Annotated in this window: 63 protein-coding genes and 1 riboswitch (2 of these 64 cut by a window edge); of the genes, 36 read left to right on the top strand and 27 right to left on the bottom strand. The window is 42.2% G+C overall.

Going from position 1 to position 57671, the window contains the following annotated elements; genetic code table 11:
• The 12 genes from nrdE to emrB all read left to right on the top strand — a co-directional run.
• Positions 1 to 902 carry the final stretch of a class 1b ribonucleoside-diphosphate reductase subunit alpha gene (nrdE, locus tag AAC155_RS02540; RefSeq protein ID WP_113040911.1) on the top strand. The gene continues 1228 nt to the left of window position 1, outside the view, so 902 of the gene's 2130 nt are visible here — the last part of the coding sequence; its start codon lies beyond the left edge, outside the window; its stop codon occupies positions 900 to 902.
• Positions 903 to 923: 21 nt separating this feature from the next.
• Positions 924 to 1883: a class 1b ribonucleoside-diphosphate reductase subunit beta gene (gene nrdF, locus AAC155_RS02535; RefSeq protein WP_011145608.1), complete on the top strand. Its 960-nt coding sequence runs from the start codon at positions 924 to 926 to the stop codon at positions 1881 to 1883.
• A gap of 605 nt (positions 1884 to 2488) precedes the next feature.
• On the top strand, positions 2489 to 3688 hold the full coding sequence (gene proV, locus AAC155_RS02530) for a glycine betaine/L-proline ABC transporter ATP-binding protein ProV (RefSeq protein WP_011145607.1): 1200 nt from the start codon (positions 2489 to 2491) through the stop codon (positions 3686 to 3688).
• A complete protein-coding gene (gene proW, locus AAC155_RS02525) occupies positions 3681 to 4766 on the top strand; it encodes a glycine betaine/L-proline ABC transporter permease ProW (protein WP_113040910.1) in 1086 nt (361 codons plus the stop codon). Before proV ends, proW begins: the two co-directional genes overlap by 8 nt.
• Positions 4767 to 4835: 69 nt before the next feature.
• Entirely contained in the window at positions 4836 to 5834 is a 999-nt protein-coding gene (gene proX / locus AAC155_RS02520; RefSeq protein ID WP_113040909.1) for a glycine betaine/L-proline ABC transporter substrate-binding protein ProX, read from the top strand.
• Positions 5835 to 5995: 161 nt separating this feature from the next.
• Positions 5996 to 6157 (top strand): hypothetical protein, encoded by a 162-nt coding sequence (locus tag AAC155_RS02515; protein ID WP_158536469.1) that lies wholly within the window; start codon positions 5996 to 5998, stop codon positions 6155 to 6157.
• A gap of 167 nt (positions 6158 to 6324) precedes the next feature.
• Positions 6325 to 7515: an MFS transporter gene (locus AAC155_RS02510; RefSeq protein ID WP_113040908.1), complete on the top strand. Its 1191-nt coding sequence runs from the start codon at positions 6325 to 6327 to the stop codon at positions 7513 to 7515.
• A gap of 125 nt (positions 7516 to 7640) precedes the next feature.
• Positions 7641 to 8399 (top strand): AzlC family ABC transporter permease, encoded by a 759-nt coding sequence (locus AAC155_RS02505; RefSeq protein ID WP_113040907.1) that lies wholly within the window; start codon positions 7641 to 7643, stop codon positions 8397 to 8399.
• Positions 8396 to 8734 (top strand): L-valine transporter subunit YgaH, encoded by a 339-nt coding sequence (ygaH, locus tag AAC155_RS02500; protein ID WP_113040906.1) that lies wholly within the window; start codon positions 8396 to 8398, stop codon positions 8732 to 8734. Before AAC155_RS02505 ends, ygaH begins: the two co-directional genes overlap by 4 nt.
• A 129-nt stretch (positions 8735 to 8863) precedes the next feature.
• Positions 8864 to 9391 carry a transcriptional repressor MprA gene (mprA, locus tag AAC155_RS02495; RefSeq protein ID WP_112878058.1) on the top strand — a complete coding sequence of 176 codons (528 nt, stop codon included), beginning with the start codon at positions 8864 to 8866 and terminating at the stop codon, positions 9389 to 9391.
• 230 nt (positions 9392 to 9621) lie between these two features.
• On the top strand, positions 9622 to 10806 hold the full coding sequence (gene emrA, locus AAC155_RS02490; protein ID WP_113040905.1) for a multidrug efflux MFS transporter periplasmic adaptor subunit EmrA: 1185 nt from the start codon (positions 9622 to 9624) through the stop codon (positions 10804 to 10806).
• Positions 10807 to 10823: 17 nt separating this feature from the next.
• Positions 10824 to 12362, top strand: coding sequence for a multidrug efflux MFS transporter permease subunit EmrB (gene emrB / locus AAC155_RS02485; protein WP_223121362.1), 1539 nt, complete (start codon positions 10824 to 10826; stop codon positions 12360 to 12362).
• Between the two features lie 47 nt (positions 12363 to 12409).
• Here the strand turns inward: emrB and AAC155_RS02480 are convergent, their stop codons facing one another.
• Positions 12410 to 13423: a tRNA/rRNA methyltransferase gene (locus tag AAC155_RS02480; RefSeq protein WP_113040957.1), complete on the bottom strand. Its 1014-nt coding sequence runs from the start codon at positions 13421 to 13423 to the stop codon at positions 12410 to 12412.
• Positions 13424 to 13743: 320 nt separating this feature from the next.
• On the opposite strand from AAC155_RS02480, the gene AAC155_RS02475 reads away from it, so the two are divergent.
• From AAC155_RS02475 to pssA, 3 genes are all read left to right on the top strand, one after another.
• Complete coding sequence (locus AAC155_RS02475; protein WP_112895010.1) at positions 13744 to 16386, top strand: bifunctional acetate--CoA ligase family protein/GNAT family N-acetyltransferase; 2643 nt, start codon at positions 13744 to 13746, stop codon at positions 16384 to 16386.
• A 79-nt stretch (positions 16387 to 16465) separates the two neighbouring features.
• Entirely contained in the window at positions 16466 to 16675 is a 210-nt protein-coding gene (locus AAC155_RS02470) for a hypothetical protein (protein WP_146748039.1), read from the top strand.
• Positions 16675 to 18030, top strand: a complete 1356-nt coding sequence (gene pssA / locus AAC155_RS02465; RefSeq protein WP_191214699.1) for a CDP-diacylglycerol--serine O-phosphatidyltransferase — start codon at positions 16675 to 16677, stop codon at positions 18028 to 18030. Before AAC155_RS02470 ends, pssA begins: the two co-directional genes overlap by 1 nt.
• Before the next feature lie 908 nt (positions 18031 to 18938).
• On the opposite strand, the gene AAC155_RS02460 is transcribed toward pssA, so the two are convergent.
• Both AAC155_RS02460 and AAC155_RS02455 read right to left on the bottom strand, forming a co-directional pair.
• On the bottom strand, positions 18939 to 20009 hold the full coding sequence (locus tag AAC155_RS02460; RefSeq protein ID WP_113040902.1) for a magnesium transporter: 1071 nt from the start codon (positions 20007 to 20009) through the stop codon (positions 18939 to 18941).
• Positions 20010 to 20083: 74 nt separating this feature from the next.
• Positions 20084 to 20255, bottom strand: a riboswitch (M-box (ykoK) riboswitch).
• A 186-nt stretch (positions 20256 to 20441) separates the two neighbouring features.
• Positions 20442 to 20774: a DUF6694 family lipoprotein gene (locus AAC155_RS02455; RefSeq protein ID WP_113040901.1), complete on the bottom strand. Its 333-nt coding sequence runs from the start codon at positions 20772 to 20774 to the stop codon at positions 20442 to 20444.
• Positions 20775 to 21149: 375 nt separating this feature from the next.
• Between AAC155_RS02455 and AAC155_RS24360 the strand changes: the two genes are divergently transcribed.
• The 3 genes from AAC155_RS24360 (at position 21150) to AAC155_RS02440 (ending at position 23347) form a co-directional block, all read left to right on the top strand.
• Positions 21150 to 21371: a hypothetical protein gene (locus AAC155_RS24360; RefSeq protein ID WP_387488908.1), complete on the top strand. Its 222-nt coding sequence runs from the start codon at positions 21150 to 21152 to the stop codon at positions 21369 to 21371.
• A 290-nt stretch (positions 21372 to 21661) separates the two neighbouring features.
• On the top strand, positions 21662 to 21829 hold the full coding sequence (locus AAC155_RS02445) for a hypothetical protein (RefSeq protein ID WP_158536468.1): 168 nt from the start codon (positions 21662 to 21664) through the stop codon (positions 21827 to 21829).
• Positions 21830 to 21862: 33 nt separating this feature from the next.
• On the top strand, positions 21863 to 23347 hold the full coding sequence (locus AAC155_RS02440) for an aldehyde dehydrogenase family protein (protein ID WP_113040900.1): 1485 nt from the start codon (positions 21863 to 21865) through the stop codon (positions 23345 to 23347).
• Positions 23348 to 23392: 45 nt separating this feature from the next.
• On the opposite strand, the gene AAC155_RS02435 is transcribed toward AAC155_RS02440, so the two are convergent.
• From AAC155_RS02435 to AAC155_RS02420, 4 genes are all read right to left on the bottom strand, one after another.
• Entirely contained in the window at positions 23393 to 24760 is a 1368-nt protein-coding gene (locus AAC155_RS02435; protein ID WP_113040899.1) for an alanine/glycine:cation symporter family protein, read from the bottom strand.
• Between the two features lie 530 nt (positions 24761 to 25290).
• Positions 25291 to 27438, bottom strand: coding sequence for a polysaccharide biosynthesis tyrosine autokinase (locus AAC155_RS02430; RefSeq protein WP_113040898.1), 2148 nt, complete (start codon positions 27436 to 27438; stop codon positions 25291 to 25293).
• Positions 27439 to 27634: 196 nt separating this feature from the next.
• Positions 27635 to 28063 carry an arsenate reductase/protein-tyrosine-phosphatase family protein gene (locus AAC155_RS02425; RefSeq protein WP_112879068.1) on the bottom strand — a complete coding sequence of 143 codons (429 nt, stop codon included), beginning with the start codon at positions 28061 to 28063 and terminating at the stop codon, positions 27635 to 27637.
• Positions 28063 to 29208, bottom strand: a complete 1146-nt coding sequence (locus AAC155_RS02420) for a polysaccharide export protein (protein WP_113040897.1) — start codon at positions 29206 to 29208, stop codon at positions 28063 to 28065. Before AAC155_RS02420 ends, AAC155_RS02425 begins: the two co-directional genes overlap by 1 nt.
• A 685-nt stretch (positions 29209 to 29893) precedes the next feature.
• Between AAC155_RS02420 and AAC155_RS02415 the strand changes: the two genes are divergently transcribed.
• Positions 29894 to 30289: a VOC family protein gene (locus AAC155_RS02415; RefSeq protein ID WP_113040896.1), complete on the top strand. Its 396-nt coding sequence runs from the start codon at positions 29894 to 29896 to the stop codon at positions 30287 to 30289.
• An 88-nt stretch (positions 30290 to 30377) separates the two neighbouring features.
• Here the strand turns inward: AAC155_RS02415 and AAC155_RS02410 are convergent, their stop codons facing one another.
• The 20 genes from AAC155_RS02410 to sctW form a co-directional block, all read right to left on the bottom strand.
• Positions 30378 to 30827 carry a lysis protein gene (locus AAC155_RS02410; protein ID WP_113040895.1) on the bottom strand — a complete coding sequence of 150 codons (450 nt, stop codon included), beginning with the start codon at positions 30825 to 30827 and terminating at the stop codon, positions 30378 to 30380.
• A gap of 9 nt (positions 30828 to 30836) precedes the next feature.
• Positions 30837 to 31238: a structural protein gene (locus tag AAC155_RS02405; protein ID WP_113040760.1), complete on the bottom strand. Its 402-nt coding sequence runs from the start codon at positions 31236 to 31238 to the stop codon at positions 30837 to 30839.
• A gap of 9 nt (positions 31239 to 31247) precedes the next feature.
• Positions 31248 to 31574, bottom strand: a complete 327-nt coding sequence (locus AAC155_RS02400) for a phage holin, lambda family (RefSeq protein ID WP_112894998.1) — start codon at positions 31572 to 31574, stop codon at positions 31248 to 31250.
• Between the two features lie 271 nt (positions 31575 to 31845).
• Positions 31846 to 32835: a glycosyltransferase gene (locus tag AAC155_RS02395; RefSeq protein ID WP_113040894.1), complete on the bottom strand. Its 990-nt coding sequence runs from the start codon at positions 32833 to 32835 to the stop codon at positions 31846 to 31848.
• Positions 32836 to 33465: 630 nt separating this feature from the next.
• Entirely contained in the window at positions 33466 to 33855 is a 390-nt protein-coding gene (locus AAC155_RS02390) for a YscW family type III secretion system pilotin (RefSeq protein ID WP_113040893.1), read from the bottom strand.
• A complete protein-coding gene (locus AAC155_RS02385; RefSeq protein WP_112879050.1) occupies positions 33852 to 34085 on the bottom strand; it encodes a T3SS regulon translocated regulator ExsE family protein in 234 nt (77 codons plus the stop codon). Before AAC155_RS02385 ends, AAC155_RS02390 begins: the two co-directional genes overlap by 4 nt.
• Positions 34082 to 34525, bottom strand: a complete 444-nt coding sequence (locus AAC155_RS02380) for a type III secretion system chaperone (RefSeq protein ID WP_112894993.1) — start codon at positions 34523 to 34525, stop codon at positions 34082 to 34084. Before AAC155_RS02380 ends, AAC155_RS02385 begins: the two co-directional genes overlap by 4 nt.
• Positions 34516 to 34884, bottom strand: a complete 369-nt coding sequence (locus AAC155_RS02375) for a hypothetical protein (protein ID WP_113040892.1) — start codon at positions 34882 to 34884, stop codon at positions 34516 to 34518. The genes AAC155_RS02380 and AAC155_RS02375 overlap by 10 nt, the downstream gene beginning before the upstream one ends.
• A 20-nt stretch (positions 34885 to 34904) precedes the next feature.
• Positions 34905 to 35789, bottom strand: a complete 885-nt coding sequence (locus tag AAC155_RS02370; protein ID WP_113040891.1) for a YopD family type III secretion system translocon subunit — start codon at positions 35787 to 35789, stop codon at positions 34905 to 34907.
• Positions 35790 to 35800: 11 nt separating this feature from the next.
• Positions 35801 to 36979 carry a type III secretion system translocon subunit SctE gene (gene sctE, locus AAC155_RS02365; protein WP_113040890.1) on the bottom strand — a complete coding sequence of 393 codons (1179 nt, stop codon included), beginning with the start codon at positions 36977 to 36979 and terminating at the stop codon, positions 35801 to 35803.
• Positions 36963 to 37469, bottom strand: coding sequence for a SycD/LcrH family type III secretion system chaperone (locus AAC155_RS02360; protein WP_036809084.1), 507 nt, complete (start codon positions 37467 to 37469; stop codon positions 36963 to 36965). Before AAC155_RS02360 ends, sctE begins: the two co-directional genes overlap by 17 nt.
• Positions 37470 to 37478: 9 nt before the next feature.
• Positions 37479 to 38396 carry a virulence-associated V antigen gene (locus AAC155_RS02355; RefSeq protein WP_113040956.1) on the bottom strand — a complete coding sequence of 306 codons (918 nt, stop codon included), beginning with the start codon at positions 38394 to 38396 and terminating at the stop codon, positions 37479 to 37481.
• An 18-nt stretch (positions 38397 to 38414) separates the two neighbouring features.
• Positions 38415 to 38693 (bottom strand): LcrG family type III secretion system chaperone, encoded by a 279-nt coding sequence (locus tag AAC155_RS02350; protein ID WP_113040889.1) that lies wholly within the window; start codon positions 38691 to 38693, stop codon positions 38415 to 38417.
• 40 nt (positions 38694 to 38733) lie between these two features.
• Positions 38734 to 39168 (bottom strand): LcrR family type III secretion system chaperone, encoded by a 435-nt coding sequence (locus AAC155_RS02345; RefSeq protein ID WP_112894986.1) that lies wholly within the window; start codon positions 39166 to 39168, stop codon positions 38734 to 38736.
• A complete protein-coding gene (gene sctV, locus AAC155_RS02340; protein WP_113040955.1) occupies positions 39165 to 41231 on the bottom strand; it encodes a type III secretion system export apparatus subunit SctV in 2067 nt (688 codons plus the stop codon). The genes AAC155_RS02345 and sctV overlap by 4 nt, the downstream gene beginning before the upstream one ends.
• 47 nt (positions 41232 to 41278) lie before the next feature.
• On the bottom strand, positions 41279 to 41608 hold the full coding sequence (sctY, locus tag AAC155_RS02335) for a type III secretion system chaperone SctY (RefSeq protein WP_112894985.1): 330 nt from the start codon (positions 41606 to 41608) through the stop codon (positions 41279 to 41281).
• Between the two features lie 2 nt (positions 41609 to 41610).
• The gene (sctX, locus tag AAC155_RS02330; protein WP_112879040.1) at positions 41611 to 41976 is read right to left on the bottom strand and encodes a YscX family type III secretion system protein SctX; all 366 of its coding nucleotides are present in this window, start codon (positions 41974 to 41976) and stop codon (positions 41611 to 41613) included.
• Positions 41973 to 42344, bottom strand: a complete 372-nt coding sequence (sycN, locus tag AAC155_RS02325; protein WP_113040888.1) for a type III secretion chaperone SycN — start codon at positions 42342 to 42344, stop codon at positions 41973 to 41975. The genes sctX and sycN overlap by 4 nt, the downstream gene beginning before the upstream one ends.
• Positions 42341 to 42628, bottom strand: coding sequence for a TyeA family type III secretion system gatekeeper subunit (locus AAC155_RS02320; RefSeq protein WP_113040887.1), 288 nt, complete (start codon positions 42626 to 42628; stop codon positions 42341 to 42343). The genes sycN and AAC155_RS02320 overlap by 4 nt, the downstream gene beginning before the upstream one ends.
• The gene (sctW, locus tag AAC155_RS02315) at positions 42609 to 43481 is read right to left on the bottom strand and encodes a type III secretion system gatekeeper subunit SctW (protein ID WP_113040886.1); all 873 of its coding nucleotides are present in this window, start codon (positions 43479 to 43481) and stop codon (positions 42609 to 42611) included. Before sctW ends, AAC155_RS02320 begins: the two co-directional genes overlap by 20 nt.
• A 305-nt stretch (positions 43482 to 43786) precedes the next feature.
• Between sctW and sctN the strand changes: the two genes are divergently transcribed.
• The 17 genes from sctN to AAC155_RS02230 all read left to right on the top strand — a co-directional run.
• Positions 43787 to 45109, top strand: coding sequence for a type III secretion system ATPase SctN (gene sctN / locus AAC155_RS02310; protein WP_112879036.1), 1323 nt, complete (start codon positions 43787 to 43789; stop codon positions 45107 to 45109).
• Complete coding sequence (locus tag AAC155_RS02305) at positions 45109 to 45570, top strand: type III secretion protein (protein WP_113040885.1); 462 nt, start codon at positions 45109 to 45111, stop codon at positions 45568 to 45570. The genes sctN and AAC155_RS02305 overlap by 1 nt, the downstream gene beginning before the upstream one ends.
• A gap of 11 nt (positions 45571 to 45581) precedes the next feature.
• Positions 45582 to 46760, top strand: coding sequence for a type III secretion system needle length determinant (locus tag AAC155_RS02300; protein WP_113040884.1), 1179 nt, complete (start codon positions 45582 to 45584; stop codon positions 46758 to 46760).
• Positions 46757 to 47686: a type III secretion system cytoplasmic ring protein SctQ gene (gene sctQ, locus AAC155_RS02295; RefSeq protein WP_113040883.1), complete on the top strand. Its 930-nt coding sequence runs from the start codon at positions 46757 to 46759 to the stop codon at positions 47684 to 47686. Before AAC155_RS02300 ends, sctQ begins: the two co-directional genes overlap by 4 nt.
• Entirely contained in the window at positions 47683 to 48336 is a 654-nt protein-coding gene (sctR, locus tag AAC155_RS02290; RefSeq protein WP_112879032.1) for a type III secretion system export apparatus subunit SctR, read from the top strand. Before sctQ ends, sctR begins: the two co-directional genes overlap by 4 nt.
• 2 nt (positions 48337 to 48338) lie before the next feature.
• Positions 48339 to 48605 carry a type III secretion system export apparatus subunit SctS gene (sctS, locus tag AAC155_RS02285; RefSeq protein WP_112879031.1) on the top strand — a complete coding sequence of 89 codons (267 nt, stop codon included), beginning with the start codon at positions 48339 to 48341 and terminating at the stop codon, positions 48603 to 48605.
• Positions 48602 to 49390 (top strand): type III secretion system export apparatus subunit SctT, encoded by a 789-nt coding sequence (sctT, locus tag AAC155_RS02280; RefSeq protein ID WP_113040882.1) that lies wholly within the window; start codon positions 48602 to 48604, stop codon positions 49388 to 49390. Before sctS ends, sctT begins: the two co-directional genes overlap by 4 nt.
• Positions 49387 to 50442 (top strand): type III secretion system export apparatus subunit SctU, encoded by a 1056-nt coding sequence (sctU, locus tag AAC155_RS02275; RefSeq protein ID WP_113040881.1) that lies wholly within the window; start codon positions 49387 to 49389, stop codon positions 50440 to 50442. The genes sctT and sctU overlap by 4 nt, the downstream gene beginning before the upstream one ends.
• 751 nt (positions 50443 to 51193) lie before the next feature.
• The gene (locus AAC155_RS02270) at positions 51194 to 52012 is read left to right on the top strand and encodes a helix-turn-helix transcriptional regulator (protein ID WP_112879028.1); all 819 of its coding nucleotides are present in this window, start codon (positions 51194 to 51196) and stop codon (positions 52010 to 52012) included.
• Between the two features lie 114 nt (positions 52013 to 52126).
• On the top strand, positions 52127 to 52960 hold the full coding sequence (locus AAC155_RS02265) for a T3SS regulon anti-activator ExsD domain-containing protein (protein WP_113040880.1): 834 nt from the start codon (positions 52127 to 52129) through the stop codon (positions 52958 to 52960).
• Positions 52961 to 52974: 14 nt separating this feature from the next.
• Positions 52975 to 53397: a YscB family type III secretion system chaperone gene (locus tag AAC155_RS02260; protein WP_113040879.1), complete on the top strand. Its 423-nt coding sequence runs from the start codon at positions 52975 to 52977 to the stop codon at positions 53395 to 53397.
• Positions 53385 to 55235, top strand: coding sequence for a type III secretion system outer membrane ring subunit SctC (sctC, locus tag AAC155_RS02255; protein ID WP_271859318.1), 1851 nt, complete (start codon positions 53385 to 53387; stop codon positions 55233 to 55235). Before AAC155_RS02260 ends, sctC begins: the two co-directional genes overlap by 13 nt.
• Positions 55232 to 56500 (top strand): type III secretion system inner membrane ring subunit SctD, encoded by a 1269-nt coding sequence (sctD, locus tag AAC155_RS02250; protein WP_113040878.1) that lies wholly within the window; start codon positions 55232 to 55234, stop codon positions 56498 to 56500. The genes sctC and sctD overlap by 4 nt, the downstream gene beginning before the upstream one ends.
• Positions 56497 to 56736 (top strand): EscE/YscE/SsaE family type III secretion system needle protein co-chaperone, encoded by a 240-nt coding sequence (locus tag AAC155_RS02245; RefSeq protein ID WP_113040877.1) that lies wholly within the window; start codon positions 56497 to 56499, stop codon positions 56734 to 56736. The genes sctD and AAC155_RS02245 overlap by 4 nt, the downstream gene beginning before the upstream one ends.
• Positions 56702 to 56956, top strand: coding sequence for a type III secretion system needle filament subunit SctF (gene sctF, locus AAC155_RS02240; RefSeq protein WP_113040876.1), 255 nt, complete (start codon positions 56702 to 56704; stop codon positions 56954 to 56956). The genes AAC155_RS02245 and sctF overlap by 35 nt, the downstream gene beginning before the upstream one ends.
• A 2-nt stretch (positions 56957 to 56958) precedes the next feature.
• The gene (locus AAC155_RS02235; RefSeq protein WP_113040875.1) at positions 56959 to 57312 is read left to right on the top strand and encodes a YscG family type III secretion system chaperone; all 354 of its coding nucleotides are present in this window, start codon (positions 56959 to 56961) and stop codon (positions 57310 to 57312) included.
• Positions 57305 to 57671, top strand: the 5' portion of a protein-coding gene (locus tag AAC155_RS02230) for a YopR family T3SS polymerization control protein (protein ID WP_113040874.1). It continues 200 nt past the right edge of the window; 367 of the gene's 567 nt are visible here — the first part of the coding sequence; it begins with the start codon at positions 57305 to 57307; its stop codon lies off the right edge, out of view. Before AAC155_RS02235 ends, AAC155_RS02230 begins: the two co-directional genes overlap by 8 nt.

Here is a 57671-nt window from a genome sequence, read left to right as displayed (position 1 = left end):
GTAATCTGGGATCAATGAATATTGCTCATACAATGGATTCACCTGACTTTACCCTCTCTATTGAAACGGCTATCCGTGCTTTAACTGCGGTATCAGATATGAGCCATATCCGTTCAGTTCCTTCTATCGAAAAAGGAAATCAGGATTCCCATGCCATTGGTTTGGGGCAAATGAATCTTCACGGCTATCTGGCAAGGGAAAAAATTCATTATGGTTCTGAAGAGGGAATAGATTTCACCAATATCTATTTCTATATCGTCACTTATCACGCTCTGCGTACTTCCAATCAGATCGCCATTGAACGCAATAGCTACTTTAAAGGCTTTAAAGATTCTCGTTATGCCAGTGGTGAATTTTTCAATAAATATACAGAAAGAGCATGGCAACCTCAGACAAAAAAAATCTCTCAATTGTTTGAGCAAGCAGGAATAACCATTCCTAATCAACAAGACTGGCTTGAATTAAAAGCCTCAATTATGACTCATGGTATTTACAATCAAAATCTCCAAGCTATTGCTCCTACAGGTTCTATTTCATATATCAACAATTCAACCTCAAGCATTCACCCGATTGTATCCCGTATTGAGATCCGTAAAGATGGTAAAACAGGACGGGTATATTATCCAGCACCATTTATGACGAATAATAATCTTGAATATTACCAAGATGCTTACGAAATAGGGCCGGAAAAGATTATTGATACTTATGCTACAGCCACTCAACACGTTGACCAAGGATTATCCCTGACACTTTTCTTCAAAGACGATGCTACTACCCGTGATATTAACAAAGCCCAAATTTATGCCTGGCGTAAAGGAATTAAAACACTTTATTACATCCGTCTGAAACAAACTGCTCTGGAAGGCACGGAAGTACAAGATTGTGTTTTATGCTCACTGTAAAATGAATTCTGGAAATGTATTATGATCAGTAATCCTATATGTGCAATTAACTGGAACCGAATTGAAGATGACAAAGATCTAGAAGTTTGGAACCGACTGACAACTAATTTTTGGTTACCGGAAAAAATTCCATTATCCAATGATATTACTTCATGGAATACACTGACGACAGAAGAAAAAAAGCTGACTATCCGGGTATTCACCGGGCTGACACTACTGGACACAATTCAGAACACTGTTGGTGCTCCAGCGTTAATGGAAGATGCCCTGACACCCCACGAAGAAGCAGTTATGTCCAACATTAGTTTCATGGAAGCTGTTCATGCACGTTCTTATAGCTCCATTTTTTCAACATTATGCCTAACAACTGATGTAGATGACGCCTATCGCTGGAGTGAAAAGAGTTTTTCATTACAGAATAAAGCCAAAATTATACTAAATTATTATAGTTATCATCATCCATTAAAGAAAAAAATCGCCAGTGTTTTTCTAGAATCATTTTTATTCTATTCAGGTTTCTATTTACCTATGTATTGGTCAAGTCGAGGAATATTAACAAATACAGCCGATTTAATCCGACTTATTATCCGAGATGAAGCCATCCACGGTTATTATATTGGATATAAATTTCAACAATCATTAAAAAAACATTCAACACTAGAGCAAAAAGAGATTAAAGAATTCACTTTTTCATTATTATTAGAATTATACGAAAATGAAATCAAATATACAGAAGAACTTTATGATATTGTTGGCTGGACTGAAGATATTAAAAAATTCTTGCATTATAATGCCAATAAAGCATTAATGAATCTTGGCTATGAAACCTTATTTCCGCCAGAAATAACAAATGTCAGCCCTACAATCCTCTCTGCATTATCACCGAATGCCAATGAAAACCATGATTTCTTTTCTGGTTCAGGTTCATCATATGTTATCGGTAAAGCAGTGAATACTGAGGATGAGGATTGGAATTTCTAAAGAGAATGATTTTATTTTATATAGAAGGAATACTTCAAAATAACCATAATACTCTAATACTTTAATACTTTAAAAACCAATATTATTGATCCTGTTTTTTAAACGATAAAACGCCATAAAATCCTTATATTTTTATGGCATTTTTTCATGACTATTGCCATTTCTATGGATATTTTTTGCCATCTCCGCCTCTTATATCATCCGAAACGACAAAAAACATTAATGTAGCTAATTAATTTTAAATTAAATTTCATTCTAATAAGACATAATCAACATGATAAACTAATAATCGATTCTATTTACAACATAGTGAATAATTCATTTGCCGATCAAATTTAAAATTCATTAATAACAACAGCATATATACAATTAACCCTTACAATGACAACATGAATTTGGGTAAAAGGAATGACTAATAACCATGAAATGACTACAAATATATCTAATTTAAGTCATTCAATATCACTATTTTTTACATTAATTATCATTAACATAGGGTTGTCAGGCTCTCTCAGTATGTTAGGGTATATATATTCAAAGAATCATGCAGAGATGAATAATGCATAACACCATTAAATAACCATTGAAAGGAAAGTAACTATTTCATGGCAATTAAACTCGAAGTTAAAAACCTCTATAAGATATTTGGCGACCATTCAGAATATGCTTTCAAGTTACTGAATTCTGGTTTGAGCAAAGATCAGATATTTGAAAAGACAGGTATGGTTGTTGGTATACAAAATGCCAATCTGACTATTGAAGAAGGCGAAATATTTGTCATCATGGGATTATCTGGCTCCGGCAAATCCACAATGGTACGCCTTCTCAATCGTCTGATAAAACCGACTCGCGGCCAAGTATTAATTGATGGTGAAGATATTTCTGAGATTTCAACAGCAGCGTTAAGAGAAATTCGCCGTAACAAAATCAGTATGGTTTTCCAATCATTTGCACTGATGCCACATTTAAACATACTGGAAAACAGCGCCTTTGGTATGGAACTTGCCGGAATCACCAAACAAGAACGCAATAAAAAAGCATTGGATGCACTGAAACAGGTAAACCTGGAAAATTATGCACAATCTTATCCAGATGAGCTCTCAGGCGGGATGCGCCAACGTGTAGGGCTTGCCAGGGCATTAGCTAATAACCCAGATATTTTGCTAATGGACGAAGCATTTTCTGCCCTTGATCCATTAATTCGTACAGAAATGCAAGATGAACTGCTAAGCCTGCAAGGCAATCAGCCACGGACTATCGTCTTTATCTCTCATGATTTGGATGAGGCAATGCGTATCGGAGACCGGATTGCCATTATGCAAGACGGTGTTGTTGTGCAGGTCGGGACACCTGATGAAATCTTGAATAATCCAGCGAATAACTATGTGAAAACTTTCTTTCGTGGCGTAGATATCAGCCATGTATTCAGTGCTAAAGACATTGCCCGTCGCCGTCCTGACTCTCTGCTTCATATTGCACCCGGTTTTGGTCCTCTTTCTGCATTGAAAGTCCTCGATGACGAAAACAGAAACTATGGTTACCTGATCGAACGTGGACAAAAATTCGCCGGTATCGTTTCCGTAAATTCATTGGAAAAAGCATTACGGGAAAAAAAACCTATCGAACACGCCATATTGGCGGAACCAACCTCCGTTGCCGCAGATATGCCCCTCAATGAGCTGATTGCTGTTGTAGCACAATCACCTTGTGCAGTTCCGGTGGTTGGAAATAATGACAAATATATCGGCGTTATTTCCAAAGGGATGCTATTGCAGGCATTAGATAAGGAGACACCAAATGAGTAATCAAAACGAACATCAAACTCAGCCTGTACAGAATTCAGAGGATACCCCGTCCATCGCTGCCGATAATTCCGACCCCTGGAGCAGTGGAACCAATGCTGACGATGCAACGGGTTCTGACTGGCTGGATGCCCCCGCAACTGCGGTACAGCCTGAACATTTTAATATCATGGACCCATTCCAGCACCCACTTATCCCTTTAGACTCATGGGTAACCCATGCTATTGATTGGATTGTGCTAAATTTTCGTCCTGCATTTCAGGGAATCCGCGTCCCCATTGATTTTGTTCTCAGTGGCTTTGAACAATGTCTGACATCAATACCTGCTCCCATTGCCATCCTATTTTTTGCCCTGATTGCCTGGCAGTTATCAGGCATTGGTATGGGTATTACTGCTCTGATTTCTCTGGTAATTATTGGTGCAATTGGTGCATGGCACGAATCGATGGTCACTTTATCACTGGCTCTGACATCGCTATTGTTCTGCATTATCGTTGGTTTACCACTCGGCATATGGCTGGCACACAGCAAGAGAGCCGCGAAAATTATCCAACCTCTGCTTGATGCTATGCAAACCACACCAGCATTCGTCTATCTGGTTCCGATTGTCATGCTGTTTGGCATCGGTAACGTGCCTGGAGTTATCGTCACCATTATCTTTGCTCTACCCCCAATTGTCCGTCTGACAATTTTAGGCATCAAACAGGTTCCAGCAGATCTGATAGAAGCAGCCGAATCTTTCGGCGCCAGCCCTCGTCAGATGCTGTTTAAAGTTCAATTACCACTGGCTATGCCAACCATTATGGCCGGTGTCAACCAAACCCTGATGCTGGCCCTATCAATGGTCGTTATTGCATCAATGATTGCCGTTGGTGGTTTAGGCCAAATGGTTTTGCGAGGTATTGGGCGTCTCGATATGGGGCTTGCTACAGTAGGTGGGGTCGGGATTGTTATTCTTGCGATTCTCCTTGACCGCCTAACACAGTCTTTTGGCTACAGCAACCGGGCTAAAGGCGTAAATCGCTGGTATGCCACTGGCCCAATTGGATTAGTTACCCGTTTATTTAGCCAAAAAGCATAACCTTCCAAAACACCTATCAAGCAACAATTGTTTGGTAAACACATGATGACTGCAACAGGAGGAAAAACCATGCGCAAAATAGTTATCTGGGCTATATCCCTGTCATCACTGATAAGTTCTCAATTATTCGCTGTCGAATTACCGGGTAAAGGTATCAGTGTACAACCCATACAAAGCACCCTTAGCGAAGAAACATTCCAGACGCTGATCGTCAGTAAAGCATTGGAAAAACTTGGTTATGATATCAAACCCATCAAAGAAGTGGACTACAACGTCGCCTATTCCTCTATTGCTTCTGGTGACGCAACCTTTATGGCCGTAAGTTGGGAACCACTGCACAACACCCAATATCAGGCAGCAGGTGGTAATGCCAAATTTTACCGTGTTGGTAACTACGTAGAAAATGCAGCACAAGGCTACTTGATCGATAAAAAAACAGCGGAAAAATACAACATTACTAATATTGCTCAATTAAAAGATCCGAAAATAGCCAAATTATTTGATACCAACGGTAACGGCAAAGCTGATTTAACTGGCTGTAATCCCGGTTGGGGCTGTGAAATCGCCATTAATCATCACCTTAAAGCCTATGGTTTAAACAATAGCGTTGAACACAATCAAGGTAACTATGCAGCCATGATGGCAGATACTATTACCCGCTATAAAGAAGGCAAACCCATCTTATATTACACATGGACACCTTATTGGGTTAGTGACGTGCTGAAACCAGGTAAAGATGTTGTCTGGCTGCAAGTTCCTTTCTCCGCTATGCCTAATGATGAGAAAATAGAGACGAAATTACCAAATGGCGCTAATTATGGTTTTCCACCAAGTATTATGCATATTGCTGCCAATAAAAAATGGGCAGAAGACAACCCAACCGCCGCTAAGTTATTTTCTATCATGAGAATGCCCCTTGCGGATATCAATGCCCAAAACTTGCGGATGCATAATGGTGAGGCATCACAAGCGGATATTGAACGTCACGCCAACGGTTGGATTAAGGCTCATCAGAAATTGTTTGATAGTTGGGTTAAAACTGCCGTTGAAGCCGCTGGAAAAAATTAATATTTAGAGCGTAACAGTGAATTGGTATAAAACAATTCACTGTTATTTTTTCTGATTCAGAATTCTTATTAAAATTTATATTTCAACAATTTTATACCCTATGGATTTCAAGATGGATCGCGACGGCAAGGGAGTGAATCCCCGGGAGCATAGGTAACTATGTGACCGGGGTGAGCGAGTGCAGCCAACAAAGAGGCAACTTGAAAGATGACGGGTATATAGTCATTATCGCTATATTATGGAAAATAATAGGAATTAATATCGATTTTATATTTCATTCTCAGTTCAATTTGATAGTTAAATCACAAGTTAAAGCTACCTAAAACAATGAATACTCAATAGAATTTCTTTAGTAACCATCCTCTCGGATTTATCATTGAACCTGAATAAAAATTCATTACAATGCAAAAAGTTTAGCTCGTGACTACAGACCTTTAACGAGCTGTCCACTCACCCCTAACCTGCCGTTTAAATATAAGAAAATACATTTATGGAAGAAAATATTTCCCGTACACCATTAAGTCCAGCTTTGATTGCACTGATCGCCATTGCCACAGGTCTGGTTGTCGCCAGCAACTACTATGCACAACCGCTACTCGATACGATTGCGTTACAATTTAATCTGACCGTCAACGAAGCGGGGTTTATTGTAACCACAGCTCAATTAAGCTATGCCGTTGGTCTAACATTCCTTGTGCCATTAGGTGATATGTTCGAACGACGCAGTTTAATTGTCTCAATGACAATATTAGCCACCATTGGATTACTGATTACCGCCACGTCGCAGAACATCTGGCAAATGTTACTAGGAACGGCAATGACGGGATTATTTTCGGTGGTCGCTCAAATACTGGTCCCGCTGGCCGCAACACTTGCTCTTCCCCATCAACGAGGAAAAGCTGTCGGTACGATTATGAGCGGTTTACTGCTTGGAATATTACTAGCAAGAACCATCTCAGGAACAATGGCAACTCTTGGTGGCTGGCGAACTGTTTTCTGGGTTGCCAGTGTCTCATTAGTGATTCTTTCTCTGACACTGTGGCGCTACCTGCCCCGTTATAAACAAGTAACCAATCTCAATTATTTCCAGTTACTTGGCTCTATTGTAAACCTTATCACTACAAGCCCGCTTCTAAGAGTACGCGCCCTACTAGGTGCACTGACATTTGCCAACTTCAGCCTGCTATGGACATCAATGGCATTCCTGCTTTCAGCACCTCCTTTTAACTATTCCGAAGGAGTCATCGGCTTATTTGGATTAGTCGGTGCTGCCGGAGCATTGATGGCAACCCAAACCGGGCAACTCGTTGATAAAGGAAAAGGCCCTCTGACCACCAGCATTTCTCTGGTGCTACTACTTCTTTCATGGATACCGATCGGCTTAGTCAAAGAATCACTAATTGGCTTTATAATTGGTGTTTTTCTCCTTGATATTGCGATTCAAGGTGTTCACGTTACAAATCAAAGTACGATATACCGCATCATGCCAGAAGCTAGAAATCGACTCACCGCCGCTTATATGACCAGCTATTTTATTGGTGGAGCCCTTGGCTCTCTGGTTTCAGGCTATGCTTACAAACATTCAGGTTGGTATGGCGTTGCCACCGCTGGCATGGCTATCTGTATAATAAGTCTAATCGTGTGGTTTTTAGGCAAAAAGTACGAACCAAAGACGTTGTAAGAAACAGATTATAGTAAAAGAATGCTTAAATAAAAACATTTATGAAACATTTGTTAGGGATGATATTTTCTATTTGGTTTCCTTTTGTTAATGTTATATAACATTCATATAACCAGATAGATTTTATGCCTTTTTCTGATACATCATCCCCCTTAGCCAGTAAAAAATCTTCTTTTACTGAAGGAATAATAGACAGTTTACCCATTGTTATCGGTTATATTCCCGTCGCCTTTGCTTTTGGTCTCAATGCTGTCAAACTTGGCTTCAACCCAATAGAAGCCATTTTCTTTTCATGCATCATCTACGCCGGTGCAAGCCAGTTCGTCATCACAGCTTTACTGAGTGCGGGTACATCATTATGGATTTCTGCCCTAACAATCATGGCAATGGATGTCCGCCATATTCTTTATGGTCCATCTTTAAGGCACCGTATCAAAGATAAGTTAACGGAGAAAAAAACCGTTATCTGGGCTTTCGGCCTGACAGATGAAGTTTTTGCCGCCGCTACTGCAAAACTCATTAAGAACCACCGGAGCTGGAGTGAAAATTGGATGGTTGCTATTGCCATCTGTTCCTGGCTGGCCTGGGTCGCAGGTACCGTAGCCGGCGCATTTCTTGGTAACGGTTATTTGGAATCCTATCCTGCTGTAGAAGCTGCCATGATTTTCATGTTACCAGCACTGTTTCTCAGTTTTCTTCTTGCTTCTTGTAGAAAGCAAAATAGTTATTGTGTTGCAACCGCACTAACCGGGGCACTTTTAGGGATTACATTTTTCTCAATTCCAATTGCTATTCTGGCAGGTATTGTCGGTGGTTGTATCGCGGCACTGTTACAACCACAAAACAATTGCAATGACTCTTCTGAACAAAAGGAAACACCATGATTGATAGCAAGATTTTGCTCATTGGACTATTTGTTGGGTTAGCTAACTTTTCATTTCGCTATCTGCCACTACGATTTGGGAAAGCACGCCAATCTGCCGGCAGGAAAAGTGGAAAAACAAGCATTATTCTTGACAGTATTGGTATTGCATCCATTTGTTCTTTACTCATTGTATCAGGTGTACCTGATGTGATGAGAGAGAGTCAAAAACTACTCCCTACCCTCATAGGTTGTCTGACCATCTGTTTAGTCTTTTACAAAACAAAGCAAATTATACTCGCAACACTATTTGGTGCGCTACTTTTTGGACTAACATTCAAAATATTTATGAATTAGGTATCAATATCAAAAGAAATATGATGATAACAAATAACTACAATTGCTAAATTTATCTTTTAATATACCATTTGGATGTTTGATAACAAAAGTTATCTTACCAGTTGAAACTAATAAGGTATCTAAATAATGGAAAGTTCGTTTACGCCTACCGAAGAATTACTGAATATTCGTGCAGCACAGCAAGCCAAATTAAATAAAGATATCCCTTATCAAGAGATCCTGTTGACTAGGTTATCAATGCACGTCCAAAGTAAATTGCTTGAAAACCGTAACAATATGCTGAAAGCTCAAGGTATCAATGAAACTTTGTTCATGGCCCTGATGATCCTTGATACTAAAGAAAGCCACAGCATCCAACCATCAGAATTAAGTGCCGCATTAGGTTCTTCCCGTACTAACGCCACGCGTATTGCTGATGAATTAGAAAAGCAGGAGTGGATTGAAAGAAAGGAAAGTCATAACGACCGCCGTTGCCTTCATCTTCATCTGACAGAACAAGGTACAAAATTTTTAAATAATTTGCTTCCACCTCAACATGAATGCCTGAGAAGACTTTGGTCATGTCTTGACCAGGAGGAACAAAAACAGTTAGAAAAGTTAATGAGAAAATTACTGGTCAGACTTGATACAATGGGCGATTGTATCAAAAAATAGCTTGTTGTTTAATCGATCAATTTTTATCCAAACAATACTTTCTTGGTTCAATTGTTCGAAAAAATTTTCCAGTTAGCCAAGATGATATTTTCTGCAAAAAGCTAACGACTATTCTTCGATAACATTGGATCCTGTGTCATTCATCTTTCCAGTAGTGATCTATACCGCTACTGGAAAGTGATCTAAAAATAGTATTACTAGAAGATAAACAACAAGCATGGGGAGTTACTATGAGTGCAGATGAGTCAATAGAAGTACAAGTGGCACAAGATCCAACCAGTAGCAAAAAAAGGCAACGCAGTCGTGCCTTAGTGTTATTAACCCTTATTTTTACCCTGCTCGGTGTTGCCTACTTTTTCTATTGGTTTCTCATTTCACGCCACCATCAAGAAACAGATAACGCCTATGTTACAGGTAATCAAGTTCAGATCATGTCGCAAGTTGCTGGCACTGTAATCACAGTTAACTTTGATAATACTGACTTTGTGAAAAGCGGTAGTATATTGGTACAGCTCGATCCCCGTGATGCAGAATTAGCATTAGAAAAAGCAAAAACAACATTAGCTAACAGCGTTCGCCAGACTCATCAACAGATAGTTAACAGCAAACAATATCAGGCTAACATCGCGCTACGCAGATCCGAATTAACTAAAGTTCAAAATGATCTTAGCCGTCGTGAAATACTTAGCGCTCAAAAAGTCATTGGTAAAGAAGAGCTACAACATGCACAGGAAGCTGTCGCCAGCGCCCGAGCTGCTCTAGATATTGCAATTGAACAATACAACGCTAATCAAGCAATTGTCCTGGATACACCTTTAGAGAAGCAACCGGCTATTGAACAAGCTGCAACGGAAGTCCGTAATGCTTGGCTAGCGTTACAACGCACGAAAATAGTCAGCCCAATCGATGGTTATGTCTCACGCCGTAGTGTACAAGTTGGTGCACAAATCAATAAAAATACTCCACTGATGGCGATAATTTCGGCAAACGATATGTGGATCGAAGCCAACTTCAAGGAGACACAAATTTCTGGTATGCGTATTGGTCAACCCGTGGAAATCACCAGCGATTTCTATGGTGGAAACAGAGTATTTAGCGGCAAAATCACTGGCCTTGATATGGGTACCGGCAGCGCTTTCTCTTTATTACCCGCTCAGAACGCCAGTGGTAATTGGATTAAGGTTGTACAACGTTTACCCGTCCGCATTGAGCTTAATCCTGGACAACTAGAAAAATACCCATTACGCATCGGCCTCTCGACTAAAGTCAGAGTAGATACTACGAATCCTGATGGACCCGTTCTGTCTGATAGAACACGCACTAAATCAGCTTATCACACCACTGCTCTGACAATAGATATGTCTCCTGCCAATAAAATAGTTAATGACATTACTAATAGTAATGCTGGAAAATAATATCGGAGGTCAAGGTGATGAGACAGCCGCTTACAGGTGCCAAACTTGCATGGATGACCATTGCGTTATCCTTGGCAACGTTCATGCAAGTGTTAGATTCTACCATTGCTAACGTAGCGATACCCACGATTTCAGGTAACTTAGGATCATCAAATTCTCAAGGGATCTGGGTAATTACCTCTTTCGGGGTTGCCAATGCGATTTCTATCCCAATTACTGGATGGCTGGCAAAACGCATCGGCGAAGTTAAGTTATTCATCTGGTCAACCGCTCTATTTTCCATAGCTTCTTGGTTATGCGGTATTTCCAACAGTCTTGGTATGCTAATCTTCTTCCGGGTTATTCAAGGATTAGTTGCGGGTCCTCTTATTCCCCTTTCACAAAGTCTACTACTGAACAATTATCCACCAGCCAAAGGAAATATGGCGTTGGCATTATGGTCAATCACGATTATCATCGCGCCAATTTTCGGCCCTATTTTGGGTGGCTACATCAGTGATAACTACCATTGGGGATGGATTTTCTTTATCAACGTTCCTGTTGGTATAGCGATTATTCTGATTACTATGCAAACGCTGAAAGGGCGTGAAACCCAAACAGAGATTAAACCTATCGACACAATAGGACTCGTGTTGTTAGTGGTCGGCGTTGGTTGTTTACAAATTATGCTAGATCAGGGGAAAGAACTGGACTGGTTTAATTCTACAGAAATTATCGTTTTGACCGTTATCGCAATCATCTCATTAGCATTTCTGGTGGTATGGGAACTGACCGATAATAGCCCAATTATTGACCTATCACTGTTTAAAGAGCGCAATTTTACCATTGGTTGCTTCTGTTTGAGCTTAGCTTATATGCTCTATTTCGGCACAATTGTGTTATTACCTCAGTTATTACAGGAAGTGTTCGGTTATACAGCAACCTGGTCAGGTCTTGCATCAGCACCGGTAGGATTGTTGCCACTAATCATTTCGCCACTGATTGGTAAATTCAGCAATAAAGCAGATATGCGCTACATAGTGACATTCAGTTTTGTTGTTTATGCCATCTGTTATTACTGGCGTGCATATACATTCGAACCAGGCATGGATTTTGCCGCAGTCGCATGGCCTCAGTTTATCCAGGGGTTTGCTATTGCCTGTTTCTTTATGCCACTCACAACCATTACCCTTTCCGGCTTGCCGGCAGAGCGAGTGGCATCTGCATCCAGTTTATCGAATTTTATTCGAACACTGGCGGGTTCAATAGGCACATCACTAACGACAACCATGTGGACCCAACGCGAGTCAATGCATCATTCCCATTTTACTGAGCATATCAATCCTTATAGTCCCGATACTCAACAGATCTATCAACAATTATCGGAATTAGGCATGAATAACCAGCAAATTTCTGCTTATCTAGCAAAAGAAGTTACCCATCAAGGACTCATAATCTCAGCAAATGAAATTTTTTGGCTTTCAGCCGGAGTATTCCTGATTTTGATTATGCTCGTCTGGCTAGCCAGGCCACCATTTACCCAAGGAAGTAAAAAAGGCATGGGCGGAGCCCACTGAATCTTAAATGGCAAAACCGGGAGCACTCCAGCTCCCGCTTTTCCTAATCAAGCTTTATTCTGTCGCCACCATTCAGCTAACAGAATGCCAGTTGCAACAGAAACGTTCAGACTTTCAACCAAACCCGTACCACCAACGAACAAACTCATATCACCATGTTTCCAAGCACTGTCACTCAAACCATCACGTTCTTGACCAAGTACCAGAACCATTTTTTCCGGTAATTCAGCTTTCGCTAAATCGGTACTACCCTTATGGCTGGATGTCGTTACAATGGTGTAACCCGCTTGACGAAAGTCATTCAGTGTAGTGATCAAGCTATCAGCATCAATACCTTTAATATGCTCAGCACCACCTTCTGCTGTACGGATAGCCGCACCCGACTCTAGCAAGGCCACATCTTGCAAAATCACCCCTTGCACACCGAAATGTGCACAACTTCGCATAATCGCGCCAAGGTTGTGAGGATTACCCACATCTTCAAGAGCCAAAACACAATCTTTTACTGGAGCATCTTTCAAGTAGGTCTCTGCATCCAAACCGTTGCGTTTCTTAATCAGAAAACAAACACCACCATGATGTTCAGTACCTGACACTTTTGTCAGTTCAGCCTCATCCACAACATGATAGGCTTTACGGTTAGCCGCCATCCATTTTAGCGCATTACGGAAACGTGGTGTCACTGACTCAACGAACCATGCACGAACTATCGCTTCAGAACGGTTTTTAAACATCGCCTGACAAGCATTTTCGCCATAAATCCGAGTTTCTTCCATTCGCTGACGACGGAGCTGTTCAGGATCAATCTGGCTTTTCCCACTGATACCACCATGCACTGGCGTTACAGAATCACTCTCAGGGCGTGACACTGTTTTCCAAGGCGATCTTTCACGCTCATTGGCACGCGGAGAACGGGATGTTCGCTCATTGTCCCGACGACGCTGACCTTGATCGCGTCCTTTGCCAGATGGACGTTTATTATTGCGGCTGTCATTATCGCCCTCACTGCGGACATACATCACTTTGACTTTGCCATTTTTACCACTGTATGAATCGTTCATTCGTTTCTCCAACTGCTTTATGGCGCGAAGATTACCTGATGTGCGCATCTTAAGCTACCTCTGACAACCACAATCCATTAAAATGCGCCCTTAATTTTCCTGCTCTTGGCGAGACATGCTGTACTTGCTATGGAGGGCACAGTCAGGCCACCTGTTGAAACAACCCCCACCGAAGATATTCAAACTACAGTTTGGTACTATTTTGCAACAAACTGACAATTTAATTGCTTCTCAGCAACTGCATCCGATAGCGTAAATCACAGCAACAATTTGCGAAATCCGCTACAGTTATCGACTCACCACAGATAAGGAGCCTCCTGATGAGCCAGCGCGGACTTGAAGCTTTATTACGCCCTAAATCCATTGCTGTAATTGGTGCCTCAGAAAAACCAGAACGAGCGGGTTCAGTTATGATGCGTAACTTGCTTGCAGGAGGCTTTGCTGGACCAATACTACCGATTACACCCAATAGCCGTTCTGTTCAAGGGGTTTTAGCTTACCCTTCAATAGATAAATTACCGATCACACCAGATTTGGCTGTTATTTGTACTCATCACCGCCGTAATTTGCAATGTTTAGAACAACTGGGGCAGTTAGGTTGCAAAACGGTGATTATCCTTTCTTCACCAACATCCCAATTCGCTGAACTAAAGCAGTGCTGCCAGCGCTATAGTATCCGACTACTTGGGCCAAACAGTTTAGGCGTATTAGCCCCCTGGCAAGGGCTGAATGCCAGCTTTTCTCCGGTTCCAATACTCAAAGGGAAATTAGCCTTTATTTCTCAATCGGCGGCAGTCTCAAATACGATTCTTGATTGGGCAAAACACCGGGGAGTCGGATTTTCCTACTTTATAGCGTTAGGTGACAGTGTAGATATCGATATTGATCATCTGCTTGATTTTCTGGCTCGTGACAGTAAAACCAGCGCTATCCTGCTCTATCTAGAGCATATTCATGATGCCCGTCGCTTTCTTTCAGCATCTAGAAGTGCCTCCCGCAATAAACCTATTTTGGTGGTTAAAAGCGGCCGTACTAAGCGGGCACAGAAATTACTTGGTGAACAACAAAATCTGGATGCGGCTTATGATGCAGCAATTCAGCGAGCAGGGTTATTACGCGTGCAAGATACACATGAAATGTTTTCTGCTGTAGAAACGTTAAGCCATATGTCACCTTTACGGGGAGAACGGCTATTTATCGTCAGCAATGGTGCTGCTCCAGCCGCAATGGCGCTGGATGCGTTATTCCGCCGTAACGGTAAGCTCGCAATATTAGGTGAAGAGACAACAAAGGCATTAAAAACACAACTACCAGAAACTATCTCCCTACATAACCCGCTAGATTTAAAAGATGACTCCACGGTGGAACGTTATATCGCTGCGTTAAAACCGTTACTAGATAGCCACGACCATGATGCTCTGTTACTTATTCACTCTCCTAGCGCAATTGCTCCCGGTATTCAAACCGCAACCAAAGTCATTGAAACAATCCGCAAACACCCACGGGGAAAATGGCTAACTATCTTTACCAATTGGTGCGGTGAATACTCTTCACAAGAAGCCCGCCGTCTGTTCAGTGAAGCAGGTATTCCAACTTATCGCACCCCTGAAGGCGCGATTACTGCTTTCATGCACATGGTTGAATATCGCCGCAATCAGAAACAATTAACAGAAACACCCGCGCTACCAGCAAACATCACAGCTAACACAGCACGTGCCCATCAGTGCATACAACAGGCTCTGGAACAGGGAAATTCTCGTCTGGATACTCATGAAGTTCAACCTATTCTGGAAGCTTATGGTCTCAATACATTGCCAACATGGATTGCTCATAACAGTGATGAAGCAGTCAATATTGCCCAACAGATCGGTTATCCTGTTGCGTTGAAATTACGCTCGCCAGATATCCCGCATAAATCAGAAGTTCAGGGAGTGATGCTCTATTTGCGAAATGCAAATGAGGTCAAGGCTTCTGCTCAAGCGATTATCGAACGTGTCAATCAGAATTTCCCACACGCAAGAATTCAAGGACTATTAGTTCAGAGCATGGCAAACCGTGCTGGTGCACAAGAGCTACGAATTGCGGTTGAACAAGATGAAGTATTTGGCCCACTGATTATGTTAGGTGAAGGAGGTATTGAGTGGTCACAGGAAACACAAGCAGCCGTTGCGCTGCCACCTCTTAATATGGCGTTAGCGCGATATCTGGTTATTCAGGCGATTAAAAGTAGAAAAATTAAGCTCAGGGGAGCGCCTCAATCATTAGATGTACTGGCACTCAGCCGACTGTTAGTTCAGGTATCTAATCTGTTACTTGATTGCCCGCAAATTGTACGACTAGATATTCATCCATTACTGGCTTCTGGCGATGAATTCACATTATTGGATGTATCAATGGAATTATCTTCGATAGACGGTGATCCACGAACTAGATTAGCTATCCGTCCATATCCAAGCGAACTAGAAGAAACTATAAAACTCAAAGGGGGCGCAGAATGCCTGCTACGTCCGATTCTGCCAGAAGATGAACCGTTGCTGAAAGATTTTATCGGCCAGGTTACGAAAGAAGATCTCTATTACCGCTACTTTAGTGAAATCAGCGAATTCACACACGATGATCTGGCAAATATGACTCAGATTGATTACGACCGTGAAATGGCATTTGTTGCCGTACGACATCCTAAAACGACCCCAGAAATTATCGGGGTTACTCGTGCCATAGCTGACCCTGATAATGTCGAAGCAGAATTCGCTGTGCTAGTGCGTTCTGACTTAAAAGGGATCACACTTGGATATCAACTTATGACAAAACTGATTAACTATACACGAGAACATGGCATAAGCCGCCTCAACGCCATCACCATGCCAGAAAACCGTACGATGATAAAACTGGCTAAAAAACTGGGATTTACCATAGATGTTCAATTTGAGGATAGCATTGTAAACTTATCCCTTGAACTCTGAATCAACTACGTGATGAACCGCACAGACTTGCATCATTAGGCATTAGATCGTTAAATCATGCTCACAATTAGCCAGACTAATGGTATTATCGCCAGATCATTTGATTCATTGCTTTACATATACCCTATGGATTTCAAGATGGATCGCGACGGCAAGGGAGCGAATCCCCGGGAGCATAGATAACGATGTGACCGGGGTGAGTGAGTGCAGCCAACAAAGAGGCAACTTGAAAGATGACGGGTATAATAGTCTTTTAGCCATCCAACATAAGAGAAAAAGCGCACTGTGATGTTGTCTAAATTCAAACAAGCTAAACATCAACAACACCTTGCACAACTGCCTAAGCTACCTCAGTCAGTTGCTGATGTTAAAACACTTTATCAACCTGAAGTGTTCCGCAGCACCCTGCTGGAAAAAATTGCTAACGCTGAAAAACATATTTATATCATCTCCCTCTATCTGGAAAATGATGATGCAGGGAAAGATATCCTTAATGCACTTTATACAGCTAAACAACAACGCCCAGACTTGGACATTAAAGTGCTCGTTGACTGGCATCGAGCACAACGTGGACGAATTGGTGCGGCTGCAATGGTAACGAATGCCGATTGGTATTGTTCTATGGCAGAAGCTTATCCTGATGTGAAAATTCCGGTACTAGGTGTACCTGTAAATACCCGCGAAGCACTGGGTGTTTTACATTTAAAAGGTTTTATCTTTGACGATACTGTGGTTTATAGCGGAGCAAGTATTAATGATGTTTATCTCCACCAACATGATAAATACCGTTATGATCGCTACCACTTGCTTCACAATGCAAAACTTGCAGAAATAATGAAACACTTTGTTGATAATTACATTATCGCTACAGGAGCCGTACAGAAACTGGATTGTAAAAACCGTCCTCGTATTCCTGAAATTAAAAATTTGATCCGTCAATTACGTTTTTCTCTGCGGCACACTACCTATAAAATAAATAATCAGGCAACGAATGACGAACTATCTGTCACTCCACTTGCCGGTCTGGGAAAGAAAAATCTACTAAATAAAACCATTAGTCATCTGATCGCCAGCACAGAACAAAAGCTGATTATTTGCACTCCGTATTTTAATCTTCCAGCCATCATTGTCCGACGGATTGTTCATCTACTTCGTAAAGGTAAACATGTGGAAATTATTGTTGGCGATAAAACTGCCAACGATTTTTATATTCCACCGGAAGAACCATTTAAAATTATCGGTGCATTGCCCTATTTATATGAAATTAATCTGCGCCGTTTCATCAGTAGACTACAGCGTTATGTTGACAACAATCAACTGACTATCAGGTTATGGAAAGATGGTGATAATAGCTACCATCTAAAAGGTGTTTGGGTGGATAATCAATGGCAATTGATTACAGGAAATAATCTTAATCCTCGTGCCTGGGGACTGGATTTAGAAAATGCCATTCTTATCCACGATCCTCATAAAGAAATGCAGGAGCAACGTACAAAAGAACTGCACTGTATCCGTACTTATACTACGGTTGTCAGTGATTATCAGGAATTGGACAGCATCCAGCTTTACCCAGTCAAAGTACGTAAACTTATCCGCCGCTTACGTCGCATCCGGGTAGACAAACTGATTAGTCGTATTCTTTAATTGAATCGATAAAGCGAATTATCTTTTCTAAATCAAATCTCCTGATATTGAATAATCGCGGGAGATTTTTACCATCTAACTTTAATTTGATAAATCTCAACTTTGTTTAAATAATAGTAATATTCAAAAGTACGTAAATCTAGATTTATAGATTAAAAAAATATAAAACAACCAATTCTGTTAACACTCTATTTTCAACAAAAAATTAATCGAATTACAATCCTCAAATATTCTATTTTGAAATGTTATTTCTCTGCTCGGAATATCTTATTAATTATATACCGATTTAAAGTTTAATATATATAATTCCTTTTCCCAATTTCATTCATTTATATACCCTATGGATTTCAAGATGCATCGCGACGGCAAGGGAGTGAATCCCCGGGAGCATAGATAACGATGTGACCGGGGTGAGCGAGTGCAGCCAACAAAAAGGCAACTTGAAAGATGACGGGTATATAACGCGCGTCACTAATTATGCCTGGGGTAAAATAGAATTTTATTAAAACCTCAGGCATAAAAACACCTATTTTATCACCACAAGTAAATTTTAAATTAAAAATAAACCATTTAAAAATATATCGAAATAATATCGATTAATTACAAATTAAATAAATAAATTCATTAAAACAGAAAATAACTCAATTTATTTAACCATATTAAATCCGTTCATTTTATTTATATTAGCTAATAATTAAACCCAAAATTAAATATATAAAAACATTAAGTTAATTTAAATAAAAAACCTATTTAAACCCCTAATAAAAAGATATTAAAAAACATTCTTTCATCTAACAATATAAACAGAAAACCAAGAATTTTTAATTACCATTACAGATGAAAATATATATTAAACTCTTTTTAAATCAATAAGATACCCAATAAATATGGGCATCTTATTGGTAATTTTAAACGAGTTCTGTCATCACTAATTTCGCTATTTCGAAATAGATAATCAGCCCTGTACCATCAATAAACGTGGCAATAAAAGGAGCAGATACAACAGCCGGATCAACAGATAGCCTTTTCAATACCATTGGAATAATGGAAGAAACAATGGCACTCCAGAGGGTGATTGCAATGATGGCCAAACTAACAGCAATCGTCACTTCAATACCGACACCTAATACCCAGGCACGGATAAGCGCGGCAAAACCTATCGTTATTGCAACTAAAAATGAAGTGGAAATCTCTTTACGTAACACAGCCCATAGATTACGCAAACTCACTTCCCCCAATGCCATTGCTCTGACCAAAGTTGAGGTAATTTGCGTCCCGCTGTTGCCCCCCGTTCCTATTAATAACGGAATGAAAAATGCGAGAGAGATTACCGCTTCCAATTGATCTTCAAATGCTTTAAGCACAGCACCGGTATAAGCTTCTGCAACGAATAGTAATAATAACCACCCGACACGCTTACGCCATAATGTTATTGGGCTGGTACTAAGATAAGGCCGCTCCAGAGGTAAAGTTGCCCCCTGCAAATGAGCATCCAACGTATTTTCATCTTCAACCAACTCAGCAATATCCTGTGATCGTAGTACCCCAACCAATTTGCCAAAATGAGTAACCGGGACACTATCCATACCACTGTGATTTATCAAATTATAAACATCATGACGCGACTGTTCCGGTGATACGGAAAAATAGCTTTGCCTCATAATATCTGACACAAATAAATCATCGGCTACAGTGAATAACACTTTCACCGGTAATATGCCATTAAGATAGCCTTCAGCATCAATAACATATAGGTAAGTTGGGATCTGCTCACCTTCAAGCTGATCAATCAAATGACTTTTTACCGACAAAACAGAATCAGCAACAGATACAGAAATGAAACATTGGCTCATATATGCGCTGACCGTTGTCTCTTCATTTTTCAATCGATGTTTCCGCTGCTGATCAGCATTTATTTCATTAATAGAATGATTAGCAATCGCTAATGCATCCATTTTTTCATGGGATGTGACTTTCATGATGTTGGTCCCTATTACTGTTGTGAACTTCAAACAGCACTCACATAGGGGCGAAACCAGATGAGAGAATGCAACGACTATCTCTACGTCTCGGTTTTAGCACTATACAACGTATCCTGAGTTATCAGAAAGTTACATGGGGATATACCTTGGTTCGATATATCCTGTCCTAATCTTGGGCGTCTCTCGACGTCGTCAGATCAGCAACCTGTGTTTGTATAGGAGCCTCGCCTAACGAGATACTGCACTTAGAATGCGGCGCACATTGTAAACAAGAGTCGTAATAATTCAAAATTGAAAGTTAGTTTGTTTAATTTTCATTTAAGTTTTATTTAAGTTTTATTTAAGTTTCATTTAAGTTTATGATGATAATAAAAAAACGGCATAAATTTCCACCTCTCGCCGTTTAATGAGAATAATCCTATGAAGGAGTTATTCATTTTTTGATCTCTTAGACTCAATTTTTTCAACTTCAGCAATCAATTGGTCAGCCGTTTTACCATCCAGCAATTTATAAAACTTTTGTTTCGATTCTTTCATGTCATTATTAGAACCTGATTTAACCAAATCATTAAAATCGATACTATTAAACATAGCCGATTGAATTGATTCATCAAACTTCACTTTTTTATCATCAGGTAGCCTATCTCTTACTTTTTCAATGGATGCTTTCAACGCGATTTCATTAGAAGCATCCATTTTAGGTTGGCTATCACAGCCAGCTAATACACATCCTAATAAACAAATTACTAACAATCTTTTCATATTCATCACCACAGAATATTAAACAAGGGAATAATAACAGAAGCAGAAACAATAAACCGTTTATACCCGTTATCTTTCAAGTTGCCTCTTTGTTGGCTGCACTCACTCAGCCCAATCACATCGTTATCTATGCTCCCGGGGATTCGCTCCCTTGCCGTCGCGATCCATCTTGAAATCCATAGGGTATATAATTAGCCAAATTGATAAAAAATAGCAAATAAAATGAAATTTCTCATCATGTTATTCCAGAATAATTATCTTTGTGGTTAGCAGCTACGATGCCAAAATCCGATCATTTGTTATTTCTTCGACAACATAAAAAACGACTTTCTGCCAAATCGACCAAATGCTTAAAACACCCAATCAACCGACAACATGACAGATCCAGATACGATCACAGTAACTGCCGATATTCAGACCAATAATGTAGTTGGAACCATCATCTTACTGGAAAAAGCGGGTATCCCGGTTATCTTTGCTAAATTCCTGCCTCCGAAATTATTTGAAGATATCGATCCACAAGCTGACAGCCTATATCTGCATAAAACTTTTACCTCCCTTGATGGTAACGGGGTATTCTGGGTTACAGCAAAATAATATTGCCTTTCAATCCGTTGGTATATTCCAACAGATATTTAATCGCACCCTTTACTTATAATTTCTGTTCGTTAATATACCTAATATTTTATATAACACGCTAATAGACATCTATTATTTTGTAATCTACTATAGTTGATGCCAAAAAAAATATAAAACATGACAAGGTAAATTCGGTTAAGTAATAAATATAAAACACAAATATATTCACATAATGAAACTATACCCTATGGATTTCAAGATGTATCGCGACGGCAAGGGAGCGAATCCCCGGGAGCATAGATAACTATGTGACCGAGGTGAGTGAGTGCAGCCAACAAAGAGGCAACTTGAAAGATGACGGGTATATAGACAAGGTACAGAAACCAGATTATATGGATGATCTGCGAGGAATCATTCGCTCTTTACTAACAAAAATGAAAAATAAAATAATCCAACGAAATAGATTCTTTATGTAACTATTCTTAAACCAAAGTACTCGGAGTATGTTAATGAAACGATTACATGATATTGAGAAAGAGATGTTGCCCGTTGAATCCTACAAAATGCTTATTGGTGGGCAATGGGTAGATAGTGTATCCAAAGCAACGACCAAAAGTTATAACCCGGCGACAGGAGAACTATTGGCTGAATATGCATCCGGTAATGCTGAAGATGTCGATCTTGCTGTCAGCGCTGCAAAACAAGCCTTCCACGCCTGGAGTCAAACCTCCGCAATCGAAAGACAATCAGCTTTGCTGAAAATTGCTGACTTACTAGAAGCAGAACAAGAACGTTTTGCCATCCTTGAATCACTGGATACTGGCAAACCATTACATGAATCCCTGAATATGGATCTACCCGCCAGCATTGACCAGTTCCGCTATTTTGCGGGGGTGATCCGTTCCCATACCGATGAAGCTTCAGTTCTGGATACCAATACACTTAGCTTGGTGATCCGTGAACCCATTGGTGTTGTCGGACAGGTAATTCCCTGGAATTTCCCACTACTGATGGCAGCATGGAAACTGGCTCCTGCTCTTGCAGCGGGCAATACCATTGTTATTAATCCGGCAACACTGACATCAATCACTCTGCTTGAATTGGGCAGAATATTGGATAAAGTCCTGCCAGCCGGGGTGGTTAACATTGTTACAGGTCGTGGTTCAGTCGTTGGTCAAGCCATTCTGGATCATGAAGATGTCGAAAAAGTGGCATTCACTGGTTCCACCAGAGTAGGTTATACCGTGGCCGAAGCCGCAGCCAAAAAGCTGATCCCTGCAACACTGGAGCTTGGTGGTAAATCAGCCAATATTATCTTCCCTGATGCCAATATGAAAAAAGCAGTAAAATATGCGGCCAGAGCTATTTTGCTGAATCAGGGTCAAGCGTGTGAATCAGGCTCCCGGTTGTTCCTGCATAAAGATATTCATGATGAATTCCTCAAATCGCTGAAAGCAGAATTCGAATCCATCCAGGTTGGTGATCCATTGGAAAAAGAAACTCAGATGGGAAGCCAAGTCAGCCAGGAACAAATGGAAAAAATTCTCGGATACGTGGAAATTGCGAAAGAAGAGGGTGCAACCATTTTCACGGGTGGTAAACGCATTACTGGAAAAGGTTATGACGATGGTTTCTTTATTCAACCAACCATCATTACCGATGTCACTAATGACATGCGAGTCGCACGCGAAGAGATTTTTGGCCCTGTATTGGCCGTCATACCATTCAGCGAAGAAGAAGACGTCATCAGAATGGCAAATGATTCTGATTATGGCCTGGCTGGTGCTGTCTGGACACAAGATATCGACCGAGCACTACGCGTAGCTAAAGCTGTCAGAACCGGCCGTATGTGGATTAACACTTACCATGAACTGCCAGCTCACGCCCCATTTGGTGGCTACAAAAAATCAGGCATTGGCAGAGAAACACACAAAATGATGTTGGATGCTTACACTCAGGTCAAAAACATCTATATCAAAACCAGTGAAGAATAATCTCAATCAGTGATGAGAAAAGCCTTCCAAACGGAAGGCTTTTATTCAAATTTTTTCTTTAATATCAACACTATCTGCATTCACATCTTTAATATGTTCTTTCGTCAGCCGATAAACAACTGGGCTTAACAATGCTAATGCAATCAGGTTCGGTATTGCCATCATCGCATTCAATGTATCCGCCAATAACCAGACAAAATCCAATGACTGAGTAGCACCTACCATCAAAGCAATAATCCATACTACACGGAAAGGCGTAATGGCTTTTTGCCCAAATAGATACTGAGTACATTTTTCACCGTAGAAACTCCAGCCAAGAATTGTGGTAAAGGCAAATATTACCAGAGCGCCCACGACAATATAGTTGCCACCAGGAATCGCCATAGCGAAAGAAGTCGCTGTCAGTGTCGCACCTGTCTGACCGTTCAACCAACCACCAGTAATGACGATAGTTAAGCCAGTGATGGAGCAAACAATAATAGTATCGATGAAAGTACCTAGCATAGCGATCAACCCCTGGCGAATCGGGTTTTGAGTTTTAGCTGTTGCATGAGCAATCGGCGCGCTTCCCAATCCCGCTTCATTAGAGAAAATGCCACGAGCTACACCAAAACGAATTGCCGCCCACACTGCTGCGCCCGCAAAGCCACCTTGCGCCGCAACAGGTGTAAATGCAGATTTAACAATCAGAACAAATGCAGCGGGAATTTCACTGAAATTTATCCCCAGAACAATAATCCCGGCAGCAAGATAGGCAACCGTCATAAATGGCACTAATTTACCTGCTACATCAGCAATACGTTTAATACCCCCGATAAGCACTGCACCAACTAGAATTGCCAATACGACGGCCGTTACCATGGTAGAAACGCCAAAGTTACTTTGCAGCACATCAGCAACAGAATTCGCCTGTACGGTATTACCGATACCGAAACAAGCAATACTGCCAAATACCGCAAACAACGTCCCCAACCAGGCCCACTTTTTACCTAAACCGTTTTTTATGTAATACATGGGGCCACCAACATAGTGACCGTTTTTGTCAACCTCACGGAAACGGACTGCCAGTACTGCCTCTGAATATTTGGTTGCCATGCCCACTAATGCAGTTATCCACATCCAAAACAGTGCGCCTGGCCCACCCAATACAACTGCGGTAGCCACGCCAGCGATATTACCCGTTCCTATGGTGGCAGAAAGCGCAGTCATCAGTGCGTTAAATGGCGATATCTGCCCTTCTCCCCGCTGATGGTTACGCTCAAATAGTAATTTAAAACCCGTTCCCAATTTACGTATAGGCAGAAAAGAGAGGCGGAGCTGCATGAACAACCCAACCCCCAAAAGACCGATCATCATCGGTACTCCCAATACTACCCCGTTAATAGCACTCAGCCATTCTGTGATTAATCCCATATATTCCCTCGGATGTTTCATAACAAAATAACAACATATTCGCAGCAACTTAATAAAGAATATTTATAGAAAATATGCGAGAAAAAATTTCGTAAAAATGGAAAAAGATTTGATACTTGTGAGTGATATCACTTGATAGAATTTTAAGATTAGAATGTTCAAAAATTTATCACGCCCAATACATTAAAAAATATTTAGGTATAAACCGCTCCCTTAATCAAAATAACTTACTAGAATATTTAATTACTTAAACTAATAAAAACAAAACATTATTCTTTATACTCCGATTTTTATCAATTAATGAACTGATTAATATTATTTTTAAAAGCAATTTTTTAAGAAATAAATCATTGAGTATAAATTATCAGCGATTTTTCTGAGAATATCTTACTCGCTCTACCTATCATGTTTTTCCTTTTAAACAAACCACTATCCGAACTGACTCATTATTAAGAAACATATCAAAGAAAATAAGAGCGCATTGATAAAATTTCTCCGGCCTCATAAGCCGGAGAAAAGGCGATCAATCCTTATACCTTATAACTGTATTGATAATATCCGCTAGAATCATAATAGAGACCAGACTTATTCTCTACCGCGTTTAGCAACACACCTTTAATATGAATGCCATTTTGCCTAAATCGGCGAATAGTAACATTAACTTCTTTAACCCTTGTTTTATGATAACGTGCAATTAACAATGAAGTTCCTGCATATCTCCCAATAATCGCAGCATCAGTTACAGCCAAAATAGGAGGAGTATCTACCAAGACATAATCATAATGCTCTTCTGCCCAAGATAATAATTCTTTAAATCTATTATGCATAAGTAATTCTGACGGGTTTGGCGGAATAGCACCTCGATTGACAAAATCAAGCTCAGTAAGATACGTTCTGGTAATAATCCCTTTTAACTGATGTTGACCAGACAAATATTCAGAAAGCCCCATAGATTGAGGACTTTCCAAGATTTTATGTAAACGACCTCTTCTCATATCTGCATCGATTAAAAGCACGCGTTTATTACTTAATGCCAATACAGCGGCAAGATTTACTGAAATAAAAGACTTTCCTAATTCAGGAGCAGAACCTGAAAGAAGAATAATTTTGTTTGCAGATTCCATCATTGAAAAATGCAAGGTTGTTCTAAGGCTACGCAATGCTTCAATAGCTAAATCAGTGGGATCTTGAATAGCTAATAACCGCAATTTCTGACAATGAGTTTGCTTTTTCTGTTGTTGATCAAGTTTGATCTGAGTCTCAGATAGTGGAATAGTAGCGTAAACGGAAACACCGATTTCTTCCAATTGTTCGGGGCTTTCGATGCCTTTACGAAACATGACTCGTATGCAAATCAACCCAGCCGACAATATAAATCCCAATACCATCATCGATGCAATAATCAATAACTTCTTCGGTTTTACCGCTGAGCTTTCTACAATAGCTTCATCGATAATACGCACATTACCCACTGTCCCCGCTTTCACGATATTCAACTCTTGCTGTTTATTGAGTAACTGCACATAAATTTCTTGGTCAACTTGAACATCTCTGGTCAAACGTAAAATTTCCTGCTGTGTTTTAGGTAACCGTTTGATTGATTGATTCAGCCCCTTTTTGGTCTCAACCAAAGTCTTACGTTTATCAAGCAACGCAACATAAGCGGGATGTTGTTTGGTATACAACTGCTGTAATTCAGCTTCTTTGAAAGTCAATTCATTAATCTGTTTCTCAATTTGGACCAATGTCTCCAGAGCCGATTTTGCTTCAAGTGATAAATCGATAGATTCATTCGCTTGACGATATTGATTAAGCAATTCTTCAGAACGATTGAGCTCAATTTTAACTTTAGGCAAATGATTTTTTAAGAAATTAAGGCTACTTTCAGCCTCTTCCATCTTTCTTATCACATTTTGTTGCAAGTAATTTTTACCAATACTATCCAGTATCAATTTTATTCTTGCACGATCATCACCTTCTATTTCAAGCAAGATAATACCGGTATTATTACCTTTTTCTTTTACCCGCAAAGCTTGTTGCAGCCCGCGAATAACACCCAATTGTCCCCGTTTAACCAACGTGAAACTTTGCCCTGGAGCAGCTGAAATATTTGAGATAAGCAAATTTATACCATCGGTATCAAATACTTTGTTCACTTGTCCGTGGAAAACCTGATCGTCAAAAAACAACCGATAATTTTCTGCATTGTCAACATATATTTTTATCCCTTTATTAATATATTCAGGTGATATTGTAAAATGTTTAATAACAATATCAGGCTTTGGTATACCACGAAGACGGGCAATGCCCTTACCTATCACAGGAAAATAATCCGCTGTAACCTGAACATCCAAATTTAGCTCCTTTACTGTCTTTCCTAATATCATTCGGGAAGTTAATAACTCCAATTCTGCCGATATATCTGACGGTTTCCCAGAAAACATATCCGACATGTCGCCAATTAAAGTCAATGCACTACTTCTCTTTTCAACCTGCAATAAAGCATTTGCCTTGTATATCGGAGTCACAATCAGGGAATAACAAAGGCCAATAACGGTGAACAATAGGGTAATTCCACCAATCACCCAGCGATAATCGAATAAGGCACTAAGAAGACGGCCTAAATCAATTTCATCACTATCCGTATGAGTGTGACTTGATTTATCTGATGTAGTCATAAAAAGCCTATAATTACTTTATTGATAAGTAATGAAGAACAGCAAACCCATAATATAAAAATACTTATACCCGTCATCTTTCAAATTGCCTCTTTGTTGGCTGCACTCACTCACCCCGGTCTCATAGTTATCTATGCTCCCGGGGATTCGTTCCCTTGCCGTCGCGATGCATCTTGAAATCCATAGGGTATATAAGTTATAATTTTCCTAACCAACTATTAGCACTATTAAATAATAACTGATACACATATTCATAAACCTCGATATCAGACTTATAAGGATCGGGGATTACCATTTCATTTAACCAATGACCTAAAAGCATTGTTTTCCCCCTTGCCCCTAGATTTATCCTATTTACAGCCTCAATATGTTTTTTTTCCATAACCAAGATCAAACTTGACTTCTGGCATAATTCACTGGTTAGTTGGCGTGCTATATGCCCTTCTAAGGATAATCCATGTCTAGCCGCAACCCTACTTGAGAATTCATTTGCAGGTTTACCAATTAAAGCCGATATTCCCGCAGAATAAATCTCTTTCTGAGGAAATAGTTGCCGCAATAAACGCTCTCCTGTTGGCGATCGACAGATATTGCCCACACAAACAATCAGAATAGAATTGAACATTAATTCGGCCACTTACGAATCCATTTAGTTGTTTCAGTCAGGCTATTAATGCTTGATATCGTTGGCACCAACTGATTGATAACCCGATTCCAGCGAACGACTGGCGCACTAGTAACATAGACAATATCATAAGGTTGCAAATTAAACTCAGTTCCCAGGACTAACGCCGTCGCATCCTTAGCATTGAGCTGATAAATATTGGCTATTTTCCCCTTATTATCAGGCTCATTACGCAGCGAGCGGATAACAAAGATGCCATTAGCATCACTTGATAATTGATCTATACCTTCAGCATTACCCAATGCTTCGGTCAACGTCATTCCACTGCGATCCATACGTAGAGTGGTTTGTTTTCTGACTTCCCCCATAACAAACACTTTCAAATCATCATTACGAGGAATGTATAAGATATCGCCAGAATAGAGCAGACGATTTTGCTTCAGATCACCATTTTGCATCAAATCTTGAAGAGAAATAATCGTTTCTTTTCCCTTATGAGTCAAAATGATCCTCCTCCAGTCAGCATTTTCGGTTAAGCCGCCAGCCTGGTTAATCGCATCAATAATAGTTAAAGGAACGTTAGTGATAGGTTGTTGAGCAGACCTGGCAACTTCACCTGTTACATAGGCTTTTTGTGAACGAAAAGCAGCAATATTGACATCAACTTGAGGTGATTCGATGTACTTCGATAACTTATCCGTAATTATCGTACGCACCTGAGTGACCGTTTTTCCTTTCACATGAAGTTTACCAACATAGGGATAAAAAATCGTCCCATCAGAATGCACCCAGTTACCCGTATCACTAGCACTACGATATTGTCCTGCCGGTATTGTCAATTCAGGATGATCCCAAACAGTAACCATAATGACATCCCCCACACCAATACGGTATTCATACTGTTGTAATTCTTTATCTAATTCAGGATTAGGACGAGCAATAGCAGAATTCACTCGTAAATTTTCAATTAATTTTGGTGTTACCGGATAAACATTTACCAAATTATTAATATCATAGTTACTATCATCATCATTGATTATTTCTTTATTATAAACAGTAAGGCCACTCCCAGGTATAACAGTACAACCACCTAATAGCATAGAACCGAACAATGCCAGAACTATAATTAATTCCTTAATATTCATAAGAAATTTATCCTTAAAAAATAATAAACAAAAAAGAATACAGAAAATAGTATTAATTATAATCTCCCTAACAAAACTAGATTATAATATAATAAGATATAATATAATATAAAGATTTTGCTTAAGAGCCGCAAGATTCCAGGCTACTGGTCATATCACTTGGTAAAAACAATAGAAATCAACTTAATAGCTTTGAAAAATTCAGACCATTAAATAATAGGTAGTAAATTCATTAATTATTCTATTATTTAATATATTTTATAAGGTATTATTACAAACAGAAAGTAAGAACAGACCTATCAAATAAAGGATAGTTAGGATAGTTAGGATATTTATCAGAATTTATCGAAACCAAATACATACTCTCGATGACATTGTGCAGAAAACACATACCTACTTACATCAAATCCGTGTTCATATCATCGACTTTGGTGCTTGAAATGGTGACAAAAATAAAAAAACAAACAATCAATTTATCAAACAATCCCAATTATAAAACCCTAAATTTAGTCATATTATAAATAATAGCTTGGTAGTATCGGATATTTTTAGATTGTTTTAACTTTAAAAATCACCACTTTGTACTTTTCACGTTTATCAACTACCATTACCGGTTGTTTTATATAGCAGTAGAAGATCTGAGAATTGGACATATTCCACAAAAACTTTATCAACTGGGATTACCATGAAAAAATCTACTATACTAAGAATCGCCAGGCCAACTGACAATTTAACTCAAGTTGCTGAAATGTACTGCCGAGGTTTAGGATTTATTCTCCTAGAGCAATTCGAAAATCATGAAAATTTTGATGGCATCATTCTAGGGCATCCAAATCATCTCTGGCATCTCGAATTTACGCATCATCGTGGCACAACAGTAGGAAGATCCCCCACACAGGACAATTTATTGGCCTTCTATATACCAGACCATTCAGAATGGTTAGATCAGATATCATTAATGGAAAACGCTGACTTTATTGCAGTCCCCTCTTACAACCCATATTGGGATATTGAAGGTAAAACATTTGAAGATATTGATGGTTATCGGGTTGTATTACAAAACACAGTATTCCTTGTTTGATTATTAATCGATCTTAAGCATACTTGCCCTAATAACCAACCCACACCTACGTTGTTTTACATTACGCAATAACATTATCAAAACTCAGCTATTGACACTGAGTTTTGATATATTCTTGCAAGTATTTCGTTTGCTGTTCATTTTCAACAATCATTCTTCGGAGATCGAAATAATCTTGTTCAGTTGCCGGGTTAAGTCTTGGGGTGGCTGCATGGCCCACGCTGCCGGAGGAGCCGGTTTGGCCTTGATGACAGGTGGCCGCGATGCGCAACCGGCGATGACCAGCGGCAACATCATTGCGCAGAACATCAATTTCAGATTTGGCATTAGCAAGTTCCTTTGTATGCTGATTATCCAGTTCAGACAGGAGCCTTATCCTCTCCTGCTGATTAACGATTTCATTCTGCTGCTCCAGCAACTCACTCTGTAGCTTAACTGTCGTATCAAGCTGTTTGGTATACTTACCGTAATAGTGATAAGCCAGAAGCGAGGCAAGCGCCAGAGCAATAGCAGTATAACCACGAGAGTTAAACTTCATAATATCGCTCTACAAAAGTGAAAATGCTTTATCAATGACCTCATTGCTATAAGGTTGACTACCATTTTCCATGGTAATAATGGACTTAATAAGCTCTGTCATAAATACTTTATTAAATACATCAACAACCTGATCGCCAGTCACTCCCGTGTCTTTACATACGTGGTTAATATAGGTATCAGTATTATTTTCATTAGTGGGGGCCCATCGTGAAATGATCCCTTTCACTGTTTTAAGGCCATATTTCCGATTGTAATTATGCAAAATTTTAATCATCGCCCGAAGACCATATTCAGGACTGACAAACTGACAGAAAGATTTATCAGTACGCTGTGATGCAGGGATCAAGCCTTGCCAGTCATCACCCCAACGAATATTACCTGGGTTATTATTTCGAATACCTCTGCTCATAATTCACTCCTATTGTTTATTACCTGTTTTGTTATTAACAACTTTTCTTAAGATCTGACCAAAATAGTCGGTGCCCAGATAACCAATAATGACACTGCTGATGTAAGCCAAATCCGTGCTCATACCAAAAAAATTCAACACATCACGGATAAACCAAGCAATCATGGCACACATAATAGAATCCATAATTGTCGTCCAGAATTTACCACCGTTATATCGACCTCTGAGATAAGCCATTGCGGCAGCCAGCGCCGCACCTATACCTTGTTCTTTGACTGACAGCAGCCATAACCATAGCTGCATCCAGATGTCAGGCTGTTTATCCATGTATTTCATCCTTCACACCCACTCACATAAATGGGAATCCATAGGCTGCCGTGTAGCCTTAAATTTGAGTTAATAGGAATACTGCGAAATCAGTAGAATAAGAAAAGGCCACACATAGTGCAGCCTTAAATTTTATAAGGTGATTACTTACATTTAATATAATACCAAGCTCATCAACAAACTCTGCTGGTGTATCATTATGTGTAAGGGAATGATAATAATTAACAGATAAATATACCCGTTATCTTTCAAGTTACTTCTTTATCATATAGAGTTATAGTCACTCATCCATGAACCTCCTTAATATTAAGACTAAATTACAACGTATAATAAACCATAGTTCATGGTAATTATGCACACCTGGTAATAAATCTCTCAAGCCAATTTGGTCAATAAAACGTTTAGCAAGCAATTTCTTTAAGGATGGATCGTGTATCTTTTTTCTGTACAAAATAAAAAAACTACCAACCTCTCGTATTGCATGACGACTAAGAGATCTTTTTAACGACCTTTCACCTTTAATTTCTTTTGAGATTTTAATAATTGAATTAACCACGGTAATATAGCTATCAGCTCGATAATATAATTTTTTACTTTCTCTTGAGCGAGTTATTGATTGCAAATTATGTCGATAACAATACAATTGCTCCTCACAAAAGCCGATTCGATTCGCTATAAGTGACAAATTAATTGTCCATAAGATATCTTCATGAAAGATATTTTCCATAAAACTCAGTTGGTTATTTATAATTAATTCTTTTTTAATAAGTTGTAACCAAACAAAATGTGGCCATTCTCTACACTCAACGCAATATTTTATCCACTCTTTACCCGTTAACACTCTGCCATAAGGTTGTCTACGTGTTATTCTTCTATTCCCTTGTGAGAATGGATCTTCTGTAAAACTGACTCCATTGCCAATTAACACATCTAATCTCTGTTCAATAGCTTGATCAAGCCATTTTCTTAATATTTGTGGTTTCAGCCAATCATCACTATCAACAAATAAAACCCACTCCCCTCTCGCATATTTTATGCCGTAATTTCTAGCTATTGAAACACCACGATTTTCTTGATTAAGTATCCGTATTCTATTATCTCTTTTTTCATATTCTTTAATGACTTCTAAGCTGTTATCTGTTGAACCATCATTAATAATAATGACTTCAAAATTAACATTTTCTTGCGAAGAAATTGAATCTAACAAATAGATTATATTATTTTCATCATTAAAAACAGGGATAATGATAGTAATATCAAACTGAAACATCTATCATCCTTTTAATGAGTTAGTTATTTTTGATAAAAACACCATTTTCATAATAAAAATGCACCTTTTCCCATTGCTATTCACAGACCATACAATATTTTGAGCATCAGTTATAGATGGGATTGAAAATTTCCACCAAAACAGTAAATCATTAAGTATGATAATGATAGAAGGATGCACTGGGAATTTAGGTATTACTATTTCTTGTAAAGATAGAAACAGTATAAAAAATCTATTGGAACAGTTTAAATAAATCGGCAAATGTAGCAGATAAAATTAAAACAATTAAAACAATTAAAACAATTAAAAGTGATATTAATTTAAAATGGCTTATGTAACCTATATTAAAAATACAGTTAAATACTTTGAGGGTAAAAAAGTAAAATATAATCAAGAATAAGAAATAGAAGGAAATAACAGAAGAGGAACTATTCAACTAATTGTAAAATGAGAGATTCAAATGTTAATGTATTATCCTATAGATATTTAACATTGAAAATATATTATTTTATACCGAACAATAAAATATTACATGAAATTATTAGGTATAATTCCATGTAATTTAAATAGCATTTAAAAATTTAAAAGACAATATTATCCCTTATTTATTAATGCAAAAATATTTAAAACTCATAGGCATTCTGGATAACATGGCAAGGGAGACAATTGCACTACAATTCTTTTTCCTGCAACGACGCGTTGTTGGCTTTTCGCCTGCACTGCCCGTTTCTCATCCCAACGTAGACGAGTTCTTAAGAATAACTCACCATGAGAAAACTGCGGACTCAAACGCATAGAAAAAGTGATGGGTAGCATGTCCAAACGATAATTCATCTCACCCACTGTCAACACTTTTCCTTCAACCACCGTCAACAATGACACCTCAACGTTTGCCGTTCTGGGTAGAGAGGTCTGCATGGTCACATCGCCCTCAATCAGACGTGATGCTTCATGCTCAACAGCCTCACTAACACAACCGGTAATCAGCAAACACAACATGACCAACCCTATCTTGGTCATGTTAGGCTGATCCTACGTTGTGACAACGGAGTATGCTGCCCATCCAACAAACGCTGTAATGTTGTCTCATGTTCAAGCCCCATGACAAGACCTCTACTCAGCACCGCAGAAAGCGGCTCATGAACGTTTTGTGGTATATACCCTGACGTAACCCGACGACCACAACAAAGGCTATCATTTTCATGGGGCACATTTGTTAAATGAATGGGTAACGAATTCTCAATTTTCATACTCGCATTCCCAAAGATTCGTTCTGTTGAGAGCCAATCGGAAGTTGAGCTTGCAATAATTCCTGCCAAAATTCAGCATGATCCAACATACTTGAAAGGCTCTCTTCAAAAACAGCCTGATTCAGCCGACTTGCTGACATTTGCCGATAAAGCTGCACCATCAGCGTTGACTCATCAAAACCAAAGTGAAGATCAAACTGATACCAATGACGATTAAAGCTGGCTAATTGGCGGAAAATCCCCTCTCCGACCACAGTGATGTCAGCAACATCTATCTGTAAAACGAGCTGGTCACGTTCAGGAATTAAGATCAAAGAGAGGTGAAGGTGCTCATCAAAACAGAGAGCAGCCACACCTTCATGATTTAAAGCTAGGTGCGGCAAGCCAAATTTAGCAGCAAATTCAGCCAAAACTTGATTGACGATGGCTATCACATCCATGGGTTACTCCTGCTAGAGAAGGCAATCAGACCAACTTGAATTACCGAGTAGTCAAACAAACGGGTTACCCCCGCAGAAAAGGGACTCAGTTTACTACCATCGCCTTTTGGACCTCTGTCACTCAAGGCCAATTCTTTTAATAAAAAGGTCACCCCAGTGATTATCAAAAACCAAACACCGGAGCATAGGAAGATGCTTTTTTTCCTTAACACATTCTGCTTGTTAAGAACTGAAATCTTAATTGGATATTTTCGTTTTTCTGCACCTTTGACGGTATGAGTAGATTTTAAAAACGAGATCAAATAACGGTATCCATCAATAAGAGCGCACCTTTCGGTGCGCCCACGCTTATTATTCAACGGGGTCTACTCCGCCAGCATTACACCACACCAGTCGCCGCGCGCCATGCCTGAACATGGTTCTGATAAAGCTGCTGTATTAATTGCAAAACATCTCTCATGAAATTGTTATCCAATGAAATCTGATCTTCACTCTTCTGTTTTTCATGTTGAGAAATAGATGAATCCACTTCATGTTCCTTGGCTTTAGCCTGAGAAAGCCCCTGTTCTACCTGCACCGAATTATTGGACATACTCTCTAAAGATTTCATCACTGAAGTTAAGAACTGCTGCTTGCTGTTACGACTTTCAAAAACCAAAGTAAGAGATTTCAAAGTGCTCTCATCAGAAAGCTGATCTTTGGCCCATACTTTACCAACCACAGCGCGATCCGCATCGCTATTCTTACCTAGCTGTTGCAATTTAAGATCGATTAATTCGTTACGACCAGCAATATTACTTTCCAACGTCTTCTGCTGCTTAACCGCTTGACTGTTTTTAACGGAAGAAAAACTACCTACCAGCCCTGAACCAACCGTCATTAAGCCTGAAACCACTGCCATAGCAATCATCAATTTGGCACCATGTCGCATCTCATCCACTTGTGATTTCTGAGCATCAATGGACGCTTTATTCTCAATGTCACGCTGTAGAATACCCAGCTCACGCATCCTCTTTGCAATCTCAAAAAGCAGCGACATCATATCCAGCGTGTTATTTAATTCTTGTCCGACATTTCCTAAGCGACTGGGATCGAGGCCCTGTTTCGGTACAATCAATTCAACCTTATCCGTGAACCTCATTTTTTCCGGCTGTTGAATAGCAGCTTCATGTGCTGTCGGTGTCGACACAAAGTTGTCAGTTCCAACTTCAACACCATGACTGGAAGTAACCCCTTGACTACTGACGTTATCATTAATTCTCATCTTTTTATTCCCTAAATTTCCTGTGGTCGGCGGGCAAGGTTATTTATCATGTCTCCCCTGGCATTGAGCATCTGAAAAATCATTTCCATCACATGTTGGAAAGACTCTACCATTTGGGACAACTCCTCTTTGAGCCTGTCCATAACAGCCTGAAATACGGTCAATTCGCTCCGCGAGAGCTGTACATCAGCTTGTCGGTTAGCCGCTTTACTCTGGAAGGCCGCATTGGTAGTTTGAGCAGCACCATTAGCAAGATCCACCGTCATGTCACTTACCTGCATACCGACTTTCACACCACGGGACAAAGTATTAGTTGCTGTACCGGCGGCTTTTGCAGAAAGCTCCGCTGCCTTTACTGCCATCTTAGCTGTCATATCAGCCACTTTACTGCCCATTTTAGCGCCCATTTTCGCTATCAAACCGGCGGCCGAACCACCGAAACTGACCGCCGCCGCTGCCACCGCCATCGTAATCTCAATCGCGGTTATGACCGGCCCTAGCCATTTCATGGTTTCCTTGCTGATTAAACCATCTTGAGCTGCTTGTTGTAGTCCCTGAGAGACTGCACCCATTACCCCTCCGGCAATCAGCAAACCCCCTGCTACCGCACCAACACCGGTAGCAACCATAATTACTCCGACCACAATTGAAGCAATTGCACTGATCCAGCCAAAGATCTTAGAAAACAATCCAGATTTCTGCGCCTCTTTAGCAGAATTTTCAGCTTCTTTAATCTTCTGCTGGTTCTCATCCATTTTCTGCAAGCTTTGTTGACGTGCTCGCTGGATATCTTGGATTTTGAGATCAGTCTGATTACTCTTAAGCTCGCTGGTCAATTTGCCCAATTCAATCTCTATTGCCTCAGATGAGGACAATACCAGAGAGGACAACAACGAAGTTTCTGTCAGCTTTGCTGTCAGCTCTTTTATCAGTCCCACTGCCTGCTTAGCCTCCTGCGTAACCGATTTAATCCTTGCCATTTCTTCTCGGTTAGGGTGAATATTCACCACCACCAATGGTGCTGGCAATGATACTCCTCGTGACCTAGCGGCATCAGAAGACAGCAAATTACCCGCCTGACTAGGCGTGACGTGCTCCTCGCTTTTAGGAGGTATAGTTGCGCGGATTTCATCAACCTGAAAACTGTTGACCCTCGATTGAGGAACTTTAGATTCACTGACTTGAACCATTTTCCTGAGTCCTTTTTATTGTAATAGCTTCTAACATTGCACTGGAACTGGCAGCCAAAGCGGCCTGTTCCGGCAAAGCTGCCGCAAGTTGTTGGGCCGAGTAGAAGCCACTCTCAGCCCCATCGAGTTCTCCTAATTGCAGGAGACATTCGGCAGCATGAAATGGAAAACGGGGCTCATTAATATCAAGCATTGCTCCGTAGCTATAGCTTTGAATTGCCTGCTCCAGTTGCCCCATTGCCTGTCGGCATGCACCCAATCCAAGGAAGAACCGAGAATCATAGTGATCCAACATACACAAAGCCTGGAATATCTTATGTGCATCCTGCCATTTGCCTGACTGATACTGGTTGAACGCTAATGAGTAAAGTTGCTCCAACGTATCACTAGAAATATCCTTCAACATGGCAAGAGTGCCACCATCATGAAGAAAAGATTCCAGCTCTTGTGCATATTGGTCAGAAGTCGTTGATGTTTCTTGATGCTCCATAATCATTCCTTAAATTGCGCCGAGAATATTGCGCATGATGCTGTCATATTTTTGAATAAAACGGTTTAACGCCTCAATAGCCGCGTTATAACGGGAACTAGCCTCATTTAAACGTGTTGTTTTTTCCTGGACAATATTGTTTAGTGGATTTACACGATCATTAACCGAAGTAGAGAAGTTGGCTAATCGATTATTTTCCTTATTATATTCATATGAATCTGCCAGACCTGTCATAGCGCCACTTTGCTTATCGGAACTTTCTAAGAATTTCTTAATAGAGATTTTAGAGTCAGAAGATATCTTCCTTAACAGTTTATATTCAGCACTTTTCTCAAAAGCAGCCTGATCACTAAAACCATATTTCTTATGGTCCAACAAATTGAAGGAGCCATCAGTAATATTAAGCGTCACATTAGCTGCTAATTTCGCATTAATCTCCGATTGAATAACACTGTAAATCTTTAACTCTGCGGTCAATGTAGCCAGTTCATCACGCAACTCAAGTCGTTTTTTATCATGACCTGACATAACAGAAACAAAAATATCGATTACATCATCATCAAGACGATCCGGCGTTAAATTAAAATGAACCGCAGCCAGAAAATCCCTTAATGTCCAATCAGTTTTTAATGTCGGGCTATTCAAGAAGGATTTAAGATTCTCAATACCATTCTTTATTTGGCTATCGAAATGACCATTTTCGACAATAGCGTTCGCTGGCAGAAAATAGGCAATCAGTTTTTTCAGGAGCTCCTTATTTTCAGTGACAACATCAGAATCAGATGTAATCTTGATCCCCTTATCAAAAATAAGATTAACCAATTCATCAAGCTTCGAAGATTTAGAACCTTGTAATTGCTCTAGCGAAACCCCTTCCAGATCTGCCAAGAAAAGCTGTGGGTCATTTTGATATGGCCTAATTTCCACCTTCAACCTTCAAACTCCTTATACAATAATGCCACGCATACGAGGTGGGCGACGAAGACGCTTTCCCTCTTCCAGAGAGGGTAGTTGGTTGCTTCGTAAGCGATTAACTTCTGTCAGCAACTCTTGCTCAGCATTCTGAACCAAAGTAACGTCAGCATGACCAAACAGTTCTGTACCTACACTTGGGTTGATGCCAAGAGACTGCCACATCTCCTGCAATAGTTGCAGTCTGTGATCACTGTCCTCAATGGCTGCCTCAGCAGCTTGCAGTACCTTGGCGTTGGGTTCCTCTTGCATCCATGACTCCTATAATAAAGAGAGATATTGATTCTTCCTGTCAACGTTGGACTTTTTTTTGTTGTTTTCTCATTTGATGTAGCGATATAACGCAACTGGCTTCTAACTCGAACCAGCCAGCCGCAACCTCACTTGCGCCTGTCCAGCGATGGTAAAACCGGGCCAAACGTTCATCATTAAGAGGAGAGTCAACCAAAGTATTAACTTGACCATAAAGCCGGCTACCCGGCCCAAGTACGGCCATCGTTGCTGTTGCCAACAGATAAAGAGGCGCAAATGGATTAGCAAGCCCTCGACGCTGCCGGGTACGGCGTAACATCACGATCCAAACTCGCGGTGCATCATAACGCCAGGCAATTTCACAACCTTCATACCATACACGCCAGCCAAGAGGGATTGGACTATTCCCCATACAGTGAGGCTGTACTGAATAACCTTGCTCCTCAAACCAAGGGGTAAGCGGATCACGGTTCATAGACACACCCTACCAAGCGGTTGGATGTTGATCTGTTGAGTCAACTCTTGATACGAGAGCACAGGCAAGCCGTGGTGATCACCTTCAATTAACTTACGGACATAGCGACGAATATCCATTGATACGATCAACACTGGCTTATTCTGCATTTGCGTTAAATCGCCCACTGTTTTCTTCATCTGTTCGAGGAAACTTTGTGTCACTGCCGGGTCCAGCGCAAGGTAGCTACCCGCGCTCGTTTGGCGAATACCTCCTCGAATTTGCTCCTCTACCTGTTGATCCAACAGATAAGCGGGCAAGATATTGTTGCCATTAGCATACTTGTAACAAATGTAACGCTTGAGACTACTGCGAATATATTCCGTTAATTGCACCACATCTTTTTCTTTCTGCCCCCATACCACCATAGCTTCGAGAATCGTACGTGTATTACGAATAGAGATGTCCTCGCCTACCAACCGTTGCAGTATCTCGGTCATCCGTTGCAATGGGATTATGCGCATGGCCTCCTTGACCAATTCCCCATAACTGCCTTCCATCTGTTCTAGAAGATAACGGGTTTCCTGCACGCCAATAAAATCTTCGGCATACTCCCGCAACACATGTGACAAATGCCAAGTGATCACCTGAGACATGGATAAAGCCGCCAGCCCGGATTTCACCAAACGTTCCTGATGTGCTTCCGCTACCCACAAGGTAGGCTGGTTAGGTAATAGAGGTTCCCCTTCTTCATAAGGGATAGCCAGTAATTCCAACTGACTGACTGGTTCCTGCACCAGTAAATGCGCTGAGCGCAGCCGACCACGGGCAACGGGCACCTCTTGTAGCTGGATCAGGTATTCTCCTTGCTTCATCCCTTCATTAAAGCGCAAATGGATACCCGGAAATGGTACGCCCAGATCCAAATAGAGGGCGCGTCGTACCCGTATTAATTCATCATTCAGTGAAATAGCTTCCAGCTCAGCCTGTAATCCCGCATCCACATCAATAAGTAAAGGAACCGTCATAGCAAATTCCTCTTTCTCACTCAGTTTTCCAGCTTTGGCCTTACTGCCGCTCTTGGGTTTAGATTTGGCCGCCGGCGCGCCTGCTCCTTGGGCTAACAGGCTAGGAAGATCCGCTTGTTGGCTGGCGTTAGCTTGGCGCTGACGCTGGAACAGCAAATAGCCACCACCCGCCACCACCAGTGCAAGAATTAAGAAAGTTAATGTAGGGAATCCAGGAATAAGGCCAAATACCACCAATAAAACACCGCCAATTAATAGTGCCTTTGGTTGAGCAACGACCTGATCACCAATCTCACTACCTAGATCAGAGGCGTCTTCTGACGAAACTCGGGTAACAATGATGCCTGCCGTAATCGCAATCAACAGGGCAGGAACCTGAGAGACCATACCATCACCAACGGTCAAAATGGCGTAGAGCTGCAATGCATCGGACGCTGACATCCCTTTTTGGGTGACGCCTATAGTTATCCCACCCAAAATGTTGACAAAGATGATGAGGAGACTCGCAATCGCATCACCCTTAACAAATTTCATCGCACCATCCATCGAACCAAACATCTGGCTCTCTTTTTCGATAATGCTACGCCTCTCCCTGGCTTCATTGACGTCAATAACGCCGGCACGCATATCTCCGTCGATACTCATCTGCTTACCCGGCATGGCATCAAGGGAAAAACGAGCACTAACCTCAGCTACGCGCTCCGAACCTTTGGTTATGACGATAAATTGTACAATGGTGATAATCAGAAAGATCACTATCCCGACTATCAGGTTGCCACCGACAACGAAATTACCAAAGGTGTAGACTATTTTACCGGCATCTGCTTGCAGGAGGATCATCCGGGTGGTACTGACGGAAAGCGCCAAACGAAACAGCGTGGTCACTAGCAAGACCGCAGGAAAAGCGGAAAACTGTAAAGGGGAATTGATATAGACCGCCATCATCATGAGCACAACAGAGATGGTCATATTAATGGCGATCAAAATGTCAAGTAGGACAGGCGGAAGCGGCAAAACCATCATGAAGACCACGGCTAGCAACAATACTGCCAACATGATGTCTTTACGCTCGCCAATCAGACGCAATAACTCAAACCCACGGTTCACAATAGGGCCCCTTGAGCGAGATAACGCTGATAAGCACTGCGTGCTTCTTCCAGGTTCCCTTCCTGTTGACAAGCACGGCTAACACAAAGCCAGAGGGCGGCGCTTTGTTCACCCTGCTCTTGTAAGAGAGTGCAATGTTCTTTTGCCATACTCCCCTCTTGCAATTTAAGTAATGAAACCACCAAGGCGCGACGCCCTTCCTGATGTTCAGGATGCAAAGCCAGTAATGCATCCAATAAAATACGAGCTCGGTCAGGATGACCGTATTGAAGTTGAAGCCAGCCGAGCAGCAACAGAGCGCTCTGCTGTTTAGCACTGAGAGTCATGGTCATACCTTGTGCAACAGGTGCAGAGCCATCTGCAACAACTGTTCATCTTGATTCATTTTTTCCAACAGGGAGACAGCATGCTGTACCCTGATGTCATTACCTTGTTGCAAAATTGTACGCAGACCACTAACCGCCTGACGAAAATCATGTGGACGCAACAGAGAGTGAAACCCATCTTGCGGGCAGGCAAAAGCCAACAAAGCCTGATCTGCCTTGTTGGCCGGATAAAGACGTGCGGCGTGTGTCTCAACGGATTGACCATCGGGCAATAGCGCGTAGCGATCAGGTAAACTAACCTCTATCTCTTCCCGACTGATCGCCGTTAGTTGCTCAATTCCTATATGGGCAGCAGCGATTTTGCTCACGAAGCGAGCACCTCACGCTGTACTCTTAGCAAAGAGCGAAATGCCTGATGCAGCAAGGGCAACGTTATATGTCGTTCATCTAATGTCATAAACAATAACAGACGATCTTCTCCCAGCCAGCCACAACGCAAGGGCAGCTCGGGCCCCTGACCACTGAAAGTGAGTAGCATCGCTTTCACCATGACCTCTTTTCCCTGATGCCAGGGAATTTCACGGGCCAGCCAAAGTGTTAATGCGCCACCATAGCGCTCAATTTGCAACGTACCAGAATACTCAAAATCGATTTGGATCAAGGGGCTAGAAGCATCAGACATCTCCATACCCAAATCCTGACAAAACTGGAGCAACTGTGGCTCTATCCAGTTCATGATGCTCCCTCTCCCGACCACAATTCGTCTTCTTCTCTCTCAATTGCTGTATCCAGCGCCAGCTGACAAGCATTAAGCAGGTTTTGGCGCTGCTCTTCATCACTGAACACTTCCACCGGAATCAAACGAATCAATCGCTTCAATTCCCGGTAGAAATGAATTTGAGTTTGGTTATCCTGCAATCCCAAAGCATGACCGAGTATTTCAACATCTCGCACATTGGCCCAACGTTTCTCAACCAGAGAAACGACATCCCCCATAAGGTCAGAAGGCCCGTATGCCATGACTTTCCCCCTCTACCACGCTTTTCCATAACTGTTCAACCTGAACCGATAAACTGTTAAGCAAACGGAGTTTATGCATGTCACTCATCACACGTTCCAACTTAATAGGATCAAGTTGCCGCTGTTGGCTGTCCAGATCAGCACTCAACGCTTTCATGATGAATCCTGTTACTTCCATCAGGGAACTACTCTTGAAATTGGATTGAATATCCCGCCAGGCAGCCGACAACCCTTGATAATCCATCACTGCATCACGATAGATGTTGCGCAACGCTTGCAAGTTGCCAACCCCATTTTTAGCTGCTGTCGTGGCATCAGGCGTAATGCGGGCCCCCAACTCAATAGCAATTCCTTGCTCTCGCGCTAAGCGTGATAACTCCTGTTCAACCAATGTCAATATGGCATGTGCCTCTGGCCTGCCTGCCAGCGCATCACGCGCCTGACTTAGCGCATAGAATTGCTCACTCACCTCACCAGAGAAACTTTCCAGATAAGCCTGTAACTGAGCAATATTAGTCAGTTGAGCATTATTTAAGTGGGAGATTAATGCCTTGACCTTTTGCTGACGCTCTAAATCTGGCACCTTCTGCAAATATTCACCCACCAATGCCTCAATTTCTCGCACCCTGGCATGTCCATCGCTAACTTTACGTTTGGAGAGTGGCATATCCTTGCGTTCCGAAAATGCAAAAGTCATCTCTTCGGCCGCATCAGCAAAAGACTGGGATGCTGATACCAGCACAACTTTCTCTCCCTGAAACTGACCTACCTTAGCTTGTTCCTGTTGTGCGGTAACCCCAGCACCCAGTTCTGATAAAGTTACCGAATGAAGATGATTCTGGATAATATCCATAGTCTACCTTGTCATATCAGAGTTAATAATGAACAAATTATAAAGATACCGCTCCTGTGCCTATGCCAAAATCAGTCGTGAATTTTTAGCAAAAACCGCCATAACTCAAGGAAGAGCCCCATTGTTCTGATATAAGACTCATAAAACATGAGCAACACACTGTGAATAAAATAGGAAATCTTACCGATAAAGCAGAGAACAGCCAGGTAAACTCCAACCATTTTCTAAAAACTCCCGACTCAGGTTGCAATCCCTTCCTCCTCCCCTTCTTTATAGTATTTATAGCAGAGGTTATATAAACGATCATGAAGCTTTCCCTAGACCATATTCCCGGCAAAATGCGCCACGCCATTAATGAATGCCGGCTAATTCAGATTCGCGGCAGGGTTACTCAGGTCACGGGTACACTACTTAAAGCCGTTATTCCTGGTGTACGGATAGGTGAACTTTGTCACTTACGCAATCCTGACAACACACTGTCGCTTTTGGCGGAGGTGATTGGATTCCAACAACATCAAGCCTTGTTAACACCTCTTGGCGAGATGTTTGGTATCTCTTCAAATACCGAAGTGAGTCCAACCGGAGCCATGCATCAAGTTGGCGTGGGGGACTACCTGTTAGGACAAGTCCTTGATGGGCTAGGTAATCCATTTTCCGGCGGTCAATTACCGGAGCCACAAGCCTGGTATCCGGTTTACCGAGATGCTCCGGCCCCTATGAGTCGTAAACGGATTGAGCACCCGCTCTCTCTCGGCGTACGCGCTATTGATGGCTTACTCACTTGCGGCGAAGGTCAACGTATGGGGATTTTTGCTGCCGCTGGCGGCGGAAAAAGTACGCTGTTATCTACGTTGATTCGTAGCGCCGAAGTTGATGTTACCGTGCTGGCGCTCATCGGTGAACGTGGCCGTGAAGTGCGGGAATTTATCGAATCGGATCTTGGTGAAGAGGGCCTAAAACGCTCAGTGCTGGTGGTAGCGACCTCAGACCGCCCGGCAATGGAGCGGGCTAAAGCAGGATTTGTTGCTACATCAATCGCTGAATATTTTCGTGATCAAGGTAAGCGTGTGCTCCTGCTAATGGATTCCGTGACCCGTTTCGCCCGAGCGCAACGAGAAATAGGTTTAGCTGCCGGTGAGCCGCCAACCCGACGTGGTTATCCCCCGTCAGTGTTCGCCGCTTTGCCACGGCTAATGGAACGTGCTGGTCAATCCGACAAAGGTTCGATTACCGCCCTCTATACCGTTTTGGTGGAAGGCGACGACATGACAGAGCCTGTCGCAGACGAGACCCGCTCTATCCTTGATGGTCACATTATTTTGTCACGCAAACTGGCGGCGGCTAACCACTATCCAGCTATCGATGTGTTACGTTCCGCTAGCAGGGTGATGAATCAAATTATCACTCCTGAACATCAGGCTCAGGCCGGCCTGTTGCGCAAATGGCTAGCTAAATATGAAGAAGTTGAGCTTTTGTTGCAGATTGGAGAGTACCAAAAAGGGCAAGATCCCGTTGCTGACAATGCCATTGCGCACATTGAAGCAATACGTAGCTGGTTACGCCAAGGCACCCATGAGCCAAGTGATTTACCGCAAACCTTAGCTCAATTACAGCAGATAACAAAATAATGATTGGCCGTTTACAACGTATAAAGACCTTGCGAGTCGAACGCGCTGAAAAACATTTTTCCTTGCAACAAATGAAACTGCAAACGGCCCGTCAACACCATCAGCAGGCTTTGCAAACCTTGCAAGATTACTGTCAATGGCGAATAGAAGAAGAACAACGGCTTTTTGAATTGTGTCAGGGCCAACCTATTGACCGCAAAGGCCTTGAACGCTGGCAACAACAAGTTGCCCTGTTACGCGAAAATGAAGCGCAACTGGAAAAGCAAGTGGCTGAAATGACCGAAAAAGTGGAATTGGAACTCCGTCAATTAAAAGAGTGTCAACGTGTTCTGCACCACGCACGCCAACAGCAAGAAAAATTTAATGAATTGGGTCGTCAGCAACAAGAGGCGATCCGAGTCCAAGGTGAATACCAGGAAGAGCTGGAACAAGAAGAGTTCCATCGCCAGGAAAGAGTGTAAAACAGAAGAGTATGAACCCACTGACAGCTATCGGCAAAAAAGATGTATCCTCCCTCCCAACATCGTCTCCCGCAGAAGCAGACGCAGATTTGCAACGCCGTTTCGAGCAAGCTATCACCTCTCATGCCGCCAACACGCGTCAGTCAACCACACGGCGGACGGAACAACCGTTAACCAATACGACGACAAACAATAAACCAGCGGATCAACATGCCACACATGACTCAGATGAGGAGCTTCCACTATTCGACTCTCCCCAACCGGCAATTGATAATCCGCGCAAGCAAGCCTTATCATTGACAGGCCATGACATGCCTGCGCCACTTCAAAATCAGAAAAAAAACTTATCGGCCCTCGCTCATCGCCTTAATGAGATCGCTAACGAGATAAGGGAATCTCTGTCAGCACCCGAAGTCCCAACACGTCAGTCAAACCTGAACACCTTAACTGATTCCGGCCTAAAACCGGTTGATATCACGGTAACTTCTCATCCTGACACAGCAATGACGCCTGTTCAGCAAGACGTAAACGATGAACTGGCACATCATGCAATGATGCAGACAATACCTGGCCGATCCCCATCTCAGCCAGACACACAACACGGTGCCATTCCTCACCAACAAACAGATCCGACTTTACCTATACCTGCCCGCCATGCCAACGAAATCAACCCTGCGGAAGGAAAAACACTGGATGAAATCGAAACATCCCATTTGTTGGTATTAAAGCCAAAAGAGTCCGACTCTCAATCCTCCTATTCTGGTGGATCAGACGGGAAAACACCTTTATTCCCACAAACGCAACTCCTGCTGGGGGAGCGCATCCTCGCCACGATGCAAGCAACTTCAACCATATCTCCCCTTTTGGAAGCATTAATCGACAAACTGAGGGTAGAGATCAGTATCGAACTAACCCAACAGCAACGTCCGGCGACATTACATCTGACACTTCCTAGCCTGGGAGCACTTGAGATCCAACTCACCAGCGAGCATGGCAAACTTCAAATAGAGATTTTAGCGAATCCGGCCGCTCAACAACTCCTGAAACAGGCACGCTTTGAACTGATTGAACGTCTACAACTTCTTTACCCAACACAAACTGTTGAACTCTCCCTTCCGTCTCAAACGGATAATGAACATGGATCACGTCAACGTCGCAGCGTATATGAAGAATGGAAAAAAGATGCATGAATAGCCTGACCTTATCCAAAGTTTCATTGGAAGAATTAACGCTGCACCAGACCCTGAGTCGCCACCAGCAACAATTTAATTGGGATAATAACTCTCTCTCGCTGGATGTGATTTCTGCTCCTCAGACGTTAGACAGGAAACTGATCGCCCATTGGCAGGGACAAACCTTCTCCTTGTACTGCCATGCAGCCGAGTTAGCGCTGTGGCTCGCACCTGATCTACAACAAGCAGACCTCACATCACTCCCTCAAGATCTGCTGTTGGCACTACTGGAATATCAAAGCAAAGTGCTACCCACTTTGTCATGGTCAGCACTGAGTACCACGTCAGAACGTCCTTTGTCAGCTTGCTTACGACTACGCCTTGAACGGCCAGGGGCCACATTGCCGCTCTGGTCACCAGAGCCATCCCCCTTAATTGCCATATTGCCAGAACGTCAACCTGAAGAATGCCTGCCTATTCCATTACGACTTTCTCTGCAATGGGGAGCAATAATCCTGACTTTAGATGTGTTTCGTACTCTGGAATCAGGGGATGTGCTGCTACTGCCCCCACAGCAACAACCAGATGACCCTTTATTAGCGTATCTGGAAGGACGCCCTTGGGCCTACTTTAAATCCCATGACCATAAATTGGAGTTAATCACTATGCACACACCCTCTCCTGATAGTTCTGACAACGCTCTGCCAGTAACAGACTTAAACGAACTGGAGGTTCATGTCAGTTTCGAAGTGGGCCGTCAGACTCTAGATCTACAGACACTCACCAGCCTGCAACCCGGCTCATTACTCGATCTTGGTGTTCCTTCAGATGGTGAGGTACGTATTCTCGTCAATCAGAAATGCCTAGGTTCAGGGCGATTGGTGGATATTGAAGGGCGTCTGGGAGTAAGAGTTGAACATCTCTCCGTGGAGAAGCAACCATGATCCAGCTACCAAACGAATTGGATCTCATCATCGGTCTGGCCTTGCTAGCTCTGCTTCCCTTTATTGCCGTGATGGCGACCTCTTTTCTCAAACTGTCTGTGGTGTTTTCCTTACTGCGTAACGCATTGGGCGTACAACAGATCCCACCCAACATGGCTATGTACGGATTGGCAATTATCCTTACTATCTATGTGATGGCTCCAGTGGGTTTCGCCACTCAAGATTACCTGCGTCAAAATGAAGTTTCATTCAGCAATGCGCAATCAGTAGATAAATTTGTGGAAGAGGGCCTGACACCTTACCGGAATTTTCTCAAACAACATATTAAACCCAGTGAACGCACTTTCTTTATCGATAGTACCCGACAAATTTGGCCAAGCCAGTATGCAGATCGGCTAGAACCAGACAGCCTATTGATACTGTTACCTGCCTTTACCGTCAGTGAATTAACCCGAGCTTTTGAAATTGGGTTTCTTCTTTATCTACCATTTATTGCAATCGATCTCATTATTTCTAACATTCTGCTGGCAATGGGGATGATGATGGTTTCTCCAATGACTATCTCACTTCCTTTCAAACTACTGTTATTTGTCCTGCTTGATGGCTGGACACGCCTGACACACGGCCTTGTTATCAGTTATGGAGATTGAACATGAGTAATGCTGATATTTTGCATTTCACCAGCCAATCTCTCTGGTTAGTGTTAATCCTTTCCCTGCCGCCTGTACTCATGGCTGCGGCAGTAGGAACATTGGTTTCATTGATCCAAGCGCTCACTCAAATACAAGAACAAACACTTGGTTTTGTCATCAAATTAATTGCGGTCATCATTACGCTATTCGCTACAGCTACCTGGCTTGGCAACGAACTCTATAGCTTTGCCAACATGACCTTTCTTAAGGTGCCGCTAATCAAATGACCCTACCAGAGCTCCAGCAACAAATGCTTGCTTATACCCTGTTGTTACCACGCATTATGAGTTGCTTTGTGATATTTCCTGTGCTCAGCAAACAGATGCTAGGTGGTGGGTTAATCCGCAACAGCGTGGTCTGCTCACTGGCCCTTTATGCTTACCCAACAGTAGCAGGCAGTCAGTTGCCCACATTAGGTAGTCTGGAATTGACGCTGTTGCTCGGTAAGGAAGTCCTGCTTGGTCTGCTCATCGGCTTTATCGCCTCTATCCCATTTTGGGCGATGGAAGCCACTGGTTTTATTATAGATAACCAACGGGGAGCAACAATGGCTTCAGTGCTTAACCCTTCCCTGGGAAGTCAAACCTCACCCACGGGTCTATTATTGACTCAAACTTTGATAACACTCTTTTTCTCCGGCGGCGCTTTTCTTGGTCTGCTTGGCGCCCTATTTCAAAGTTATAACAGTTGGCCGGTAACGCAGTTTTTTCCCCAAATTACCAACCAGTGGCTCCACTTTTTCTATGGACAGTTTAGCTATCTACTACAGCTCTGCGCTTTAATGGCTGCTCCTTTGCTAATTGCCATGTTTCTGGCAGAGTTCGGGCTGGCACTGATTAGCCGTTTTGCTCCCTCTCTCAACGTTTTCGTGTTAGCAATGCCGATCAAAAGTGCAATTGCCAGCCTGTTACTGGTTATCTATATCCGATTATTGATGCACCATGCCTATGATAAAGTGCTGTTAATTCTCTCCCCAGTGCGCATGTTAATCCCTATTCTGGAGGCACCATGAGTGGAGAAAAGACTGAAAAACCTACCCCCAAGAAACTTAGAGACGCTCGGAAGAAAGGCCAGGTAACCAAAAGTAACGAAGTCGTCTCCACTTCCTTAATATTGGGGCTAATCGGCATGATAATGGTCATGTCTGAATACTATTTGGAACATCTGGGTAAACTGATGCTAATCCCGGCTAATCTGCTGGAGAAACCCTTTCCCCAAGCCTTCAACCATGTGGTTGAAAACTTAATGCAAGAGCTGGTCTACCTCTGCCTGCCAATTCTAAGCGTTTCCGTTTTGCTATCGCTGGCATCACACTTCGCTCAATACGGTTTTCTACTTAGTGGACACTCCATCAAACCTGATATTAAAAAGATCAACCCTGTTGAAGGTGCTAAGAGAATCTTCTCTATCAAGAGTCTGGTGGAATTCATCAAATCGATACTTAAAGTAGGACTGCTCTGCACCTTGGTTTGGATTACTCTGGCAGGCAATCTACAAGCACTACTGCGCCTGCCAGAATGTGGAACAAGATGTATTGTTCCTGTACTCGGCATAATGTTAACCCAGCTAATGACCGTATGCGGCATGGGGCTTATTGTGATTTCTATTGCCGATTATGCCTTCGAACACTACCAACATATTAAGCAGCTTAGAATGAGTAAAGACGAGATCAAACGGGAATATAAAGAAAGTGAAGGCAGCCCAGAGATCAAAAGCAAACGACGTCAATTTCATCAAGAATTACAATCAAGCAATATGCGCGCTAGCGTTAAGAATTCATCAGTTATCGTCGCCAACCCAACTCACATTGCGGTAGGTATCCGTTACAAAAAAGGCGAAACACCGTTACCTCTTATTACACTCAAGTTCACCAATGCGCAGGCCCTGCAAGTTCGACGTATTGCTGAAGAGGAAGGTATTCCGGTGTTACAACGCATTCCGCTGGCCCGAGCGCTTTATCAAGATGGCCTGATAGACCAATATATTCCTGCTGATCTTATCCAAGCTACCGCAGAAGTTTTGCGCTGGCTAGAACAGTGGCAAGATCGCCCGCCGGAGCTGTAACCTGTCCTCAAACAGCACTTTTTGACAGTCAAACTGCATATATGAACTGAGCATTGGCATTTAACATACCTTGCCAATGCTCAATTGCAAACGAAATACGATTTAATTACATAATAACAACAAATTTAATATAAATAAAAATTACTGCTAATAACCTAACATTGCTTAAACAATATTATAATAAACAATCCAATTAGGTTGAGTGGATTTTTTGTTTTTATCGATTGATCAAATAGTTGAAACCAGATTGAATTAATTATTAAGTGATTTATATTACACGTAGCTATTTGGATTTCACTTTGCGCTGATTTCTACACCTGCTAATTCGTTAATATTACTCTAGCTATCATTCATTACAATTACTAACGTATTATGAATCACTAATAGATTTCCTGAATGAAAGGAGATAACTATCAATATCAATATCAATCAAGACAAAAGACTCAGTTTATAACTAAGGGCGCAAAATTTATAAGCAATCGTTATCGTGCAAAAAACTGATCCCTTTTCACTCTTCGTTTATAAAACGTTTATAAAACGTGAGAATAATAGAGTATTCGAACCAAAGAACATTATAGGCTCACTAGCAAAAATCATTTTAATTAAAAGATGCTATAGTTAACCATCAGGTTAAATACGTAAAATTATTCTTCACTGTCTATTCCAGGCAGCGAAACCAAAGAAAATATCTATTAATAATAATGTGATTTGTATTTTTAAAACATAACACCAACAGATCCAGGACAATAGAATGAACGGCATCACAACATCAGGGAAGGGAATGGATATCTCGCTACTCCAGCGTAGCATGCCTGCCTTTAACGTTATAGAGCACCCCCAAGAAGGGATATATATCCTGCTCGAAGGTGAAATGACATGGCAGGACAGCACCAATACCTACGATATCTCCCACAATGAGCTGCTTTTTGTTCGTCGTGGCAGTTATGCAGCAAAAACGCGTAGTGATACTTGCAAACTACTCTGGTTGCCTCTGAGTACGACTTTCCTCCACGGGTTTCTGCAACGCTTTGGTACTCTGCTCAGTGAAGTCGAGCGGCACAACATGTCAACACCCGAATTAATTGCATTTACCTCATCCCCTCTGTTATCTCAAAGTATAAATGGGTTGGTCGATCTATTAGCTCATGATTATCCTACAGCGCTGGGTCAACTCAGAACAGAAGAACTGCTATTGTTATTAGCATTTGGAGAACAAGGTACTTTGCTCATGTCAGTATTACGACAATTGAGCAATCGCCAAGTGGAACGTTTACAGAGTTTTATGGAAAATCACTACCTTAAGGAGTGGAAACTCAGTGAATTCGCTAAAGAATTTGGTATGGGATTAACCACCTTCAAGGAGCTGTTCCGTTCGGTATACGGAATATCACCACGCGCTTGGATCAGTGAACGCCGTATTCTTTATGCACATCAGCTACTACTCAATAGCGAGATGAGTATTGTTAATATCTCGATGGAAGCAGGATTTTCCAGCCAATCCTACTTTACTCAAAGCTATCGGAGACGCTTTAATTGCACGCCCAGTCGAGCCAGGTATGGCAAAGAGTAACGATTGGCTAAAATAATCTGACGTTTTTTACAAGTTAACCGTTGGCCTGACAGATAAAATAAGGCCATCCCTAATTTAATCGACAAGAGTGACTAGCAGCAAGATGAGCATAGCATGAGCCAGCAAGACCATAATCAGACTCGAACCAGCATGTTTCTCGGCCGCAAGATCTCTGTCACGCAGTCGGGAATTCCACGCCGGGATCAATTACTCGGAAAATCATCGGCTATTCAGTATCAGAATAGAGACATTATCAATAGCCAACAGTTTATTTTATTACAACGTTTGCTACCCAGACATCTGCTGGAAAGCTTGATGAAGTCTGTCTGGTTTCGTAGACGGTTAAATTGCGGGCAAGCTTTGCGGCGTGATGACCTACAACAGCTCATTAGAGCGGCGGCAGAACCGGAATGTGACTGGAATAAGGTGCTGGGTGACCGCATAAACCTAGCTGACAAACATCTTTTACAGCACTGGGTATTACAGCCGCTATTTGACTGGTGGCTCCGTTTGTTGGAACCAGAAATAGACTTCTGGCTCACTGAATTTGATCAGTTACAGATCCAAGAACGGCAACTGCATGCTAAAGCGCATTTTTGGCAGCAAGCCGAAAGCGTCTCGTCTCAATGCCGGGAACAATATCATAAAGAGGTTACATCTTTGCAAGCAGCGCTTAATCAACGCAAGCAACTATTAGAAAAAAGGCTGTTGACAACGGAAACCCAAGCTCGCGAAGCATGGCCCAACTGGTTTACTGGGCTAGATGCACTCCAGACTGGCGGCGACCTAACCGCTTTTATGCCGGTTCCCGAAGCACTGTCATCCTGTTGGGCGTGGTTGACTACTTTAGAGCATGACACCGAGGAAGCTACTCACTTGAAAAAATGGCTTTGTGCCCATTTTCTGTGCCTGCCACAGGACAATTTTTACTGGCAATCGACGACCTAATTATTAGAGGAAACATGCAAATTCTACTCAATCATTTGGCCAGCCGCTTAGGCCAGAAGCCTTTTGTTTCCGATAGACAAGGGCATTACCATTTGCACATTGATAACTACAACCTGTTTTTTCGCCAACAGGGAACTGAACTTGTGTTATCCAGCCCGCTAAGCTGGCGCCATAACCCAAAAGATCCGTCAGGCGCTGAATTACTGAAAACACTATTGCAACAAGTTACGCGCTGGGGACGTCATGCTCCCCATGCACTGACCTTAGATGAATCAGAGAATCTTATTCTGGAAGCACGCCTTGACCTTGATAGTTTGGATATTCAAATACTGGAACAGATGCTAACTCTGCATGTCGATCTACTGGAACAAGTCATGGCTTTATTGTCGGAAACCCAATCCGCCCCTCAATGGAAACAGGCAATATGGCAACCATGAAACCATTCCAAAGGCTATGCCGTTCCCTACTGTTGTCGTTGAGTATCAGCGGTGTGGTGCTCCCTTCTGCTTATAGCCAAGATCTGGATTGGTTTCCTGCGCCTTATAACTATCTGGCAAAAGGAGAAAGCTTGCGGGATGTACTAGTTAATTTCGGTGCCAACTATGAAGCATCAGTGGTTGTCAGCGACAAGGTGACCGATCAAGTTAACGGCCATTTTGAGCAGGACACTCCTCAGGAATTCCTGCAACATTTATCCTCACTCTATAATCTGGTCTGGTACTACGACGGGAGTGTGCTTTATATATTCAAAAACAGTGAAATACAATCGCGCCTGCTTAAACTTGAACGAACCAATGCAACGGAGTTACAGCAAGCCCTAAAACGTTCCGGTATTTGGGAGCCACGCTTTGGCTGGCGTCCTGATCCAGGCAACCAACTGGTTTACGTATCAGGCCCTCCTCGTTATCTTGAACTGGTTGATCAGACTACATCCGCACTGGAACAGCAGTCATTGCTGCGTAGCGAAAAAACAGGCGCCTTGACAGTGGAAATTTTCCCGCTCAAATACGCCTCAGTGGTTGATCGCAAGATCCAGTATCGTGATACCAGTATTGAGGCGCCGGGCATAGCCACCATTCTCTCCCGCCTGCTCAGTGATACCAATGTGACCGCTGTTACTGGTGAAGCATCTTCTTCTATGGGAGAAAGCTACTCAAGCCGTGCGGTCGTACAAGCAGAACCCTCCCTAAATGCCATCATTGTACGGGATAACCCGGAAAGGATGTCCATGTACGCCCATTTGATCAACGCACTGGATAAACCCTCCGCCCGGATTGAAGTTGCCCTTTCCATCGTAGACATCGATGCAAACAACCTTTCAGAACTGGGAGTTGACTGGCAAGTCGGAATCAACACCGGGCCTCGCCATATCATTGATATCACAACTTCTGCCAGGGAAAAGAGAGAGAGCAAAGAAAAAGGTGAAAACTTCGGTTCAGCCGCATTAGGTAGCCTGGTCGATCGCCGTGGCCTGGATTACCTGCTCGCCAAAATAACCTTGCTAGAGAGTAAAGGAAGCGCTCAAGTGATTTCCCGCCCAACGCTTTTAACGCAGGAGAATACACAAGCAGTCATTGACAACAATGAAACCTACTACGTGAAAGTTAATGGCGAACGGGTTGCCGAGCTTAAAAGCCTTACCTATGGCACTATGCTACGCATGATCCCCAGAGTCATCCAAGTAGGAGATTCTCCTGAAATCAGCTTAGACCTGCATATTGAGGATGGTAACCAGAAACCTAATAGCTCAGGGCAGGATGGCATCCCGACTATCAGCCGAACCGTTGTCGATACCGTTGCCAGAGTTGGACATGGGCAAAGTCTGCTGATTGGTGGCATCTACCGCGACGAAATGAGTCAAATAACACGCAAAGTGCCATTTTTAGGCGATATCCCCTACCTGGGGGTCTTGTTTCGCAATACCAGTGAGCAAGTTCGGCGATCAGTACGGCTATTCATTATTGAGCCACGTCTGATTGATAGTGGGATAGCCCATTATCTGGCTCTTGGTAACGGACAAGATCTACGCCCTGGATTACTGGCAACACAGGATATCTCTAATCAGAGCTTATCGTTGGGTAAAGTTCTAGGGAGTGCACAGTGCCAACCATTATCCTCGGCTCGTCAAATACAAGAAACGCTCCGGCAAGCAGGTAAAAGCTCGTTTTTAGACTCATGCCGAATGGGTAACACTTACGGATGGCGAGTCATTGAACAGCAATGTTCACTGAAAGAAACCTGGTGTGTTCGTGTACAAAATAAGGCGAATAGATGAGTTGGAAAATTCGCTTTTATCGCGGACTGAATAAAAGTATTGAGGTCAATTTAGCTAAGGGGCGTTTAACCATCGGCTCAGACCCCCTACAGGCAGATATCGTTCTGGTGGATGAAGATGTTGCTCCTGTGCACCTGATCTTAGACGTCGAACCAAACTCAATTCGCCTGTTGGAATGGGCCGGGGAAGTCGCACCAAGTCAGAATGGCGAACCGCTGTCACCGGGTGCGACATTGCAAGCGCTGGCCCGTCAGGAGGCTGGCCCGTTATTGTGGGCTTTTTGTGACCAACAACATACATTCCCAAACCAACTGGCTGAACCAGCGGTCACACCACAGCGTCCTGCCCGGCAAAATCATAGCCGGGTAGCTGGTGGAATGTTGATACTTTGTCTGGTACTGGCACTTGGTTTCCTGGCGCTGCTTGGACATGAAGGATGGCAAAGAAGCAACATGTCCAACGGTATGGCCGAGCAAGAACTACGCCGTTTTCTCAGTAGTGATTCAGCCTATCGCCAGGTGAGCGTACAAATGATGCCCAATCACGGGCCGCCGGTGCTCAAAGGTTATGTGGCTCTCAACCACCAACGGCTGGCCCTGCAACAGTATCTCGATACCCACACTCTCAGTTATCGGCTGGAGTTACGTACTATGGAAGAGTTACGTCAGGGGGTAGATTTCATTTTACAAAAATTAGGCTATGCCCAGATCCAAAGTAGCGATGGTAAACAACCCGGTTGGGTCCGCCTTATAGGCGAAGTCACTGATACCAGCCAGCAATGGAACGATATCGAGTCACTACTCAAACGGGATGTTCCGGGTTTGCTTGGCATAGAAGACCAGACACGGTTCATCGGTAACCACCTCAAGCGACTGGATATGTTATTGGCTAAACATGATTTACCTGACACGCTGACCTACAAGGATAAAAATGATCGTATCGAGTTCATAGGTCAACTGGATGAACACCAAACGCATAACTTCTACCGCTTACAACAGGTATTTAAGCAAGAGTTCGGCAACCAGCCGGCACTGGTATTACTGAATAATAAGCAGCTCACCCGCAATGATGAGCTCAATTTCGACGTCCGAGCCGTTTCTCTCGGGCGTGTGCCCTATGTGGTACTCAAAAACAACCTACGTTACCCGGTTGGAGCAACCACAGAAAACGGTTTAATCATCGAGGACATTCGTCAAGATGCGATTGTTATTACCAAGGGTAAGCAACAATTTATCGTCAAACTTAACAGGAGCCCAGCTTCATGATGACATCCCTGGAAGCACGACTGTTTGGTGCTGATCCCACTTATGTCAACGAAATGCAACATCGCCTTTCTCAGGCGCTGAACGATATCAAGCAACACCTGAGACGTGGCGGTTCCGCACAAGAATACCAACAATGGCAACTGGAGGCTGATGCCATCCAAGCCGCAATCACAATACTTAACACAACAGAAGGAGACCATCATGGCCCAAATTTTCACTTCCTCAGCAACAGTTAATACCCTCGACAAGGTTGCTGGTCAGTTGAGTAAACAAGCTAACCAAGCCAACACAGACGTTGATGAAGCAATTACTGCTCTCAACAAGGGCGCTGATAACCCTGCTTTGCTAGCTGATTTACAACACAAGATTAACAAATGGTCGGTCATCTACAACATTAACTCTACTGTCACCCGGTCCATGAAAGACCTGATGCAGGGAATATTACAGAAGATCTAATCATGACACGTTCACTCAAAGGGCTACTGGCAGATATTGCTCTGGTTGGAAGCGGCCATCACTGCCATGACGAAGCCAATATTATTGCCGACTGGCTGATGTCAAGCGAGGAAGGGCAAGAAGCAGCAAACCTGATTCGGCTCTCTTCTCTAACAAACCAAGGCAAATATCAACAGGCGCTGGATTTTGGTCGGGACCTTCCTTGGCCTAGTTTGGAACCTTGGTTAGCGTTGTGTGAGTGGCGTCTGGGGCTGGCATCAGCTCTGGAGCAGAGGCTGACGCGAATGGCTGGCAGTGACAATCCACAATTGCTCTCCTTCGTTGACGGCATGCTGGAACAACTGGCTCATGAATAGGATTGAAGGGCCATCCTATAACACCGTGTCGCAACCAACGGTACAACCTTCGGTCAGCGCCAGGCATCAGCACAGCTTTGAGCAAGCACTGGAAACCATGCCGGATCAGCAAATGCTGAAAGAGCGCCAACAACGCTGGCTACAGGGAGAATCGCTGGAAAACGTTTTAGGCGATTTTGATCCAGCGACACAGCGCAGAGTGACATGGCAGTGGTATCAGGCTTTATCGCCTGATAAACAGCCCTCCCAACGTGCTCAGTTACAGGCCAAGCTGATTGCCCCGGTACAAGAGCGCTTATGGTCGCAGTTTGGTGGCTTGACAGGCAACATCAAACCACCACTGGATATGCCAGAACTTA

Source organism: Photorhabdus sp. HUG-39, from assembly GCF_963878365.1.
In the GTDB taxonomy this organism is placed as follows: domain Bacteria; phylum Pseudomonadota; class Gammaproteobacteria; order Enterobacterales; family Enterobacteriaceae; genus Photorhabdus; species Photorhabdus kayaii.
Note: the sequence above shows the minus strand (reverse complement) of the source record. Positions and strands in the feature narration are given on the sequence as shown.

What these genes read in the sequence shown, in the direction of transcription:
- nrdF (WP_011145608.1), top strand. Translation starts at nt 924, where the DNA reads ATGATCAGTAATCCTATATGTGCAATTAACTGGAACCGAATTGAAGAT.
- proV (WP_011145607.1), top strand. Translation starts at nt 2,489, where the DNA reads ATGGCAATTAAACTCGAAGTTAAAAACCTCTATAAGATATTTGGCGAC.
- proW (WP_113040910.1), top strand. Translation starts at nt 3,681, where the DNA reads ATGAGTAATCAAAACGAACATCAAACTCAGCCTGTACAGAATTCAGAG.
- proX (WP_113040909.1), top strand. Translation starts at nt 4,836, where the DNA reads ATGCGCAAAATAGTTATCTGGGCTATATCCCTGTCATCACTGATAAGT.
- AAC155_RS02510 (WP_113040908.1), top strand. Translation starts at nt 6,325, where the DNA reads ATGGAAGAAAATATTTCCCGTACACCATTAAGTCCAGCTTTGATTGCA.
- AAC155_RS02505 (WP_113040907.1), top strand. Translation starts at nt 7,641, where the DNA reads ATGCCTTTTTCTGATACATCATCCCCCTTAGCCAGTAAAAAATCTTCT.
- ygaH (WP_113040906.1), top strand. Translation starts at nt 8,396, where the DNA reads ATGATTGATAGCAAGATTTTGCTCATTGGACTATTTGTTGGGTTAGCT.
- mprA (WP_112878058.1), top strand. Translation starts at nt 8,864, where the DNA reads ATGGAAAGTTCGTTTACGCCTACCGAAGAATTACTGAATATTCGTGCA.
- emrA (WP_113040905.1), top strand. Translation starts at nt 9,622, where the DNA reads ATGAGTGCAGATGAGTCAATAGAAGTACAAGTGGCACAAGATCCAACC.
- emrB (WP_223121362.1), top strand. Translation starts at nt 10,824, where the DNA reads ATGAGACAGCCGCTTACAGGTGCCAAACTTGCATGGATGACCATTGCG.
- AAC155_RS02480 (WP_113040957.1), bottom strand. Translation starts at nt 13,423, where the DNA reads ATGAACGATTCATACAGTGGTAAAAATGGCAAAGTCAAAGTGATGTAT.
- AAC155_RS02475 (WP_112895010.1), top strand. Translation starts at nt 13,744, where the DNA reads ATGAGCCAGCGCGGACTTGAAGCTTTATTACGCCCTAAATCCATTGCT.
- AAC155_RS02470 (WP_146748039.1), top strand. Translation starts at nt 16,466, where the DNA reads ATGGTATTATCGCCAGATCATTTGATTCATTGCTTTACATATACCCTA.
- pssA (WP_191214699.1), top strand. Translation starts at nt 16,675, where the DNA reads ATGTTGTCTAAATTCAAACAAGCTAAACATCAACAACACCTTGCACAA.
- AAC155_RS02460 (WP_113040902.1), bottom strand. Translation starts at nt 20,009, where the DNA reads ATGAAAGTCACATCCCATGAAAAAATGGATGCATTAGCGATTGCTAAT.
- AAC155_RS02455 (WP_113040901.1), bottom strand. Translation starts at nt 20,774, where the DNA reads ATGAAAAGATTGTTAGTAATTTGTTTATTAGGATGTGTATTAGCTGGC.
- AAC155_RS24360 (WP_387488908.1), top strand. Translation starts at nt 21,150, where the DNA reads ATGACAGATCCAGATACGATCACAGTAACTGCCGATATTCAGACCAAT.
- AAC155_RS02440 (WP_113040900.1), top strand. Translation starts at nt 21,863, where the DNA reads ATGAAACGATTACATGATATTGAGAAAGAGATGTTGCCCGTTGAATCC.
- AAC155_RS02435 (WP_113040899.1), bottom strand. Translation starts at nt 24,760, where the DNA reads ATGGGATTAATCACAGAATGGCTGAGTGCTATTAACGGGGTAGTATTG.
- AAC155_RS02430 (WP_113040898.1), bottom strand. Translation starts at nt 27,438, where the DNA reads ATGACTACATCAGATAAATCAAGTCACACTCATACGGATAGTGATGAA.
- AAC155_RS02425 (WP_112879068.1), bottom strand. Translation starts at nt 28,063, where the DNA reads ATGTTCAATTCTATTCTGATTGTTTGTGTGGGCAATATCTGTCGATCG.
- AAC155_RS02420 (WP_113040897.1), bottom strand. Translation starts at nt 29,208, where the DNA reads ATGAATATTAAGGAATTAATTATAGTTCTGGCATTGTTCGGTTCTATG.
- AAC155_RS02415 (WP_113040896.1), top strand. Translation starts at nt 29,894, where the DNA reads ATGAAAAAATCTACTATACTAAGAATCGCCAGGCCAACTGACAATTTA.
- AAC155_RS02410 (WP_113040895.1), bottom strand. Translation starts at nt 30,827, where the DNA reads ATGAAGTTTAACTCTCGTGGTTATACTGCTATTGCTCTGGCGCTTGCC.
- AAC155_RS02405 (WP_113040760.1), bottom strand. Translation starts at nt 31,238, where the DNA reads ATGAGCAGAGGTATTCGAAATAATAACCCAGGTAATATTCGTTGGGGT.
- AAC155_RS02400 (WP_112894998.1), bottom strand. Translation starts at nt 31,574, where the DNA reads ATGAAATACATGGATAAACAGCCTGACATCTGGATGCAGCTATGGTTA.
- AAC155_RS02395 (WP_113040894.1), bottom strand. Translation starts at nt 32,835, where the DNA reads ATGTTTCAGTTTGATATTACTATCATTATCCCTGTTTTTAATGATGAA.
- AAC155_RS02390 (WP_113040893.1), bottom strand. Translation starts at nt 33,855, where the DNA reads ATGACCAAGATAGGGTTGGTCATGTTGTGTTTGCTGATTACCGGTTGT.
- AAC155_RS02385 (WP_112879050.1), bottom strand. Translation starts at nt 34,085, where the DNA reads ATGAAAATTGAGAATTCGTTACCCATTCATTTAACAAATGTGCCCCAT.
- AAC155_RS02380 (WP_112894993.1), bottom strand. Translation starts at nt 34,525, where the DNA reads ATGGATGTGATAGCCATCGTCAATCAAGTTTTGGCTGAATTTGCTGCT.
- AAC155_RS02370 (WP_113040891.1), bottom strand. Translation starts at nt 35,789, where the DNA reads ATGAGAATTAATGATAACGTCAGTAGTCAAGGGGTTACTTCCAGTCAT.
- sctE (WP_113040890.1), bottom strand. Translation starts at nt 36,979, where the DNA reads ATGGTTCAAGTCAGTGAATCTAAAGTTCCTCAATCGAGGGTCAACAGT.
- AAC155_RS02360 (WP_036809084.1), bottom strand. Translation starts at nt 37,469, where the DNA reads ATGGAGCATCAAGAAACATCAACGACTTCTGACCAATATGCACAAGAG.
- AAC155_RS02350 (WP_113040889.1), bottom strand. Translation starts at nt 38,693, where the DNA reads ATGCAAGAGGAACCCAACGCCAAGGTACTGCAAGCTGCTGAGGCAGCC.
- AAC155_RS02345 (WP_112894986.1), bottom strand. Translation starts at nt 39,168, where the DNA reads ATGAACCGTGATCCGCTTACCCCTTGGTTTGAGGAGCAAGGTTATTCA.
- sctV (WP_113040955.1), bottom strand. Translation starts at nt 41,231, where the DNA reads ATGTTGGCAGTATTGTTGCTAGCCGTGGTCTTCATGATGGTTTTGCCG.
- sctY (WP_112894985.1), bottom strand. Translation starts at nt 41,608, where the DNA reads ATGACTCTCAGTGCTAAACAGCAGAGCGCTCTGTTGCTGCTCGGCTGG.
- sycN (WP_113040888.1), bottom strand. Translation starts at nt 42,344, where the DNA reads ATGAACTGGATAGAGCCACAGTTGCTCCAGTTTTGTCAGGATTTGGGT.
- AAC155_RS02320 (WP_113040887.1), bottom strand. Translation starts at nt 42,628, where the DNA reads ATGGCATACGGGCCTTCTGACCTTATGGGGGATGTCGTTTCTCTGGTT.
- sctW (WP_113040886.1), bottom strand. Translation starts at nt 43,481, where the DNA reads ATGGATATTATCCAGAATCATCTTCATTCGGTAACTTTATCAGAACTG.
- sctN (WP_112879036.1), top strand. Translation starts at nt 43,787, where the DNA reads ATGAAGCTTTCCCTAGACCATATTCCCGGCAAAATGCGCCACGCCATT.
- AAC155_RS02305 (WP_113040885.1), top strand. Translation starts at nt 45,109, where the DNA reads ATGATTGGCCGTTTACAACGTATAAAGACCTTGCGAGTCGAACGCGCT.
- AAC155_RS02300 (WP_113040884.1), top strand. Translation starts at nt 45,582, where the DNA reads ATGAACCCACTGACAGCTATCGGCAAAAAAGATGTATCCTCCCTCCCA.
- sctQ (WP_113040883.1), top strand. Translation starts at nt 46,757, where the DNA reads ATGAATAGCCTGACCTTATCCAAAGTTTCATTGGAAGAATTAACGCTG.
- sctR (WP_112879032.1), top strand. Translation starts at nt 47,683, where the DNA reads ATGATCCAGCTACCAAACGAATTGGATCTCATCATCGGTCTGGCCTTG.
- sctS (WP_112879031.1), top strand. Translation starts at nt 48,339, where the DNA reads ATGAGTAATGCTGATATTTTGCATTTCACCAGCCAATCTCTCTGGTTA.
- sctT (WP_113040882.1), top strand. Translation starts at nt 48,602, where the DNA reads ATGACCCTACCAGAGCTCCAGCAACAAATGCTTGCTTATACCCTGTTG.
- sctU (WP_113040881.1), top strand. Translation starts at nt 49,387, where the DNA reads ATGAGTGGAGAAAAGACTGAAAAACCTACCCCCAAGAAACTTAGAGAC.
- AAC155_RS02270 (WP_112879028.1), top strand. Translation starts at nt 51,194, where the DNA reads ATGAACGGCATCACAACATCAGGGAAGGGAATGGATATCTCGCTACTC.
- AAC155_RS02265 (WP_113040880.1), top strand. Translation starts at nt 52,127, where the DNA reads ATGAGCCAGCAAGACCATAATCAGACTCGAACCAGCATGTTTCTCGGC.
- AAC155_RS02260 (WP_113040879.1), top strand. Translation starts at nt 52,975, where the DNA reads ATGCAAATTCTACTCAATCATTTGGCCAGCCGCTTAGGCCAGAAGCCT.
- sctC (WP_271859318.1), top strand. Translation starts at nt 53,385, where the DNA reads ATGGCAACCATGAAACCATTCCAAAGGCTATGCCGTTCCCTACTGTTG.
- sctD (WP_113040878.1), top strand. Translation starts at nt 55,232, where the DNA reads ATGAGTTGGAAAATTCGCTTTTATCGCGGACTGAATAAAAGTATTGAG.
- AAC155_RS02245 (WP_113040877.1), top strand. Translation starts at nt 56,497, where the DNA reads ATGATGACATCCCTGGAAGCACGACTGTTTGGTGCTGATCCCACTTAT.
- sctF (WP_113040876.1), top strand. Translation starts at nt 56,702, where the DNA reads ATGGCCCAAATTTTCACTTCCTCAGCAACAGTTAATACCCTCGACAAG.
- AAC155_RS02235 (WP_113040875.1), top strand. Translation starts at nt 56,959, where the DNA reads ATGACACGTTCACTCAAAGGGCTACTGGCAGATATTGCTCTGGTTGGA.